The 57671-nt window shown below is 58.8% G+C and carries 46 protein-coding genes (1 of these 46 running past the window's edge); 31 read left to right on the plus strand and 15 right to left on the minus strand.

The genetic code is table 11. The annotated features are described in order from the left end of the window. Together HJW02_RS08290 and HJW02_RS08295 are read left to right on the plus strand one after the other, a co-directional pair. Positions 1 to 1880: hypothetical protein (locus tag HJW02_RS08290; RefSeq protein WP_208050629.1), on the plus strand; the 1880-nt coding region annotated here is incomplete at its 5' end. Further along, entirely contained in the window at positions 1877 to 2404 is a 528-nt protein-coding gene (locus tag HJW02_RS08295) for a hypothetical protein (protein WP_102726592.1), read from the plus strand. The genes HJW02_RS08290 and HJW02_RS08295, both read left to right, overlap by 4 nt. Before the next feature lie 335 nt (positions 2405 to 2739). On the opposite strand, the gene HJW02_RS08300 is transcribed toward HJW02_RS08295, so the two are convergent. After that, positions 2740 to 4737: a beta-N-acetylhexosaminidase gene (locus HJW02_RS08300; RefSeq protein ID WP_102721961.1), complete on the minus strand. Its 1998-nt coding sequence runs from the start codon at positions 4735 to 4737 to the stop codon at positions 2740 to 2742. Positions 4738 to 4974: 237 nt separating this feature from the next. Here HJW02_RS08300 and HJW02_RS08305 point away from each other — a divergent pair, with 237 nt between their 5' ends. After that, positions 4975 to 5763 (plus strand): hypothetical protein, encoded by a 789-nt coding sequence (locus HJW02_RS08305; protein ID WP_146018241.1) that lies wholly within the window; start codon positions 4975 to 4977, stop codon positions 5761 to 5763. 43 nt (positions 5764 to 5806) lie between these two features. On the opposite strand, the gene HJW02_RS08310 is transcribed toward HJW02_RS08305, so the two are convergent. Further along, positions 5807 to 6406 (minus strand): M15 family metallopeptidase, encoded by a 600-nt coding sequence (locus HJW02_RS08310; protein WP_102721893.1) that lies wholly within the window; start codon positions 6404 to 6406, stop codon positions 5807 to 5809. A gap of 201 nt (positions 6407 to 6607) precedes the next feature. Here HJW02_RS08310 and HJW02_RS08315 point away from each other — a divergent pair, with 201 nt between their 5' ends. The 3 genes from HJW02_RS08315 (at position 6608) to HJW02_RS08325 (ending at position 11012) form a co-directional block, all read left to right on the plus strand. Then, positions 6608 to 8398, plus strand: a complete 1791-nt coding sequence (locus HJW02_RS08315) for a chloride channel protein (protein ID WP_180971086.1) — start codon at positions 6608 to 6610, stop codon at positions 8396 to 8398. 197 nt (positions 8399 to 8595) lie between these two features. Further along, positions 8596 to 10122 (plus strand): sigma 54-interacting transcriptional regulator, encoded by a 1527-nt coding sequence (locus HJW02_RS08320; protein WP_102721960.1) that lies wholly within the window; start codon positions 8596 to 8598, stop codon positions 10120 to 10122. Continuing rightward, positions 10119 to 11012, plus strand: a complete 894-nt coding sequence (locus HJW02_RS08325) for a squalene/phytoene synthase family protein (RefSeq protein WP_022397733.1) — start codon at positions 10119 to 10121, stop codon at positions 11010 to 11012. Before HJW02_RS08320 ends, HJW02_RS08325 begins: the two co-directional genes overlap by 4 nt. 1 nt (position 11013) lies before the next feature. Here HJW02_RS08325 and HJW02_RS08330 read toward each other — a convergent pair whose 3' ends face one another. From HJW02_RS08330 to HJW02_RS08340, 3 genes are all read right to left on the minus strand, one after another. After that, a complete protein-coding gene (locus HJW02_RS08330; protein WP_102721891.1) occupies positions 11014 to 12591 on the minus strand; it encodes a glycoside hydrolase family 75 protein in 1578 nt (525 codons plus the stop codon). Next, positions 12588 to 13433, minus strand: a complete 846-nt coding sequence (locus HJW02_RS08335; protein WP_240454347.1) for an SDR family oxidoreductase — start codon at positions 13431 to 13433, stop codon at positions 12588 to 12590. Before HJW02_RS08335 ends, HJW02_RS08330 begins: the two co-directional genes overlap by 4 nt. Positions 13434 to 13872: 439 nt before the next feature. Further along, entirely contained in the window at positions 13873 to 14295 is a 423-nt protein-coding gene (locus tag HJW02_RS08340; protein ID WP_022397736.1) for a hypothetical protein, read from the minus strand. Between the two features lie 192 nt (positions 14296 to 14487). Between HJW02_RS08340 and HJW02_RS08345 the strand changes: the two genes are divergently transcribed. The 5 genes from HJW02_RS08345 (at position 14488) to HJW02_RS08365 (ending at position 21697) form a co-directional block, all read left to right on the plus strand. Next, positions 14488 to 18024 carry an ATP-binding cassette domain-containing protein gene (locus tag HJW02_RS08345; RefSeq protein ID WP_022397737.1) on the plus strand — a complete coding sequence of 1179 codons (3537 nt, stop codon included), beginning with the start codon at positions 14488 to 14490 and terminating at the stop codon, positions 18022 to 18024. 226 nt (positions 18025 to 18250) lie between these two features. Next, the gene (locus HJW02_RS08350) at positions 18251 to 18817 is read left to right on the plus strand and encodes a hypothetical protein (protein WP_022397738.1); all 567 of its coding nucleotides are present in this window, start codon (positions 18251 to 18253) and stop codon (positions 18815 to 18817) included. 123 nt (positions 18818 to 18940) lie between these two features. Next, complete coding sequence (locus HJW02_RS08355; RefSeq protein WP_022397739.1) at positions 18941 to 19960, plus strand: hypothetical protein; 1020 nt, start codon at positions 18941 to 18943, stop codon at positions 19958 to 19960. Further along, a complete protein-coding gene (locus tag HJW02_RS08360) occupies positions 19957 to 20589 on the plus strand; it encodes an ABC transporter ATP-binding protein (protein ID WP_022397740.1) in 633 nt (210 codons plus the stop codon). The genes HJW02_RS08355 and HJW02_RS08360 overlap by 4 nt, the downstream gene beginning before the upstream one ends. A gap of 52 nt (positions 20590 to 20641) precedes the next feature. Next, positions 20642 to 21697 (plus strand): hypothetical protein, encoded by a 1056-nt coding sequence (locus tag HJW02_RS08365; protein ID WP_208050630.1) that lies wholly within the window; start codon positions 20642 to 20644, stop codon positions 21695 to 21697. Between the two features lie 128 nt (positions 21698 to 21825). Here the strand turns inward: HJW02_RS08365 and HJW02_RS08370 are convergent, their stop codons facing one another. Both HJW02_RS08370 and HJW02_RS08375 read right to left on the minus strand, forming a co-directional pair. Continuing rightward, positions 21826 to 22272, minus strand: coding sequence for a hypothetical protein (locus HJW02_RS08370; protein ID WP_022397742.1), 447 nt, complete (start codon positions 22270 to 22272; stop codon positions 21826 to 21828). 68 nt (positions 22273 to 22340) lie between these two features. Further along, positions 22341 to 22823 carry a hypothetical protein gene (locus HJW02_RS08375; protein WP_102721888.1) on the minus strand — a complete coding sequence of 161 codons (483 nt, stop codon included), beginning with the start codon at positions 22821 to 22823 and terminating at the stop codon, positions 22341 to 22343. Positions 22824 to 23148: 325 nt separating this feature from the next. Between HJW02_RS08375 and HJW02_RS08380 the strand changes: the two genes are divergently transcribed. Both HJW02_RS08380 and HJW02_RS08385 read left to right on the plus strand, forming a co-directional pair. After that, the gene (locus HJW02_RS08380) at positions 23149 to 24324 is read left to right on the plus strand and encodes a hypothetical protein (RefSeq protein ID WP_146017875.1); all 1176 of its coding nucleotides are present in this window, start codon (positions 23149 to 23151) and stop codon (positions 24322 to 24324) included. 79 nt (positions 24325 to 24403) lie between these two features. Then, on the plus strand, positions 24404 to 25360 hold the full coding sequence (locus tag HJW02_RS08385) for a hypothetical protein (RefSeq protein ID WP_022397745.1): 957 nt from the start codon (positions 24404 to 24406) through the stop codon (positions 25358 to 25360). Positions 25361 to 25435: 75 nt separating this feature from the next. Here the strand turns inward: HJW02_RS08385 and HJW02_RS08390 are convergent, their stop codons facing one another. Both HJW02_RS08390 and menB read right to left on the minus strand, forming a co-directional pair. Beyond that, the gene (locus tag HJW02_RS08390; protein WP_022397746.1) at positions 25436 to 26266 is read right to left on the minus strand and encodes a hypothetical protein; all 831 of its coding nucleotides are present in this window, start codon (positions 26264 to 26266) and stop codon (positions 25436 to 25438) included. A gap of 12 nt (positions 26267 to 26278) precedes the next feature. After that, positions 26279 to 27103, minus strand: coding sequence for a 1,4-dihydroxy-2-naphthoyl-CoA synthase (gene menB, locus HJW02_RS08395; RefSeq protein WP_022397747.1), 825 nt, complete (start codon positions 27101 to 27103; stop codon positions 26279 to 26281). Positions 27104 to 27384: 281 nt separating this feature from the next. Between menB and HJW02_RS08400 the strand changes: the two genes are divergently transcribed. From HJW02_RS08400 to HJW02_RS08430, 7 genes are all read left to right on the plus strand, one after another. After that, positions 27385 to 28461 carry an AAA family ATPase gene (locus tag HJW02_RS08400; RefSeq protein WP_146019188.1) on the plus strand — a complete coding sequence of 359 codons (1077 nt, stop codon included), beginning with the start codon at positions 27385 to 27387 and terminating at the stop codon, positions 28459 to 28461. Next, positions 28451 to 29248 carry a hypothetical protein gene (locus HJW02_RS08405; protein WP_102721885.1) on the plus strand — a complete coding sequence of 266 codons (798 nt, stop codon included), beginning with the start codon at positions 28451 to 28453 and terminating at the stop codon, positions 29246 to 29248. The genes HJW02_RS08400 and HJW02_RS08405 overlap by 11 nt, the downstream gene beginning before the upstream one ends. Positions 29249 to 29414: 166 nt before the next feature. After that, the gene (gene ftsH / locus HJW02_RS08410; protein ID WP_240454346.1) at positions 29415 to 31859 is read left to right on the plus strand and encodes an ATP-dependent zinc metalloprotease FtsH; all 2445 of its coding nucleotides are present in this window, start codon (positions 29415 to 29417) and stop codon (positions 31857 to 31859) included. 21 nt (positions 31860 to 31880) lie between these two features. Next, positions 31881 to 32231 carry a ribosome silencing factor gene (rsfS, locus tag HJW02_RS08415; RefSeq protein WP_102721884.1) on the plus strand — a complete coding sequence of 117 codons (351 nt, stop codon included), beginning with the start codon at positions 31881 to 31883 and terminating at the stop codon, positions 32229 to 32231. A 360-nt stretch (positions 32232 to 32591) separates the two neighbouring features. Then, the gene (mutS, locus tag HJW02_RS08420) at positions 32592 to 35060 is read left to right on the plus strand and encodes a DNA mismatch repair protein MutS (RefSeq protein ID WP_243760014.1); all 2469 of its coding nucleotides are present in this window, start codon (positions 32592 to 32594) and stop codon (positions 35058 to 35060) included. A gap of 1 nt (position 35061) precedes the next feature. Further along, positions 35062 to 35655, plus strand: coding sequence for a 3'-5' exonuclease (locus HJW02_RS08425; protein ID WP_102721882.1), 594 nt, complete (start codon positions 35062 to 35064; stop codon positions 35653 to 35655). 54 nt (positions 35656 to 35709) lie between these two features. Continuing rightward, the gene (locus tag HJW02_RS08430; RefSeq protein ID WP_180971083.1) at positions 35710 to 36441 is read left to right on the plus strand and encodes a GDSL-type esterase/lipase family protein; all 732 of its coding nucleotides are present in this window, start codon (positions 35710 to 35712) and stop codon (positions 36439 to 36441) included. 76 nt (positions 36442 to 36517) lie between these two features. Here the strand turns inward: HJW02_RS08430 and HJW02_RS08435 are convergent, their stop codons facing one another. Beyond that, the gene (locus HJW02_RS08435) at positions 36518 to 38833 is read right to left on the minus strand and encodes a thioredoxin family protein (protein WP_180971082.1); all 2316 of its coding nucleotides are present in this window, start codon (positions 38831 to 38833) and stop codon (positions 36518 to 36520) included. Between the two features lie 81 nt (positions 38834 to 38914). On the opposite strand from HJW02_RS08435, the gene HJW02_RS08440 reads away from it, so the two are divergent. Together HJW02_RS08440 and HJW02_RS08445 are read left to right on the plus strand one after the other, a co-directional pair. Continuing rightward, the gene (locus HJW02_RS08440) at positions 38915 to 39322 is read left to right on the plus strand and encodes an OsmC family protein (RefSeq protein WP_022397756.1); all 408 of its coding nucleotides are present in this window, start codon (positions 38915 to 38917) and stop codon (positions 39320 to 39322) included. Positions 39323 to 39601: 279 nt separating this feature from the next. Next, positions 39602 to 39916: a hypothetical protein gene (locus tag HJW02_RS08445; protein WP_022397757.1), complete on the plus strand. Its 315-nt coding sequence runs from the start codon at positions 39602 to 39604 to the stop codon at positions 39914 to 39916. Positions 39917 to 39927: 11 nt separating this feature from the next. Here the strand turns inward: HJW02_RS08445 and HJW02_RS08450 are convergent, their stop codons facing one another. Further along, the gene (locus HJW02_RS08450; protein ID WP_022397758.1) at positions 39928 to 40392 is read right to left on the minus strand and encodes a hypothetical protein; all 465 of its coding nucleotides are present in this window, start codon (positions 40390 to 40392) and stop codon (positions 39928 to 39930) included. Next, complete coding sequence (locus HJW02_RS08455) at positions 40382 to 42994, minus strand: MFS transporter (RefSeq protein ID WP_180971081.1); 2613 nt, start codon at positions 42992 to 42994, stop codon at positions 40382 to 40384. Before HJW02_RS08455 ends, HJW02_RS08450 begins: the two co-directional genes overlap by 11 nt. 397 nt (positions 42995 to 43391) lie before the next feature. Between HJW02_RS08455 and HJW02_RS08460 the strand changes: the two genes are divergently transcribed. The 9 genes from HJW02_RS08460 (at position 43392) to HJW02_RS08505 (ending at position 54370) form a co-directional block, all read left to right on the plus strand. Continuing rightward, the gene (locus HJW02_RS08460) at positions 43392 to 43958 is read left to right on the plus strand and encodes a hypothetical protein (protein WP_102721878.1); all 567 of its coding nucleotides are present in this window, start codon (positions 43392 to 43394) and stop codon (positions 43956 to 43958) included. Positions 43959 to 44044: 86 nt separating this feature from the next. Next, a complete protein-coding gene (locus tag HJW02_RS08465; RefSeq protein ID WP_022397761.1) occupies positions 44045 to 44932 on the plus strand; it encodes a prephenate dehydrogenase/arogenate dehydrogenase family protein in 888 nt (295 codons plus the stop codon). 135 nt (positions 44933 to 45067) lie between these two features. Continuing rightward, positions 45068 to 47275: a TonB-dependent receptor gene (locus HJW02_RS08470; protein ID WP_180971079.1), complete on the plus strand. Its 2208-nt coding sequence runs from the start codon at positions 45068 to 45070 to the stop codon at positions 47273 to 47275. Positions 47276 to 47290: 15 nt separating this feature from the next. Beyond that, positions 47291 to 48037 (plus strand): ABC transporter ATP-binding protein, encoded by a 747-nt coding sequence (locus HJW02_RS08475; RefSeq protein ID WP_102721875.1) that lies wholly within the window; start codon positions 47291 to 47293, stop codon positions 48035 to 48037. Next, on the plus strand, positions 48034 to 50859 hold the full coding sequence (locus HJW02_RS08480) for an ABC transporter permease (RefSeq protein WP_102721874.1): 2826 nt from the start codon (positions 48034 to 48036) through the stop codon (positions 50857 to 50859). The genes HJW02_RS08475 and HJW02_RS08480 overlap by 4 nt, the downstream gene beginning before the upstream one ends. Positions 50860 to 50897: 38 nt before the next feature. Continuing rightward, a complete protein-coding gene (locus HJW02_RS08485; RefSeq protein ID WP_102733202.1) occupies positions 50898 to 51716 on the plus strand; it encodes a DUF805 domain-containing protein in 819 nt (272 codons plus the stop codon). Positions 51717 to 52390: 674 nt separating this feature from the next. Next, positions 52391 to 53110 (plus strand): DUF805 domain-containing protein, encoded by a 720-nt coding sequence (locus HJW02_RS14155; RefSeq protein WP_180971078.1) that lies wholly within the window; start codon positions 52391 to 52393, stop codon positions 53108 to 53110. 4 nt (positions 53111 to 53114) lie between these two features. After that, complete coding sequence (locus HJW02_RS08500; protein WP_180971077.1) at positions 53115 to 53744, plus strand: CatA-like O-acetyltransferase; 630 nt, start codon at positions 53115 to 53117, stop codon at positions 53742 to 53744. Positions 53745 to 53953: 209 nt separating this feature from the next. Further along, a complete protein-coding gene (locus tag HJW02_RS08505) occupies positions 53954 to 54370 on the plus strand; it encodes a four helix bundle suffix domain-containing protein (protein WP_208050631.1) in 417 nt (138 codons plus the stop codon). Between the two features lie 50 nt (positions 54371 to 54420). Here the strand turns inward: HJW02_RS08505 and HJW02_RS08510 are convergent, their stop codons facing one another. From HJW02_RS08510 to HJW02_RS08520, 3 genes are all read right to left on the minus strand, one after another. Further along, positions 54421 to 55398: an ABC transporter ATP-binding protein gene (locus HJW02_RS08510; RefSeq protein ID WP_102721870.1), complete on the minus strand. Its 978-nt coding sequence runs from the start codon at positions 55396 to 55398 to the stop codon at positions 54421 to 54423. 18 nt (positions 55399 to 55416) lie between these two features. Beyond that, positions 55417 to 56811 (minus strand): ribosome biogenesis GTPase Der, encoded by a 1395-nt coding sequence (gene der, locus HJW02_RS08515; protein ID WP_102721957.1) that lies wholly within the window; start codon positions 56809 to 56811, stop codon positions 55417 to 55419. A 75-nt stretch (positions 56812 to 56886) separates the two neighbouring features. After that, a protein-coding gene (locus HJW02_RS08520) for an LptF/LptG family permease (protein ID WP_022397772.1) crosses the window boundary here: on the minus strand, positions 56887 to 57671 show its 3' portion. The gene runs 307 nt beyond the window's last position; only the last 785 of its 1092 coding nucleotides appear in the window; the start codon falls outside the window, past its right edge; the stop codon is at positions 56887 to 56889.

The raw sequence follows: 57671 nt of genomic DNA on the forward strand, positions 1-57671 counted from the left end.
ACGGGCTGCCTTCCAATATCTGCAATGTTCTGGCCTGTACGGAAAAAGACCAGGTGCTGGTAGGCACCTGGTCCGGCCTGGCGTACAGCAACGGCATCAGCTCCTGGCGTTTCTTGCGCGGCCGGGATTATGCCCGGAAGAATAGTAATCTGTATGGTTCCGCTGCGCGGAAGACGGCCGTTCCGGGTGAGGGAAATGCCAAAATGCTGTCGGAAGACTTCGTGTCTTCCATCCTCCGGCAGGGAAAGGATATTTTCATCGGCTACCGGACGCAGGGAGTGGACGTGCTGGATGCCGAAAGGATGACGGTGCGCCGGAGAATCAGGAAGGGACTGGAAAATACGGATGTCCCCTCCCTGCTGGCGCTGAAGGACGGAAGTGTCTGGGCGGCGACGTATGGGAAAGGGCTTGTCAGTCTGAAAAAGGGTTCCCTGTCTTATCAACTGGACAGGAAGCAGCAGGACGATGAGATTCCGTTCCCGTCCCCGGCCCGGATGGAAGACCCTGCCGCAGTCCTGAAGAGGCTGGAAAAGCTGGGAGCGGATGCGCATGCGGGGAAGAGCATTGTGTTCCGCGGGGAGGACTGGTCCACGAAGGGGGACTGGTGCGGGAGGTACGGCCTGACGCGCGCCACGCTGTGCGCCACGAATGCCCCCATGAGCAATTCCGAGTTTAAGGCCAAGACCGTGTCGTTCCGAACCCTTTCCTCCGTTCCGGGTTATCCCGGATACCAGGGGGCCGTGTCTTCTTACTGGATCCAGGGATTGATGGGGCTCAACCGCAACAAGGGGGATGCCCTGCGCTGGTGGGTGCATAGCATCAAGGAGAATGATAACCGCAACATTCTTTTCGATCCCACGGATTCCGTGCGGACGGAGGCGGAGTGGGACGACCACGGGGAAGTGTATCCGGGCTTTGTGGACGGTCCCGACATTTGGACCGTTGTGGAAGTGCCGGAGGGCGTCCATGAAATAGCCCTGTATTTCTATAATCCCAACGGTTATCTTTCCAATGAATCCAGGCGGGATTACGTGGTGGAAGCCAGAAGGCATCCTTCCACCTCCTCCCTCGTCTTCCAGTTCAACAATGTGGGAGACCTCGCGATAGGGGAACAGAACAAATGGGGGAAAATTCTTACCGCCGCCATGGAGCAGTGGTATTCCTTCCCGGTGGAAGCGCGCACGCGCGTTTCCAGATTTGCGGGTTCCGGGGTTTATAAGAGGTTCATGTGCAGGAAGGGGGGAATCTACCTGTTCCGTGTTTGCCGCAACGGTTCCTTCAATACCATTTTAAACGGCGTATTCGTGAATGAAAAGATTCCGTGGGAAATCCGCATGCCGGAGGAACTGCCCTATTATGTGGCCGGCCAGCTCGCGGGCATTGTTCCCACTCCAGAGAGAGTGAACGGAGCCACCCTGGGGCAGAGGGAGAAGGCCGTGTGCAAGCCCCTCTATGAGCTGCAATACACGCGCAAGTACCTGACGCCTGCGGCGTGCAGCCTTCAGAACAGGTATATTCTCTCCCTGTGGCGGCAGGCCCGGGAGAACCGGGCGGAGGGCGGCTGCCTGGCGGATTGCCTCCAGTGGGAAGCCAGAGTCAGTGACGACCGGGTAAGGGCTTCCTTTGATGAAACCATGAAGCGCTCATGGGACCAGAGCCAGATTTATTACATCGGCAACCGGTCCCGGGATTTCATGCCTAATGCTCCGGGCACCGTTCCTTTCTCCCCCAGGGAACTGCGCCTCATGGCCAAGCTGCGCATCGACTGGCGGCAGTACCGGGACGATGCGAAAAATCCTCCTGAAAAAACTGTTCAGGAAATGAAGGAATTCCTCAAAAAGGAATTATTAAAACAACAACAAACCAGAAAACAACAATGAATAAAATTGCCTGTGCAATTATGGTTTCTCTCTCAGGGACCTGCTTCCTGAAAGGGGAAATAGCTCCGCCGGAAACGGAGTGGAAAGGGGCGCGCCTCATTTATGAAGGGGTCTCCATCCAGAACGAGGTGACTCTCCCTCAAAAGGGGGTCATGTACCATGATGAGGATAAATTATCCTTCAACATTACAAATGCCACCATCGAGATGACTACCAGCCTCTCCAAGAAGCCGCAATGCGGAAAGGAGTGGTGCTACAAGGGCATCAGCCACATCATTATCAAATATTGTGGTCCGATCGCCGAGCCTGATGACGGAGGGACCATCTACTTCGAGCCGACCTACAATCATCACGTTTGGTTTGATAATGACAAGTATGGACAATGGGGAATTATGTTCTCCAAAGTTTATATCATCACCCGCATCAAAAATGCGAATATCGAGGATACCAAAGACTATGGCATCAGCGGGGAGGACGGAAGCATCTTTTTCCAATACGTGGAAAAGATGATGGCTGAAATGTGAGCTGCGCCCGGTTTCCGCGGATGAAGATTATCGTCCGCTGATTCCGGTCATTCAGGCGCCGGAGGTCTGCAAGTGAGGGCCTCCGGCGCCTTTTTAATGCAACCGGAACCCGGGTTGCGCAGCTCCGGGTGAAGGCGGCAGCAATTCCGCTCTGCTTGATGGAAGGTACGGGCTTCCTGTTCGTGAAAGGCACCCTGTGCCTGGGAAACCTGATGGGATTGAAAAAGAACAATGCCTGGGAAGGATAGTCCAAGCGGCAGTATCCCGGTTGCTGAAACAAAAGCCGGAGGGCATGAAGCCCCTCCGGTTTTTGTTGCGGGTTGATTCAGCAGTTTTTAGGGCGCTTCACAGTACACCGTTCCGTAGGAGTCGCTGCCTCCGGCCCCCTTGAATCTGGCCTTGACCGTGTAGGATGCCCCTTGCCTGGCTTCCGGAACGTTCAGGATGTACTGGATATTTTTCTGATCGGTACCGCTCCTGCCCGAATGAGCGTCCCGGGCAATTTCCTTCTCACCTTCATACAGGGCCACGGATTCGATTTCAATGGCGTGTGCCCCCTTGTCGTAGAGCAGGGTCACGGTGTATTTGCCGGGAACCTTGACCAGTTTGGTGACGTCGAACGAATGCTCCTGTCCGGACAGGTCGTCAGGCGTCCATGTGCCGATCTGCGGCGTGTTGAAAAAGTCGGACTTGTCTATCCGGTTGATCACATCCCCGGCGTACTTGATGCCCATCAGGTCCATGCGCCCGCTATATTCCTTCAAGCGCTTTTTAAAATCCGGGAAATCCTTTTTCCCGGCAGGTGTCCAGCCCACTTCCGCAAAGGCGCAGGCCCGGGGGAATGCCTGGTGGTGGAGGCGCTCCGTATTGGCAATCCATTCCGTCCATACCTGCGTCCCCAGCCCCTTGACCCTGGAATGGTACTGTTCCTCCAGGCCCGGGAAAATGGGCTCGAAGCCGTATGCCTTTTGCAGGGAAATTCTGCCGTAGCTGTAATCAAGGTAAGTGGAGCTGTGGAGGGAATTGATGACCTCATGCCCGTCCTTGATGGCGTTTTTAGCCAGGTCCGTATTCCCTTTCCAGAAGTGGATGACGGCGTTCGTGTCCAGTTTGGTTCCGGCTTTGCCTCCGCCGTCCCCGTTGACGTCATGGCCGTAAATCTCATTCCAGCCCATCATGCGGCGCCCTTTTTTGGCGACGATGCCGGACATGCGGTTGGTGAAGTACATCTGGACGTCCGCATAACTCTTCATGTTGTTCTTTTTCATGAACGCCTCAATTTCCGGAACGTCCTTCCATTGCTGGGCATAGCGCACTTCATCGCCGCCGATATGGATGATCCTGCTGGGGAACAGCGCTACGACTTCATCCAGTACGTCGGACAGGAAGGCATAGGTCTTTTCCGAGGTAGGGTCAAAGGCCGTGTTGACGATGAACGTGGTGGGCACTTCCCTGGGTGATTTCAAGCTCAGGAACGGGTACGCTGTGGCAGCCGCGCTGGCGTGGCCCGGCATTTCAATTTCAGGGACGATGGTGATATTGCGCCGGGCCGCGTATTGAACGATGTCCCTGATCTGCTCCTGGGTATAAAAGCCTTCATGCGGCGTGCCGTCGGACTTGCCGCTGTTCCACGTACCGGTTTCGGATTCCCTGCGCCTGGAACCGATGGTGGTCAGACGGGGATACTTCTTGATTTTAATGCGCCATCCGACGTCGTCCGTCAGGTGCCAGTGCAGGATGTTCATTTTCAACAGGGCCATCTGGTCGATGATCTGCTTGATGGCTTTTTCACCGAAAAAGTGGCGCGCTTCATCAATCATCAGCGCACGCCAGGAGAACCGCGGGTAGTCCACCATGTTGAACGGAGCTCCGGAAATATTCCACTGGACGGCGGATTTGTCCGCCTTCCGGTCGTGGAAAATGACGGGCATCATCTGGATCAGGCTTTGCCCGGCGTAAAAAATGCCTTTGGCATGGGCGGCTGAAAGAATGATTCCCCTGGGGGAGGATTGGATGGAGTAGGCTTCCTCCCCCTTCGCGGCCAGGGCCGGGTCCTTTTTAATGATGATGCAGGCGGCATTCTCCGGTGCTTCTCCGGGCGTTTTAAGGGGGAGGGGCAGTCCGGTTCCTTCGCCGAGCATCTGTTGCAATTGCCTGGCGCGGTTCAGGAAAGCCTTGTCCTGCGTCGCGGTAATGATGGCGGACGCCGGCGTGAGCTGGGCAGGCTTCCCGTGGAACACCGTGATTTCTGCCGGTTTCGGGATAATTTGTTCTTGCGAAAATGCCGCGGGAAGGCAGGCGGACAGAACGAGCGCGGGAATAAGGAACTTCATGAATACGGTCTTGTATACAAATCCTGCTGACACAATCTTTCAATGGAGGTTTGTTTTTTGGCTCTGGAGGCTGCATATTGTTTTTTCCATGGTGTCCCATTTTCAGAAGGCATTTTATCCGGCTGCGGGCGGAGTATCGGCTTGCAGTAAAAAACGGAGCGGGAGTACAACATGGAAGGATGCCGTCCTCGTCCGGATGCGCCGCCCCAGAAAACGCCTGTCCAACCATAAATGAATATGAAAACGAACACTGCGACTCAACTATTGCTGGCGGCCTGTGCGGGTGTGCTGTCATGCCCCGGCGCCTGGGGTTCCACGACGGTTTGCCAGGATCAGTCCTACTACCTGAAGACCGCCTGCCCCCATCCCCTTTCCCTGGCCGGCCCCACGGATGACCGGGTTTATCTGCGCTTCCAGACGGGATGGGCCAGCAAGTACGAGTGCGAGGGTCTTGACCTGTGGGACGGCTCCCTGTGCATGTTCGTTCCTGAAATACAGTACAAGGAATGGGTGGGGAAGATATGGTACGGCGTTTCCACGGACCACCGGAACCATGCGGAATTAAAGTACCGGCTGGATTACATCAAGGAGCTGGGGAACTGGACGGTGATGCCCTGGTATGAGCACAGCTTTGTTTTTCCGGGGGACAAGGGCATCCCGCGCCCCGGCCTGAAGACGACCTATCATTTTTCCGACCGCTGGTTCGGCGGCACGGACCTCTACTGGCAGTATAACAATCATACGTTCCGCGGCTATTACGCCGTGTTTGCGGGGCTGCACGAGGAGATCGCGGATTGCGTGAGGGTGGATGCCGTGGTGCGTTACGGCTACAACGGGGGGTACGTGGGCCCGGTAGTGCACCACGGATCCAACGCCCTGGATTACAACCTGAGTTTTACCTTCCGCGCTACCTCGCGCCTGACCGTGGAATTGTTCACCAACTACAGCCAGGCGCTGACCGTGGTGAAGCAGAGGGACCTGGGGGATGATTTTTATTACGGCATCAACCTGAAATATACGTTCTGACGCCCGGGCCGCTCCGGTGCCGCCTGGGGGCTTCCGCGCACTTTCACGGCCTGGCGAACTGGAAGTGCATCCAGTCGTAATTTCTCTCGCGTCCCAGGGAAAAGGCCCCCTCCTTTTCCACGATGGACCAGAAGGCATCGTATTCCGGTCCGGAAAAGACGGCTTCCGGCGCGCTCATGTACAGGGTATTGCGTTCGGGGTCCATGTCTATCGCAATGCCCCACGCGTGCAGGGACGGGCGGGAGCCTCCGCGGATGGGGCGGTTGTTGAAGCAGCCTCCGTAAACGTCCAGCCGCAGTTCGCGGATGCGCTCCATGCCGTAATGTTCCAGCGTTCGCTGGAAAATCCTGGTGAGCGGCACGGCGATGAAACGGTGGCAGGTAATGGACGCAAGCTCCGTGTCCGGGGACCAGGACGGCCTCAGCGGATAGGGCAGCGGAACCGTGACCAGGGAGGCCGGGTCCCCCGGCTGTCCGAAGATGGAATGGCCGGAAAGCACTTCCCGTTCCGCGGGCCAGACGGAGGCGGGATGTTTGAGGCCGTACAGCTGGCTGCCTGAAATGACGCAGGCAATCAGCAGAAGCGCCTGCTTCCGGAGGCGCGGGGATAGCCGTGGCGGAGGTTGCGGCGTGCGGTCAGGCATGGGAAAAGGGGTTGGGGTTCTTCCGGTGTAGCAGGTTTCCGGCGCGGTGCAAGACCTTTGCCGGGCAGGCGCCTTCTCCGGAGGGAACGGCCTTCCGCGTCTTGCGGCCCTTCACGGATGAAGCACTGCAGGTATTTTCTGCGGCATCGAACATCCGGAGGCGTTTTTTTGTCACAATGGAATAATATTGCCGCTTTGCCCATGAATTCTCCATCCCCCCAGCCCCAGCCGCCGCCGGATTCCGTCTGGTACGGGTGGATTTTAAGGCTGTTCCATCATTGGAAGGTGGGGGAAAGGCAGGTCACTTACGTGTGGGCCGTGATCGTGGGGGTGGTGGGCGCCAGCATGTCCCTGTTTTTTGAGTGGACGGTGGAAGTGATTCAATGGCTGCTCACGGGCATCTGGTCGGATTCCCGCGTAGGCACCTTTTCCCAGGTGGAGCCTGAGTGGCGCATGTTTATTCCGGTGGTGGGCGGCCTGGCGGCCGGCTGCATCCTGCTGTTCCTGAAAAAAAGGATGCCGGGACAGGCCACGGAATACATGGAGGCCATGTCCATCGGAAACGGGCTGATCAAATTCCGGGCGTCCGCCCTGAAGGTGTTTTCCGCGGCATGGAGCATTGCTTCCGGAGCGGCCATCGGCAAGGAAGGGCCTATCATCCAGTCCTCCGCCCTGATCGCGTCCGCGGTGGGGCAGCGGCTGCACGTGTCCATTCCGCGGCTCCGGCTGCTGGTCGGCTGCGGGGCGGCGGCCGGGTTCACCACGGCGTTCCATGCCCCCTTTGCCGGGTGCCTGTTCGTGAGTGAAATCATCATCGGCACCGTGAGCATGGATATTCTGGCGCCTCTGCTGATTGCCTCCTGCACCGGGTTCGCCATGCTGCACCTGCTGGGGGATCCCGCCCCGCTGTACAGTTCCCCGTTTGAAAGCTTTACCGTCTTTTCCCAGTCCCTGTGGTGCATTGCGCTGGGAGTGGCGGCCGCCGTGGCGGCCAGGGGATGGGTCAGCCTGCTGGATGTAGCTACCAGGTATTTGAACGGCCGCCAGTCCCTCCTGCCGCTGCGCCTGATGGCCGCCGGACTGGTTGTGGGGGTGCTGGCGGTTTTTTATCCGGAGGTGGTGGGCAACGGGCAGGCCCTGATTACCGGGCTGGTGGATGAGGATTACAGCACGCAGCAGGCGTTTATCCTGCTTCTGGTGAAGGTGTCCGCCGTGGCGATCGTGTTCGGCTGCGGTACGGTGGGCGGAGCCATGACGCCCACGCTGTACGTGGGAAGCATGGTCGGGTTTATTTTCAGTACGGTCCTGACGTCTCTGGGCATGGAGGGCAACCATACGGTGGCGTATGCGATGGTGGGAATGGCGGCCTTTTTTGCCGTGGCGGCCCAGGCTCCCCTGACCGCGCTGGTGATGGTGGTGGAGTTCTCCATGAGCGGGGAAATGATTTACCCGCTCCTGATCGGCGTGGTGAGCGCTTATGGAACGGGGCGGCTGATTCGCGCGCGGTCCATGTATGCCGCCAGCCTGTCCGGCAGTCCGGAATCCGTGGTCAACCTGCCCATGGCGCAGGTCCATGTGCATGACCTGGCTCGCCATGTGGTGCCCCAGGTGGCGCCGGACGCTTCCCTGGACGACGTTTCCTCCCTGATGCTGCGGAATCCCGGAGACCTGATTTTTGTGGTGAAAAAGGACGGGACTTATGAGGGTGCCATTTATCCGGATGACTTTCTGGCTGTCCGCCGGCAGATGGAGGAGAAGGGGAAGAGCCCTCCTCCCACCGCCGGGGAGCTGATCCGCGCGGGCGCCCCCGTGCTGGACGCCGGCACCCATCTGACGGATGCCCTGAAATTGTTTGAACAGACCCATCTGCCCGCCTTTCCCGTGGTCTGGAAAAATACCGGGCGGCTGGATGGCGTCCTGTACCGCAACGCGCTGTTCCAGGTCATCACGGAAATGATGAAAAGGGAGTCCGGCGGAGACGTGGGCATGTGAAACGGGAGGAAAGAGGCGCCATGCATTACAATTTTGTAAACTTCTTTTCTCCTTCGTTCATAACATCATCAAAGTTAAGTACTAGAACGTTACCTTCATTTCCCGCGGCAGCTTTTTCCCCGGCTGCATGACGGTGGAAGAAAAAGTAGTTGGTCTGCCAGGACCGTACGGTTAATATTCGCCCAGCCCCGGACTTCATGAATGAAATAAACAAGTCACCGGATTTGGAAATGGTCGTGCTACAGGAAATCAGCTCCGCCATTGTCAATGAACGCAACGGCACGGCGCTGCTCCGGCATATTCTGGACGTGCTCTACCGCCGCATGAAGATGCTGCGCGGCACCTTCACCATCCGCCGCGGGAATGATCTGATGATAGAAGCGTCCCACGGCCTGGACGAGCAGGAGATGAAGCGCGGCCATTACCATGTGGGGGAGGGCATTACGGGCCATGTGGCGGAAACGGGGAGGCCCCATGTGATTGAGGACATTTCCCGGGATTCCAGGTTCCTGAACCGTACCCGTACCCGCAAGAGCGGGGAAAAGGTGGCGTTCATCTGCGTGCCCATCATTCATTTGCAGCAGGTGATCGGCACCTTGAGCATTGACCGCCCCGTGGACAGGGAAACGGACCTGGAACGGGACCAGAAGCTGCTGGAGATTGTGGGCAACATCGTGGGGGACGCGCTGGCGGCCAGCCTGCAGGCGCATGAGGAACGGGCGGCCCTGATGGCGGAGAACGAGAAACTGCGCCAGCTTTTAACAACCAATCCGGGCGAACTGATCGGCAACTGCCGCCCCATGCTCCAGGTGTATGAACAGATACGCCAGGTGGCCCCCAGCGACGCTACGGTGCTGATCCGGGGCAGTTCCGGAACGGGGAAGGAGCTGGTAGCGCGCGCCGTAGTGAACCTGAGCGGCAGGAAGGACAAGCCGCTGGTGACGCTGAACTGTGCGGCCATGCCGGAAAACCTGCTGGAAAGCGAGTTGTTCGGCCATGAAAAAGGCTCCTTCACCGGAGCCACCAGCCGCCGCATCGGCCGGGCGGAGGCGGCGGACGGAGGTACCCTGTTTCTGGATGAAATCGGGGATTTGAGCCTCCAGATGCAGGTGAAGCTGCTGCGCTTTCTTCAGGAAAAGACTTTTTCCCGCGTGGGGAGCAACAGGGAGCTTCATTCCGACGTGCGCTTCATTGCCGCCACCAGCCGCAATCTGGAGGAATTGATGGCGGAAAACAAATTCCGGGAGGACTTGTACTACCGGCTGAACATTTTCCCCATCGTCATGCCGGACCTCTCCAAGCGCAAGGGGGACATCATGCTGCTGGCGGAACACTTTCTTTCCAAGTTCAACCTGAAATACGGGAAAGATATCAAGCGGCTGTCCACGCCAGCCATCAACATGCTCATGGCCTACCACTGGCCCGGCAACGTGCGGGAGCTGGAAAACTGCATGGAGCGTGCAGTCATCACGGCGCAGGACGACTGCATTTACGGTTACAACCTGCCCGCCTCCCTCCAAATGCCCAGCCATGACGCCCCGTCTTCCCGTGACGGAGAGGACCATGCGGACTTGCCGACGATGGTGGATTCCTTTGAACGGGAATTGATTGTGGCCGCACTGAAACGCTCTCCGGGCAACATGTCCGCAGCGGCGCGGGAACTGGGCATTTCCCCACGGGTGCTCCATTATAAAATGCACAGGCTGGGCCTGCAAAAATCATGAAAGGACTTCGTCAGCTTCTGTCCGCCGTTTCCCGGTCCTTTTATTTGAGCATGCGCTTCCTGCCCCGGGAGATGCGCCCTGGCGTGGCCGTGGGCTATCTGCTGGCGCGCGCTACGGATACGGTGGCGGATACCGTGGACATGGATTGCCGGGAACGCCTGGCGCTGCTGAGGATGATGGGCGCGACGGTAGCCGGGGACGCCTCCCGGGAGGCCGCCGCCTCCTGTTTTGGCCGTCTGGGCATTCTTTCCACCGTCCAGACGCACCGGGGGGAGGCGGAGCTGCTGGCCCGTTTCCCCGAATGCCTGGCGCTGCTGGAAGCCCTTTCCCCCCGTGAGCAGATGCTCGTGAGGCAGGTGCTGTCCACCATTGTGGAGGGGCAGGCCTGGGATTTGGAATATTTTGAAGCCCGTTCCTCGGTTTCATGTCCCGAACAACTGGAGCATTATACCTACATGGTGGCCGGCTGCGTGGGAGAATTCTGGACCAGGCTGGGCCTGCTGGCGCTGGGATCAGGCTTCAGCACGCAGCCGGAGGACCAGCTTTTACGCTGGGGCAGGCACTACGGCATGGGGCTGCAATTGGTGAACATTCTGCGCGACCGGGAGGAAGACCTCTCCCGTGGAAGAAGCTATTTGCCTACTCCCGATGTTCAGCCGTGGCTGGACCGGGCGGAACGCTGGCTGAAGGAAGGCGTGTTTTATGCGGAATCCCTCCGGAACGGGCGGCTGCGTTTTTCCACCGTGCTGCCCGCATGGCTGGGGCTGGATACGCTGGAACTGCTCCAACGGCAGGAACAGCCGGGGACAGGAAAGGTAAAAATCACGCGCGGGAACGTTTATTCCCGCATGTGGAAGGCCTTTCTCTTTTCCTGGAAGGAAGCCCTGTAGCCTACGCGGCGGTTTTGCCGGGTTCCGGAGCGGGCGGAGTGACAGGGGAGGCTGCCGGCGCCGCATTTTCCGCCGGGGCATCCGCCTTCTTCTGGCCGTTCGCAGGTGTTTCCGCAGGATTGCCGCTCCCTTGTTTGGGCGCGGGGGGAGCGGGCGGCGGCTTGGGCGCCAGCAGGTCCTCCCACTGGTGGAGCTTGAAATCCTTTCCCATGCCGCCGATGTCATGGAGCAGCTCCTGGCATTTGGCTGTAAGCTTCTCGTAGTCGGGCGGTCCGGCTTCCGGATCCGCGGAACCGGGGAAGATCAGGTAGCTGACTACCAGGTCGGAAACGGGACGGCTGTAAGGCCCCGCCTTGGGGTTGATTTCACGGCTCAGGCGCAGGGAGCCTTCCCCCGTCTTGTAGCGCGGTCCGGCGTCTCCCACTAGGGCCGGGTACAACTTGTCCCCCACGATGACGACGGCGTAATCCCCGAACTGCGGGGAAAAGGGAGAGGATTGGTTGACCACTCCCAGCGGGACCACGATGAACGGATCGTATTCCGAGATCAGGAAACTGTAGCGCTTCAATTCTTCAATGACCCGTTCCGCGTGGTCTATCTTGCGGCGCAGGGCCGGTTTTTCCGCGGCGGAGGCTTTTTCCAGCGTCTTCTTGTAGGAAGCCAGCCTCTGCTGCCAGGGCTTGAGGAGGGGATTGGGCTTGTCCGTGCGCTTCTTCCAGCGGTAGGAAGTGCTGGGCTGGTAGAAGGAGCTTTTCAGGATTTTATCCGGCATGGTGGACAAGCGGTCCCCGTCCGAACCGTCGGAAACAACGTCCATTTCACTCTGTAGCCAGAGGAGTTTTCTGCCCGTATCCGGATAGGTGGTTTCCAGAATCGTCTCCGTATCGTAGTAATTATGGCGGTCCAGGAGCTTGAGCAGGGAGGCCAGGTTCTTGCGGATTTCCGTCTGCTTGCGGACGTAAATCTGCCCGTAATAGGGGGAGACCCGCGCATGCTTGAACAGGGTGGACAGGCCGGGAAGCATGGTTCCCAGCTTGGGGTTGATGTTCAGGATGTCCTCCTTCTTTGTCAGGGCCTTGGGCTGCTTGACGTTCAGGGTGAGGGTCATCTGGTAATTGCTTTTAGTCTCCCTGTCCCTGGAAGCCAGGGTGCCGGGCTGGAAATTGACCTGCGTTTTCAGGTTCAGGCCGCGTGCCAGTTCGTAGATATTCGTCATGGCTCCCTCCGCGGGCTTCGTGGGGAGGACGGGCGGGAAGGGGGGATACTGCACCGGGGGGAGGGCAATCGTGCGCTCCGGCGTCCAAGGCGTGGTCAGCCGTGAATCTTCAGGTTCCTTTCCGGAAACGGATGGAGTAAGGGGGGGCGCAGGCTCTTCCTGCCCTGGCTGTTCCGCAGGGATGGATTCATGCGGCGGATAGGCGCCGGAATCCGGGGGCGCCTGTTCGGGTTCCCCTTTCAGGGCCCGGATAATCTGGGCCGGATACGGTGTGAACAGGGATGCCGCCATGGCTGCCAGGCAGATGCAGACTGCAAGCTTGAACCAGGTGAGGCGGGGTGTTCCGCGGCGGTGTGCTTTCATGATGCTGAAGAAGGTGAATCGTTGGGGGCAGGAAGGACTTTCCGGGGACGCCTGCCCATGAAAAAGCGGATCAGCACCAGCGGGGCAATGCTCAACAGCAGGGCCGCCAGCCGTATCTTCATGCCGGGGAAGACACGTGCGCGCCCGCGGGACAGGGCGCGGAGGCTGTCTTTCACGACGGTTTCAACGGACGTATCAAAGGCGTTGCGGCCCGGCATCATGTTTCCGGTAAAGCCGGGGCGCCGGGCCGCTTTTCCGAAGCCCGTGGAAACCGGGCCGGGGCAGACGGCCAGCACGCGGATGCCGTGTTCGCGCAGTTCCAGCCGCAGCGCTTCCGACAGGCTGGAAACATAAGCCTTGGTGGCCGCATAAACGGCAAAATCCGGAATGGGCAGGAGGGCTCCCAGGGAGCTGAGGTTGATGATGTCCCCGCCGTTCCGTTTCATGGAGGGGATCAGCGCATGGCACAGGCGGGTGAGGCTTTCCACGTTCAGGCGCAGCAGGGCGCGGATTTTTTCCCAGCGGCCGTCCGCGAATTCTCCGTAATCCCCGGCTCCCGCATTGTTGATCAGCAGGGTTCTGCCCGGAGGAAGGCTGTCCAGATGTGAAACGAGCGTGTCCAGGGAAGCTTCATCCGCCAGGTCGCAGGGAAAGACGGAGGCGCGCAGGCCGGGGTGGCGTTTTTCCAGCGCGGCGGCAAGCTGGCGCAGGACGTCCCCGTTCCGGGCAATCAGCACCAGTTCCGCCGCATGAGGGGCCAGCGTTCCGGCAAAGGCTTCCCCGAATCCGGACGATGCGCCCGTGATGATAATCCTGTCGTACTGGAGGCGTGGGGTTTGCATGGCGGGTGGGAGCGGTTCGTATCATGGTCAATCCGGTGGGGAACCGCAATGAAAAAGGGGGCTGGAGAACGCAAAAAAGGCGCACCTCCTTTCTTTCCAAAGAGAAAAGAGGGCTGCGCCAACCATGGCGCTTCCCCACCCGGCGAAAGCCTGCCTGCGCTCTCCCGGGAAAGAGGGACTCCCGGCCCTCATAGCCATGTCCGGTTAGTAAAAGAGAAAAATGAGCCTAGGTTCCGCTTTGAAAAGCTTTTCAGTACGAAGGCCGGAAAGCCACCTCCGCTCCCGGGGGGAAGGCTTTGTGAGCGAACCGGCTTTCATGGGAACATGGAACCGGTGGTTTTCATCTCCCTCCTTCGGGCAGACGGGGGCTCCATGCACCCCAACAAAAAACCGCCTGCCGGGTGAACGGGAGGCGGTTTGATGAAAAAGAAGATTATTCTTAGGCCTGGGGAGCTTCTTCCTGCACCTGCACCACGCGGAAAGGCACGCGGGAGGCCAGTTCGCCGTCAACCGTCAGGTCGATGGAGTAGTTGCCGGGCTTTTCAAAGCGCAGGCCCTGGAAGTTCATAATCAGGTTGCGGGTGAAGAAGGAGGCGCCTTCCGGGAAAGCGGGCACCGGGAAGTTGATCTTGATGGGCATGCGTTCCTTGTCCAGCGGCGTGCCGTCGGCGTCAACGATGCTCAGGCCCAGTTCGTGGGTGCCTTCGTCTTCAGGAGTGAGGCAGATGCGCAGGGCAACGGCGCAGACGGGGTGCACGACGGGGAACTGACGGGCGACCAGGGAGTCAAAACCGCCCTGGATGCAAAGCTTGCCCTGGTAGTCGGCGGCGAAGTCACAAAGAGTAGAAACTAAAATATCCATGTTGTGATAATGTTGATGTATTTGGCTCGCTTTCGCATGGAAAGCATGAACATTGGACAGAACTATACTTCCTCCAGACCTATTGCAAGATAAAGCTGTAGAAAATATTGTCATTTCTCCGTGAAATTCCGGTTGCGCTTGAGGTAGGCCGGGAATCCCTGTACTACTGGTTCCGGCAACGCGTTCCCTGGCATGATCCGATGGTTTTTTGACATACCCTCCAAGCTGATTCACTGGAGGCTGAATCTGGTCAGGACGCTGGGCGCCTACGTGCCGTGGCTGCGCCGGGACGACGGTTCCATGAAAGTGCATGCCGGCACGCTGGTGGACCTGTTTGCCACCATTCTGAGCGGGCGCCGCCACTTGAGCGCGCGCGACGCGGATGCCGCGCTGGACATTCTGCGCTACACCTTCCCGGAAGTGGAGCACCGCTGGCTTTCCAACCGTTTCGAGCGTTCCATGCGGGCCAATCTGACGGTGGCGGATGTGCTGGCTTCCGCCGCCTCCGGCAGGGACGAGACGGAGCGTATGGCGATTGCGCTGGAAGTGCTTTCCCTGCTCATCAACACGGGAGACCCCCGCATGACCGGGGAGCTGTTTGACCAGGTGACGTACGGCCTGGAACTGCCGGGTACGGCAAACCACTTGAGGCAGCTTCTGATGACGCCGGACGTGGAGGCCCAGGAGCCGGCGTACAGCGTCGGTTTTTCCTCCGGCATTGGTGCGGAGGTATCCCTGCCGGAACAGGACAAGGGCATTTCCTTCCGCCTGATCCGGTGTTCGCGCCTGGTGCTGGTGGTGAATGACGGCTCCAGGCCTATTGTGGTGCGCGGCCGCCACCTGCCGCCCGGCGGGGTAATGCCGCTGACCAACGGGCAGGTGGTGCTGCTGCCGTCAGGTCCGCTAAGCTTTGAAGACTTCGCGTTCTTCCTGGATTGCAAGCGTTCCGGCAAGCAGGAAGTATGCTATATTTCCCTGGACAACGGCGCCCTGCAAATCAGCCGGGTGCGTTCACGGGCCAGCGAGGTGCGCGTGAACATGGGGTTGGCGTGCAGGGTGGAGGTTCTGAGGCCGGAAGTGGAATTCGTGGTGGACGGGCGGCGCCTGTACCCCGGTGAGAACGTGCGCATGGCCTACTATTCCTCCTTCACGCTGGACGGGGAGGGGCCTTTTTCCATGGGGGAGGTGCAGAACTCCATGTCGGACATCGGACGCCGCTTCCGCCTGGACCCCGGGACCCGCAAGCTGCGCGTAACCAACCTGCCGGAAAAGGCGCGCAAGGGGGACATGCTGCTGACGCCGGGTCTGGCCGCCGGAGTGGTGCTGGAGGTTTCCTTTTCCAGCGCCACCAATTCCGGCTGGCTGGAAGTGGTGGAGGCTTCCATGCCCCTGCTGCTCAATGGCAGGCCCGTGCGGGGAAGGGTTTCCTTGCGCGACGGGGACGTGGTGCACCTGAACGCCTATCACGCCTTGCGCTGCCGTTTTTCCGCCGGGGTGCTGGATGAAGAATACCACGCCATCAGAACCCTCAGCGTGGAGGGCGTGACCAAGGAATTCATGCGTTCCGGCCGTGTGCTGGACAACATTGACCTGACCGTGAAGCGCGGAGAGATGGTCTGCATCCTGGGCCCCAGCGGATCCGGAAAAAGCACGCTGCTCTCCATGCTGGCCGGGCAGCTTCCGCCCACGCGCGGCTGCATCCGTTACAACAACCAGCTTCTGTACAGCGCTCCGGACCTGATCCGGCCCTACATCGCCTTCATTCCGCGGGAGGACATTCTGGATGCGGCCATGAGCGTTTCCGAGCACATCGCCCAGGCCACCATCATCCGCCGTCCGCGCCTGACCCGGTCGGAGCGCGTCAGGCGGGTGAACGCCATTCTGAAATTCCTGGGGCTGACGCACATCGCCTCCCGTCGCGTGGGAGAGATGAATGCGCGCACCATTTCCGACGGAGAGCGCACGCGCCTGAACCTGGGGCTTGACCTGGCGGGCATTGCGGACGTCTTCCTGCTGGACGAGCCCATCAGCGGCCTTTCCACCTCCGACGCCAAGCTGGTCATGCAGACCATGCTGAACATGAGCCGTGACAAGATGGTGATCGCCACCATGCACCGGCCCAGCACGGCCATCCTGAACCAGTTCCAGAAGGTGCTGGTGCTGGACCACGGCGGCCAGATGGCCTACTGGGGGGACGTGCCGGGCATGATGCGCTATTTCCGGAAGGCGGCCGTGGATATGGCCATTGACGTTTCCGAGGAGGCGCGGACGGCCGGCGGCGCGGACTACGTGTTTGAAGTGCTGGAGGCCCCCCTTTCCTGGCATGACCGCCGCAGGCGGCAGCACCCCCGGCTGTGGCAGGAGCGCTTTGAAGGCTACCGATTCCGCAACGTAATGGGGCACCACCATGAAGGAGGGGCGCCCAGAACGTTGTATGAAGGCACGCTGGAATTCCCGCCTGCCCCCCGGCGCAGCGTGATGCAGCTCTGGCGGCTTTTCCGCATCTGGGCCGTGCGCACCTTCCTGGGCCGCGTGCGGAGCCGCATGGGGCTGTACACCATGCTGCTGGAAGGGCCGGTGCTGGCCCTGCTGATTTCCCTGACCCTGCGCGCCTCTTCCAGCCCGGAATACACGTTTGCCACCGCCCTTCACATACCTTCCTATTTGTTCCTGGCGACCATCGTGGCCATGTTCTTCGGCCTGACCGGGGCGGCCAGCGAAGTGCTCAAGGACCGCGCCCTGCTCAAGCGGGAGAGCAACGCCAAGGTGTTCGTGACCGGTTACGTGCTCGCCAAGGCGCTGGTGCTGACGGGGCTTTCCGCCGTGCAGTCCGCCCTCTTCCTGTGGGTGGGGAACGCCATCCTGGAAATCCATGAAATGTTCCTGATCTACCTGGGGACGATGACCCTGACGGCCTTCATCGGCGTAAGCCTGTCCCTGCTGGTCTCCGTCTTTGCCAAAACGGAGCGCGCGGCTCTCAATATGGTGCCCCTGCTGCTGATTCCCCAGATACTGATGGCCGGGGCCATTGTCCACTTTGATGAAATGAACCAGTTCATCCCGTGGTCCGCCCACCGCACGGATGAACACGGGCGCCTCAAGCCGGGCCGCGTGCCGCTGGTGGCGGAATTCTGCCCCCTGCGCTACTCCTTTGAAACGATGGTGGTGGACCAAGCCTCCAAAAACGTATGGGAAAGGGAGCGTGAAACCATTCAGGAGAAAGTGGACGAGCTCAAGGAGCAGCCCCAATTGGACAACAGGGAATTTGAGGAATTCAAGCTGCTCAAGATGGCGCTCCTGCACATAGCCGCCATCGGGGCGGACGATCCGGAACAGGCCAAGGCCGCGGTCCGGCGGGTACGTAGGGCGGCGGTCAACGGCTATGAGAAAAACTACAGGCAGGTGATTGCGGAACTGGAACAGCAGGGGAAGGGCAAGCCCTCCGTTAAATCCTTTTACGTCAATGACCGCATTGTAATGCTGGATGAATCCGCGGAAATCCAGCGCGTCAGCCGTGATACGCTGGACCGCCCGGAAATTTTCCTGGCGCGCCGCCAGCCCCTGCCGTGGGGCAACACGGGGAAGGCTCCGGACGATCCCGGCTACAGCGCGGACGAAGGAACGGTGCCTACCCCCTGGAAGGACTCCCTGCTGCTGTTCCTGATGGGGGCGGCCCCCCTCTTCATCACGGGGCGCGTGCTCAAGCGGCGTTTGGAAAAGGTCAGGTAGGTTGATCATAAGATGATGCTGCTTATGCATGAACGCTGCTGGAAGATGCGGAGAGGGGGTTCCGTATTTCGCGTGTTTTGATGTGCTGGGGAAGATAAACCAGGCCGTCCGTTCTTTTCCCCGGGGGCTTTGAGTCCGCGGAACAGCATGAAGATGCAGATCAATGCAGTTATTTTGTTGACGTTCTCCCAAGAATCACTATCTTGAAAAAAACTCATTTTCCATTATGTTTGCCCGTGTATTTAACAAGTATTCTCTCTCCTTTTTGTCTCTGGCGGCAGTGTCTGCCGGGCTCCTGTCCTGCGGAGGCAGCGGCGATAGTGGAGAAGGAACCTGTCTTCCCTCAGGCAGCAGGCTGAATATGGTAGTGCCGATTACGGATCAGGTGAACCCGGATAACGCCTCCTCTCTCATCATCCAGCTGGATGGCAATGATACCGACCTTCCTCTGGCGAAGATTCAGGGAGCCGCTGCCGGTACTTCTATTCCCGCCACGACTCACATGGTGTACAGAAGGACGACTGCGGAAAAAGCTTCTCTGGTGGGCAACTTCGTGATTGCTCAGGGCCAGGTCACTTTGCCTGGTCCGATTGTGGTGATTTTCTACGGCTCCGTTCAGGTGAACATGGACATCACATTCAATACCTCTTCAAAGTATGAAACGGCCGAGGGTACGTGTACGGGCAACGTTTCGTTCGTGAGCGGCATTCAGGACGGAGAAGGAGCTATTGTTGCCGGGAACCCCTGGGCGGGAACGGATGGCACGGTGTTCTATTATCCTACCGGTAATTGAGTGGCCCATGAGTCACAGTTTTTATATTCAAAGTGCGGTCGTTCGTGAAGGATGGCCGCGCTTTTTTTTGCAGGAAATATGTTGAAAAATTGGGGAAAATTATGCCTGGTGACATTTTCATGCATGCTGGCGTCTTTTTTGCCGCATGGCTTCGGAACGGAGACTGTTCCGAACGTTCAAGAAGAAGTTCCGGAAACAGCCAGGGACTGCTACATCAATGTATTCAGGGCCAAGGTCGTCCCTGAGAGGATACGTTCTTTTAGCATGCCGGCGGACGGCATCGTCAGCAACTGGATTCCGGCGGACGGCCGCGTTCGGCGGGATACCATCATTGCTACGGTCAATGAGGATGAAATTGAGATGGAGCGGAGGGAGCTGGAGGTCAAGATTTTAAAAGACCGTATCGCCAAGGAGGAGGAACTGTCCGAATTGGAGAAACAATTGGAAGAAATGAAATTTTATTCTTCCCTGTCCAGGGAGGAAAGGCAGTATGCCAGCAAACAGCCGGAAGGCGGCCAACGGGCGGAAAAATCCTTGAAGGACAAGATTGAACTGACCAAAAAGGAATTAGCCATGGTGGGGGACAAGGCCAGATTGGACTTCAGCAAGAAAGAGGAAAAATACATCCTTAAAATGCCCTTTGACGGCAAGCTGCAGTACCAGTTTTCCTTCCCGCGGGACAACAGCGTATCCCTGTATCTGGATGCGGCGGCAGCCATTGCTACCGTTTGTGATGATTCCGCCTATTATATTACCATTTCCATAGCGGATCCTGATTTGACCAGGCTGCCGCCGGAATCATTATATCTGGCTGTTCCCATGAGTGACGGTTCCATGCTGCGGGGGAACTTTGCTTTCAAGCGTGTAGAGAAAAACACTTCCAGCGGGGGGGATTTACTGGCTTATTTTTTCCGCCTGTCTCCAAAGGATCATGACCGGGCTCACGCCATGCTGGGTTCCAATTGCACGGCCAGGCTCTATTATTCTCCTTCCGGAGAGGTGATTCGTCTCAATAAGGTTTTGCTGGCCTCCAGTCCGGAAGGAAGGAAATGTTCCTCCTGGCAGGAACTGCTTGAAAAAACGCATCCGGATATGGAGCTGATCGTAAATGGAGAAACGGAATTGATTGTACGGAAAAAATGAAATTGGCATGTGAATCCGTTTATTTCAGCTACTCGGGAAAGCAATGGATTTTTGAAAACTACAGTAGGCTTTTTTCATCTGGAATCACTATTTTAAAAGGGTATTCCGGATGCGGAAAAACCACGCTGCTGAAACTTTTGGCCGGTTATCTGAAACCCCAGCGCGGAAAGGTTCTTGCTCCCGGCCGGCGTTCTCTCACTGATGCTCTTTATCGCAGGAAGGAAGTAAGTTACATGTTTCAGGGGATCAATCTGCTGCCTCTGGCTACGGTGGAGAGGAATCTTCAATTGTGTGCGGAGATGGCCATGCTGCCTAAAAAACAGTGGACACAAAGAGTGGACGACCTCGTGGAGCGTTTGGGATTGGAATCCCTGCGTCACAAGAAGGCGGGCAGCCTGTCCGGCGGACAGGCCCAGCGTGCGGCTCTGGCCCGTACGCTGATGAAGGATTCAGATATTCTGCTGCTGGACGAACCTACTTCCGGTCTGGATGACAGCAATACGGAGATCATCAAGAAATTGATCAGGGAATACCCGTCCGATAAGATATGCATTTTAAGCACGCATGATTCCCGGCTCTTTGACCTGACTCATGAAATCATTGATTTTAATCAGCCTGTATCTCTTTAAGGATACTCTGCACCGGTGGAGGGAAAGGCCCGCCAGCCCGCTTTCCCGGGTATTGGTAGCGTTTTTCCTCTCCCTGTGCGCCCTTTCGTTTCTTGCGAATTATGTTCTCTCTGCAAAGATGCTGCATGATGAGATCAAAAGAAACGGGGCTGATCTGATTGTAGTCCTTGATACCGTGCGCGACGGTGAACCTTCCAAAAGGAATTTGCTTCAGCATGAATTGCCTTCCTTGTATGGCTGCGACGTCCTGGCGTTAAAAGATGCTCCCGCGGGATTCGCCCGTGTGGGAAAGGCGGTTTTCCCCATTCTGGAATACAATATGGAGTCCTGCTTTTATCTTGCTGATCTGGGGCTGGAGGAAGTGCCTGTCGTCCTTTTGTTTCACCCGGACAGGAGTTCCCTGCATCCGGGACCGTGCAGAGTTGTCATCGGGGATTTTGACTTTTCATTGAATGCATCCCCGTTGCCGGAGAACCACCTTTTAGGGAAATTATATCCTTCAGGAGTGGTGCTGGCTCCGGAAGGAGCTTTCAATACCGGGCAGGAGGCCCCTATAAGCAATGACCGGTATGTAATCAGGGTTCATGAGATGACGGCGGACAATATCCAGAATATTGAGGAAACGCTTAATAATATGGTGCGCTATGACGGGAGCATGACGATGGTTCAGACTCATGTGAGCATGTTGAAGAGGTTGGAAGTGCTGATGAGCAACCAGATGGAATGCCGGACCGGTTTTTCTATCGGTATTGCGGTTATTGTAGGCATTCTTCTGATTGCCCTGGCGTCTATGGAATTCCGGCAGAACGAGTATGTCTATACATTGATGAAAAGTTTTGGGGTGCGTCCGGCTCTGCTGGTGCTGACATTTATTGTGGAGAACATATTCCTGATAGGAATTTCTTATGCCGGAGCTGTATGGGCCTTCATGAAGACTCAAAAGATTGTCCTGGGAGAATTTTTCAAGCTGGGCGATGCGGTGTTGACGTATGCGGACATACGGCAGGATTTGTGGCTTTTGGGAGTTTCACTTTTGATCTGTGTGTTGCTTTCTTCCGTGCCGGTTGCCTTCTCTGCCTATCGCCCTATTGGGAAAGTGTTGAAGTAAGCAGTGCTCATGCCCCATGCCGGGGGGTAAATAATTGTTCCTCCTTCGTTTGGAAATGCGGTTTTTTGATACAAAAAGGCCTGCGGAGGAAGTCCGCAGGCCTTTAAAAGTCAGAGAATGAATTCTGGTTATTTATTGAATTTCGTCAGAGTACCGGGCCGGTCGGTAACGGCAGGATCGGCAAAATAGGGATCAGACAGGGCGCATGTAGCGGTTCCTGTGCCTTTGGTTACATTTTTAACGTCGGTCATGATCAAGTAGCAGGGGAAGGCCTCTTCACCGGCTCTGTTGGTGTACCAGTAAAAAGCTATTTCAGCGGCGGTGTCATCAGCGGGAACATAGCCTCTGACGTGCATGGACGCGACACTGGGCTCCGCGCTCTCTCCGGAATAGATGTTGGCGTTGTGTGTGGAAACAACGTCAAAGGCAACCGTATATACCTGGTTGTTTTCCAGGGAGATTTCTACATTGCGGGCTGTTCCGACAGGAATATAGATTTCTTCCGTTTTACTGGAGCCCCCGCAACCTGTGAGCACGGACGTGCACAAAAAGGAGGGGAGGAGCAGAGATGCCATGATGCAAAAACGAGTATTCATATAGATGGAGGATATTGAAATTATATGAGTAAGACGGAAAGGGATGATTAGTTGCTGTAAGTAATGGTAACGTCTGCACTGACGCCATTGAGAGTTTGCATTTCTTGTCCTGCGGGCTGGCGTGAAAGCGTTCCTCCTTCGCCGCCTACGGATGCATGGGTGGATTGGTCAAATTCCAGAGCAGGGAGGTCCATGGAATATGCCGTAGTATTGTTTTTCCCTGCAATCCAGCGCAGGTTCAGAGTAGCTGCATTATTGCCCGTCTTGTGGTAAATCACGGTTGGAGAGTCATTCCATTCTTCAATATTCTGTCCACGGGTTTGAAGACTGGACTGTCCGTTGGTGGCGGTGATCAGTTCAAAAATATTCGGGAAATCCGATGCCGTTATTCCCAGCCTGATAGATAATACGGTACCGTTGAGGGTATCGGGGGCATTGCCGCCGCTACTGCTGCTTCCGCCGCATTGCGTCAAAAAGAGAAGTCCAAGGGAACAGCAGGCCAGGGAGATTTTCTGGGAAAGAGGGAGCATAACAAATAACTGTAGATAATGTTTATTGAAGGAGATTGTAGTATTTCCTATGATCTGTCAAGGAAGGAAATTTGGAAAATGGAACCCCTTTCAGAAAGGGGATGGAAGAGGATTTCGGCTTGCCATTGCTGATCTTCCCCCTTCCTCCTTTTCCCGGTTCTGCTGTGTTGGTACTTGACTTTTCAGAGGCAGAAGTTATGAAACGGGCACCAGTATGCTCCTTTTCTCCTCGGTTTGCAGCTTTTTCTGGAGTCCATTCAGGGTGGCTCGGTGGAGGACTCTGTTGGGTTTCTGTATTTGCGCCGTTGCATGTACTTCCTGTTCCGTGGATAAGCACATGGAAAGAAAAACGGTGGAGCTGATGGATAAAATGGCTGCCATCCCCAACTGGGACGAACTGCCCCGGAGGGAAATCTCATGGGATACGGCAATGGCCGTCATGATGGAGGGAAATTTGGATTTGAAGCGCTCGGAACAGGCTCTCAGGGCTACGGAACGTTCTGTTATCAGCGTGTATACCCAGGTCATTCCGGGCGTGAACCTGGATTGGATGCTGACAAAAGAGCTGAGCGAGCTGACCCGTGTAACAGCGCAGGATGTAGAGTATAATACCAATATTCTGTTTAATATGCCGTCCCTGACGCAGATACCTTTTGATTATTATTCGGCCAAATCCGCCGTTTATACGGCCCGGAAAACCTTGGAGATGAAAAAAAGGGAGCTGGTGTCCAGGTTGTACCGGCAGGTACTTTCCTATCAGAATGCATGTGTCAGCCATAAGAACCGGCTGGATGCCGTGCCCTATGACGATGATGGAGTTCAGAAGAAATTGATCCAGGATGACTGGGAGAAGAGAGTGAGTGAAATTTCCCAGGGATTTGCTGTCCTCATGGGGAATATGGATGCCCAGTGGCTCGTCAGGCCTGAAACGATGCCCAGGGTGGACTGGAGGAAATACAAGAGTGCTTCCCGCCATTTGGATTTGCTGGTGGTGACCATGGTAGCCATGGAATTGGAAGCTTCCAGGTTGCAGGTTTTAAATGCCAAGATGAAGTTTTTCCCGTCCGTGGATATTAATTTTTACAGCCCTACCTTGTTTTCCAGTACGGGCGGCACTTACCAGGGGTTCTTTGCAGGCGCCGGAGACATGCAGGTGAATATGAGCCTGCGTGAAGAATTGGACACCCGGCTGACCTCCTGGTTCCAATACAAGACGGCCAAGGAAAATCATGATCTGATGCAGAAAAAGGTTGTGATGGATTTGCAGCAGAGGCGCATCAAGGTGGCCGCGCTGATGGAGAGCAGGAAAAGATTTGAAATCTGGAAGAAAGTCATTTTGAAGGAAATTGAGTTTAAAAAGTCCAGGATGGCTTTATCAGGCAAGGAATATCTGGCGCAAAGGAAGGATATTAAAACCATGCATGAGAATCTGGATGCGGAAGCCGCCAAGAATGCGGAAGTGGAAGCGGCGCTCATCATGGAGTACGGCTGGCTGAAATAAGGGGAAGGCGGAGCGGCCCTGTGTGACTGCGGTGCCTTCCTTTCTTGATGCCTTCAAAGGCTTGTGTTACGGTCCGGACATGCAAAAAGTTCGGCAGCCCGTAGGCATGGCGTTGATGATTCTGGCTTTTCCGGCCGCCATTTACGGGGCGTTCCCGTGGGGAATCGCCCTGGGGGCCTTTTTGTTCCTGCTGGGGGTGGCCGTGGCGGTCAGCCGTTTTTCCGCCATTGTCTGGTCATGGTGCCTGTTTTCCCTGGGGATTTATCTGGCCGCGCCTTTTATCTGGATGTGGAATCCGGACTATTTTTTCAGCCGCCCGTTTGACGTTCTGTTCGTGAGCGGCTGTTTGGTGGGCAGTCTGGTTCTGCTGACGATCCGGTTTGCGGTAGTTCCCGTGCTGTGGCCTAAAATCTTCCGCCATTTTGTAGAGGGAAGCCCCACGCTGGAGGACCTGGCTCCGGAGAAGGGAAGGACGGTGGCGGAACTGCGGAACGGCATTAAACGCAGGCAGGTGAATTTCCTGTTCGGGCATGCGGATGAGGAACTGGTGGAAAAATGGGGGAAAATAGCCCAGGGCATCGCGGCGCTTTCCAGGAGCCGTAAACGGTTGACGGCTTGGGTAGTAGGTATTCTTCTGGTCTGGCCCGCAGCCGTGTTTTTCCTTTCCGGAGGCATGGGCGGCGCGCTGGACCGTGACATTGACCGCATGTGGGAAACCCGTCCGTTTCGCAACAGCATGGTGGTTTCCACCCCTGCGGCCATGAATGCGGCGCGGCGCGTTTTCAAGGATGCCCGCGCCCTGCGGGGAATGACGATGGAACAGGCGCGCACGTGGCTGAAAACGGACCGCAGGAATGCCGCCTTCAAGCTCGGCAAGCCCCGTTACGATTTTGAAAAGGATGAAACCGTGCTGGTGCTTTCGGACGGGCGGGATTCCATTCGCCTGGTGGCGGTCTTCAATGACGCCGGGCAGATTACCCATTCCTGGCCGGAAGAATACATGACCCTGATGGTCAGGGATTTGGAGAAAAACTAAATGCCGGAGACAAAGGTTTGAATAGGACCTTTGAGCTTTGGTGTTTGGCCCTTGCGGAACCCCTGCGGATTTCCGCTACAGCGTGCGTTTTTGCGGAGGCGTCAGGTTCAGCCTGCCTTCACTGATGTGGATGCCCATGCCGCTTTCCTCAATCATGTGGATGAGCGGCAGATAGGCCTGGAGCAGGTTTTCAAATGCGGGAAGGAGAAAGATCATGTAGCCCTGGGGGACGGAAAGGCTGCCGATGGTGCCACCCACGTGGATACCCCCCGGCAGAGTCTCGTCATTGTAGAATTCAAAGCGGGTCTGCACCGCCATGTAGTTGTGCGGGTCCATGGACTGGAAGGGCGTCAGGAACAGGGAAATCGTCTGGCGGGAGTCGATGCCCGTATAGCGTTCAATGATGATTTCCATGCAGCCTTCCCCGATGGCGCCGTCCGGCTGTTCCTTGCCGCCGTGCAGCCGGATGCCTACCGCCGGATTGGTGGCGAAGATGGCCAGGGCTCCGTGCTGCTGCGGATGGACGGAGGAGGCCAGGTAGCGGTTGATGTCTTCTTCCGAAAAGGAAACGGAGGCGTCCCTGTTAATGGCCTGTTTCAGGATTTTGGGGATGTCCGGAGCGTTTTCCTTTTGGCGGAAGCCGGGCAGGTCAGCCGTGTTCTGCGGGCTCCAGGAGGAATAAATCAGCCAGGAAATAGCCGCCAGAATGGCTATGGTGAACAGGAAGATAAGATTGCCGATCAGGGAGAAGGGCGTTTTTTCACGGACGGGTTTCTCCTGGCCGGCCTGTTCCTCCGGATCGTAGAAATGTTCCACGATGTTTTCATGTTCCGGCAGGTCGTGCAGGGATTCCCTGCCGGCGGAGCCGTTCCGGGTGGCGCCTTCGTTGTCGGAGTTGGGGGACATGGTGCGGAGGGGTTACGGGAGTCTGGGGAATTTGGAGAAGTCGGGTGCGCGTTTTTCGACGAAGGCGTTTTTGCCTTCCTTCGCTTCCTCGCTCATGTAGTAGAGCAGGGTGGCGTTTCCGGCCAGGTCCAGCAGGCCCATCTGTCCGTCGCAGTCAGCGTTCAGGGAGGCTTTCAGGCAGCGGAGGGCCAGGGGGCTGTGCCGGAGCATCTGGCGGCACCAGGAGAGCGTTTCCTCTTCCAGCTTTTCCAGAGGCACCACGGTATTGACCAGTCCCATGTCCAGCGCTTCCCGCGCGTCGTACTGCCTGCACAGGTACCAGATTTCCCGAGCCTTTTTCTGGCCCACGATGCGCGCCAGGTAGGAGGAGCCGAGACCGCCGTCAAAGGAGCCGACCTTGGGGCCCGTCTGGCCGAATTTGGCGTTGTCCGCGGCGATGGTGAGGTCGCAGACGACATGGAGGACGTGCCCACCGCCGATGGCGTAGCCGGCCACCATGGCGACGACGGGCTTGGGCATGGTGCGGATGGTGCGCTGCACATCCAGAATATTCAGGCGCGGCACGCCGTCTTCACCGATGTAGCCGGCATTTCCGCGCACTTTCTGGTCGCCGCCGGAGCAGAAGGCGTCAGGGCCTTCCCCGGTCAGGATGACCACGCCCACCTTGGGGTCTTCATGCGCGGCGTTGAGGGCGTTGAGCATTTCATGCACGGTCTGGGGACGGAACGCGTTGCGGACTTGGGGGCGGTTGATCGTGATTTTCGCGATGCTGCCGTCGTCCGTTGTTTCATACTTGATATCCGTATATTCCCTGGCGGTGGTCCATTGTGCGCTCATGCGGACTACTTTAATAAGGCGTCCGTCAATGGGAAGCTTAAAATGCGCCGCCTTCCGGGTGTATGCGGACTTGGGCGGGGGGAAAGGCGGCGGAGGGCGGGAGCAGGCGTTTTTTCTGCGTTTTCCGGGAGACAGGCTCTGGAAAAGCGTGGACGGAGCCGGGCGGCAATCTTTTTCCTTCATCCCGGTTTTCCGCTGCTTTTCCGGAAGGCTTCCCGGTGACGGAAGCTGGCGGCATTTGTAATTTACGGCATGCGCTTCTGTGCTACATTGGGAACGGTATGATACATGACCTACTGGTGCGCGGCGTGACGGTGTTTCCCGGGAGCGAACATTTTGAGTTTGTCCCCGGAATCAATGTGGTGGTGGGCGGCAATGATTCCGGCAAGAGCCATCTGCTGAAATTGTGCTATACCGTAGCCAAGTGGAGCGCGGACGGGGGCAGGAAGTCCCTGCCGGAGAAATGGGCGGAGGAACAGCGGCTCCGGAAGGACCTGATGCGGGTCTTCGCGTCCCGCGGACTGGCCGGGCTGACGGCACGGAACCGCGGGAACGCCCATGCCCATGTGGAGGCCTCCATGGAGGGGGACGGGGTGCCGGAAGGCATGGGGAACCTGGTGTTTGATTTTCAGGCGGGGCATGAGGAGGAGGGGCTGAGCATTCAGGAGATGCCCAAACGCTTCCTGAACGTGCCGGTGGTGTTCCTGGCGGCGCGGGAGGTTCTGACCATTTACCCGAGCTTTGTACAGGTGGGGAGCAGGTTCCCCGAGTTCCTGGACGGGGGGAGCTGGGACCTCTGCCGTTACCTGGACGTGGATGCGGCAGCGGAACCTATCAGCACGGACGCCGGGCGCGTGGTCGCCAGGCTGGAGAAGATCATCGGCGGGGAGGTGGTGAAGCGCGACGGACGGTTCTTTTTGCAGCGTCCCGGACAGCAGCCGATCGAGATGAGCCTGGTGGCGGAGGGCTTCAAAAGGCTGGGCACGCTGAGCTACCTGATCCGGAACGGTTCCGTGAAAAGAGGGTCCGTGCTGTTCTGGGATGAGCCGGAAATGAACCTGAACGCCTCCCATCTGCCCGTGCTGGTGAAAACCCTGACGGGGCTTGCCAAGACGGGGGTGCAGGTGATTCTGTCCTCCCACAGCCTGTTCCTGCTGCGGGAGCTGATGATTCAGCTTTCCGAACCCCGCAATGCCATGGTGCAGAGGAAGTTTTTCGGGATGAGCGTGCCGCGGGGAGACCGCTCCGGGGTAAAGGTGACCTGGGGGGAATCCCTGGAGGATGTGGGGCCTATCGAATCTCTTGAAGCGGAAATCGAGCAGGCGGACAGGTATTTGAAGCTGAGCTATGAGTCATAAGCCGTCAGAAGCTCATTACGTGGAGGGAGTCCACCGTTTCTGGATCGATGAAGGCTACGTCGTGTGCCGCATTGAATGCTCGGACTATTATGCCCGGCAGGCGCAGAATTTCTGCGGGGGGTGCAAGGAGATGGACTTCCTGCTGTATCATCCGGAACGCCGGGATTTATGGCTGGTGGAGGTGAAGGACTACCGTTTTGACGCCCGTCCCAAGGTGGGGGAACTGGTCTGCGCCCTGAGCCGCAAGGTCCGGGATACGATGTTTCTTCTCCGGGCCGCTTCCGTGGCCGCCCCGCATGAAGAGCCGGCGGAGGGCATTTCCCTGAGGGATTTTTCCATTCTGGCCTCGGAGGCGGAAACGCTTCACCTGGCTTTTCTGCTGGAAATGGGCATGGGCGGCGTCTGGACGGACGGCGGCCTGCTGGCAAACGTCAAGAACCTGCTGGTGGGCTCCATGCGGTTTCTGGATGCGGAGCTGATCTGCGCGCCCATCACGTATCCCCACCGCATCGGCCCGTGGCGCGTGACCTCCGCCCACGGGGAGGTGAGCAAGCGGGTGGAAATCCGGCGCGCCAGGAAACTGGCGGAAATTCAGGAACAGCGGCGGCGGGAACGGCTGGAGGCGCAGGAGGAGAGCGCCTGGCAGGAAAAGAGCCGGAAGGGGAGCGGCTTTCATCCGGCGGAAACGGCGGAAAAGATGCCCCAGTGGAAGCGCCGCCTCCAGCAGCGCATGAACGGGGAAAGCGCGAATCACGAGGGACGACGCAGAAAAAGGAAACGGGACTGAATCCCGCGCTGTCTATTGCCTCATTGCCGGAAGGCGCTTCCGGGCCCGGAACGGTCCGGTTCCATCCTGCGCCGGCTGTATGGCATGTCTCGGAAAAAAGTTTTATTTTACAAGGACTCGCGTATCATGCCGCCCGATTCATTAACTTCTGTGTGCTAACCACATTATGTCTGACAGAATGCCACCCAGTCCTCCTCGTCCTCCCAAATTTCCCGGCTCCGGAAAGCCCGAATCCCCCAACTGGGGCGTGTGGGTCATGGTTCTTCTCATTGCAGGCGTCCTCGCGTTCGGATTTTTCACCCCGGAATCCTTTGGACTGGGGCCCCGCAAGGAAAACCTGGAATCCTTTGAAGCCCAGTACAAGGCGGGCCGCGTGGTGCTGAACGATCCGAAGGCCCCCGTGGAAGTGGTGCTGAGCGAGAACGGCTCTGAAGGCGTCATCCATGCGCTGGTTTATAAAAAGGACATCCAGCCTAAGGTGGAAATGAAACCCTTCGTGCTGTCCTATTCCATGTCCCTGCCGGACCGCGACAAGCCCCTGCTGAACGAGCTTTCCGGCTACAGGATGGTGGAAAGCCCGTACCGGACGGAGGCGGGGAAAAATGTTTCCATTATTCCTGAAGAAGCGCAGAAGCTTTCCGTGCCCGAGTTCAACCGCCTGGCTCTGGAAGGCCGCATCGCGGGCGGAAATGAGGGCCTTCTCCTGGCGGAAGACGGGAACCAGAACGTGCTGGTCGGCCAGATTGTCACCCGCATCTGGCCTGCGGCCACGGGGGACGCCTCCGTGGACAAGCAGCGTTTTGAACGCGTGGAAGTGCCTTTTACCCTGGAATTCCAGGGAGACCGGGTCAAACAGTTGCTGGGACCGGATACGAAGTTCAAGCGCGAGTCCGGCTCCTGGGGCGGCATTCTGCTGAACCTGCTGCCTATCGTGCTCATTCTGGTAATCCTGTTCTTCATGTTCCGCGCGCAGAGCGGCGGGGCCAGGGGCGCCATGAGCTTCGGCAAGAGCCGGGCGCGCCTCATCGCCCCGGACAAGAACAAGGTGACGTTCAAGGACGTGGCCGGCATCAGCGAGGCGAAGGAGGAGGTATGGGAACTGGTGGAATTCCTGCGCAATCCGGAAAAGTTCCGTGACCTGGGCGCCACCATTCCCCGCGGCGTGCTGATGGTGGGCTCTCCCGGTACGGGCAAGACCCTGCTGGCACGCGCCATCGCCGGGGAATCCAATGCATCTTTTTATTCCATCAGCGGTTCGGACTTTGTGGAAATGTTCGTGGGCGTGGGCGCGAGCCGCGTGCGCGACATGTTTGAGCAAGCCAAGAGAACGGCCCCCAGCCTGATTTTCATTGATGAAATTGACGCTGTGGGCCGTCAGCGCGGCTACGGCATGGGCGGCGGCAATGACGAACGGGAGCAGACGCTGAACGCCCTGCTGGTGGAGATGGACGGTTTTGAAAACAACTCCAATGTGATCGTAATTGCGGCGACCAACCGTGCGGACATCCTGGACCCGGCGCTGCTCCGTCCGGGCCGTTTTGACCGGCAGGTGGTGGTGAACCTTCCGGACGTCCGGGGGCGCGAACAAATCCTCCAGGTGCACGCCAGAAAGGTAAAAATGGCTCCCGGAGTCGGTTTTGCGCGCATTGCCCGCGGCACGGCCGGCTTCTCCGGAGCCCAGTTGGCCAACCTGATCAATGAAGCCGCCCTGCTGGCCGCCCGCAAGGGATTGAAGGAGATTACGGAAGCGGAACTGGAAGAAGCCCGCGACAAGGTCAGTTGGGGCCGCGAACGCCGCAGCCTGGCGATCAATGAACGCGGGCGCCGCATTACCGCCGTGCATGAGGCGGGACACGCCATCTGCCTGTTGAAGACCCCGCACAGCGAACCTCTGCACCGGGTGACCATCGTTCCCCGCGGGGGAGCCCTGGGCATGACCATGTGGCTTCCTTCGGACGACAAGATGCACCAGCTCCGGTCGGAGATGCTCGACCAGCTCGTCGTGGCGATGGGCGGCCGCTGCGCTGAACAAATCGTCTTTGGCGACGTGACCAGCGGAGCTACCGGAGACATCAAGAGCGCCACCAGCCTGGCCCGCCGCATGGTGTGCGAATTCGGCATGAGCGAGAAACTGGGGCTGATCGAATACGGCGAACACCAGGGGGAAGTGTACATTGCCCGCGACCTGGGGACGCGATCCCGCAATTATTCCGAATCCACGGCGGAACTGATTGACTCGGAAGTCCGCTTCCTGGTGGACAGCGCCTATGAACGCGCCATGACCATCCTGACGGAGAACCGGGACAAGCTGGACATGCTGACGGAAGCCCTGATGGAATTTGAAACGCTGGAAGGCTCCCAGGTCATGGACATTCTGGAATACGGGGAAATGAAGAATCCTCCCGCCAAGGTGATCCCGCCTCCCATGCCTTCGGAGGTGGAAGAGCAGCCCGGGAAGGGTGATTCCGGTTCTTCCGTGAAAAAGGATGCCGAAGAGGACCGCACGAAGGACGCGGAGGAACGGAAGAAGGAGAGCGGCCAGACGGAGCAGGACCCCTTTTCCTACAATCCCGTGGAGGAGTACGGCAAGGACGGCGAAGAGAAGAAATAATCCAATAGAAACGAATCAATTATGGTAGCCAACGATGCGATGGAACTGGCCAGGATGTGCGCCCGCGCCGCGGATGACGCCAAGGCTGAAAATGTGCGGGTGTACGACCTGCGCGGCATGTCTTCCCTGACGGATTTCATGGTGGTGTGCACGGGCTTGTCCGTCCCCCACCTGCGCGCCGTCATCCGGGAGCTGGAAGAATCCGTCCGGGAAAAGACGGGCGCCCTCCCCACCTATGTGGAAGACACGCCCGTGGCGCTGTGGTCCGTGGTGGACTACATTGACGTGATGGTTCACATCATGGGGCAGGAAACGCGCGAATTCTACGGTATGGATACCCTGTGGAAGGATGCCCCCGTGGTGGAGTACTAACCCCCGGTGATCTGAATTTTCCGCCGTGCCTCTGTCTGACAGCGGCACGGCTTTTTTATCTTTCCGGAGGGGAGGGACGGCTTGTTGGCCGTCCGTCGGAGCAAAGGAATCGGTGACAGGATGTTTGCGCTCCTCCGCATGATGGGGGCCTGATCCGGCCCGGAAGAAAAAAGGGGCAATGATTGTTGCGTCAGCGCATTTTCTTTACCAGGGATTTGGGGGCGCTCTCCCCGGTTTTTCCTTGGAAAAGCGGCATGGCGGCCCGGTTCTAACAAGATTCCAATCTTGCCTTGCAGCCGCAATCAGATTACTCTTTCACCGTTATTTATGAGTAATTCCGGACCTACCTCCACCCCGATGATGGATCAGTACCTTCGCATGAAGAAGGGCTTGCCGGAGGACGTCCTGCTGTTTTTCCGGCTGGGGGATTTTTATGAGATGTTCTTTGAGGACGCCAAGGAGGCTTCCTCCATTCTGGGCCTGACGCTGACCAAGCGCCACGGCATTCCGATGTGCGGGGTGCCTCACCACAGCGCGGAAGGGTATATTGGCCGCCTGGTGAAGGGAGGGAAGCGCGTGGCGATTGCGGAGCAGACCACCATTCCGCAGCCGGGCAAGCTGGTGGAGCGGGAGCTGACCCGCGTGATTTCCGCTGGAACCCTGGCGGATATGAATCTGCTGGATTCCTCCCGCCACAATTACATCGTGGCTCTTTATAAGGATAAAAAGCATTTCGGCCTGGCATGCGTGGACCACACCACGGGGGAATTTTCCGTGGCCCAGTTTGAGCACATGGACCTGCTTCTGGACGAGCTGTCCCGCATCAATCCTTCCGAACTTCTGGTCAGCGACGAGCAGACGGACTGCTTCCCCGGCGCCCATCCCACGCTTTATTACGACGGGTATACGTTCCTGCCTTCCACGGCCATTCCCAATCTGCTGAGCCACTTCCGGGTGCATTCCCTGGACGGTTTCGGCTGCGGGGAGATGACCGCCGCTTTGGGGGCGTCTGGCGCGGTGCTTCATTACCTGGGCTACCAGCTCCGCCGCCCCACGGACCATTTGCGCCGTATTTCCGTGCGCGCCACGGAGAGCGCCGTGCTGATTGACCAGGCCAGCCAGAGGAACCTGGACCTGGTGGATTCCCGCGGCGGCGTGAAGCTTTCCCTGCTGGGCACCCTGGACAGGACGAGCACCCCGATGGGCGCGCGCAAGCTCCGGGACTGGCTGCTCCATCCCCTGTGCGACCTGGAAAAGCTCCAGGCGCGGCAGGAGATGATCTCCGTTCTTTTGCAGGAACCCTACCTGATGAGCAAGCTGCGGGAGAGCCTGAAAAACGTCCGGGACATGGAACGGCTGACGGGCCGCATTTCCCAGGGCGCGGGGAACGCCCGTGACCTCCAGGCGCTGGCTTCCTCCCTGGGGCGCATTCCCGCGCTCAGGGATGATCTGGAATCCCTGCCCGGAGGCGGGGAGATGCTGGAAAGCATCCGCTCCCGCATGGGCTGCTTTGACGAGCTGGTAGACCTGCTCCAGCGCGCCCTGGTGGATGAGCCGCCCGTGACGATCAAGGAGGGCGGCATCATCCGGGAAGGGTACCACGCCGGGCTGGATGAGTTGCGCCTGGCTTCCCGCGACGGGAAGGAGTGGCTGGCCCAGCTCCAGGAGAAGGAGCGCAGGCGGACGGGCATTGATTCCCTGAAAATCCGCTTCAACAACGTTTTCGGCTACTACATTGAAGTAACCAAGAGCCATTACGACAAGGTGCCTCCCGACTACCAGCGCAAGCAGACGCTGGTGAATGCGGAACGCTTCGTCACCCCGGAGCTCAAGCAGATGGAGAATACCATCCTGGGGGCGGACGAACGTTCCCGCCAGGTGGAGTATGAACAGTTCCTGCTGCTGCGGGAGGAAGTGGGGCGCCACATTGACGGCATCCAGATTACGGCGGACGCCATGGCGGACCTGGACGTGCTGCTGGGGCTGGCGGAGGGCGCGCAGCAGTACCAGTACTGCCGCCCCGTGCTGGACAATTCCATGACCCTGCGCATTGTCAACGGCCGCCATCCCGTTATCGAGCAGAATGTTTCCGGCGACGTGTTCGTGCCCAATGACGCCTTTCTGGAACCGGAGGAAAACCGCCTCATCCTGCTGACCGGGCCCAACATGGCGGGCAAGAGCACCTATATCCGCCAGGTGGCCCTGATTACGCTGATGGCCCAGATCGGGGCTTACGTTCCGGCGGAGTCCGCCCACATCGGCCTGGTGGACCGCATTTTCTGCCGCGTGGGAGCCAGCGACGACCTGGCGCGCGGGCAGTCCACCTTCATGGTGGAAATGAGTGAGACGTCCCTGATTCTGAACAACGCCACGGAGCGTTCCCTGATTATTCTGGATGAAATCGGGCGCGGAACCGCCACCTTTGACGGCCTTTCCATCGCGTGGGCCGTGGCGGAATACCTGCATGACGAGTTGAAGTCCCGCACCCTGTTCGCCACGCATTACCATGAACTGACGGACCTGGCCCGTTCCAGGGCCGGCGTGCAGAATTACAATGTGGCCGTGCGGGAATGGAAGGAGGAGATCGTGTTCCTGCGCAAGATCGTGCAGGGGGCGGCGGACAAGTCCTACGGCATCCAGGTGGCCCGCCTGGCGGGCATGCCTGCCGCCATCGTGGACCGCGCCAAGGCCATCCTGTCCCATCTGGAAATGAATTCCACGCGGCCCCGGAAAAAGGAACGCGCCCGTCTGGCGGAACCCAGGGCCAAGAATACGGACATGGACGACGATATGCCCACCGGGGAGTACGCCCAGCTGGAGTTGTTCTGATATGCCTCTGCCCGCAGACATGATCGGCGCCCTGCGCTTCGCCGCCATTGATTTTGAATCCGCCGGGGCGGCCCGGGGGGAGACGGACCAGCCCGTTCAGATAGGCATTGCCTCCTGTCCTTCCCTGGAAGGGGAGCCGGAGCTGTGGACGTCCTACATTGCCACGGACAAGCCCGTTTTATGGTCGGCCTCCCAGGTGCACGGCATTACTACGGAAATGCTGGCGGATGCGCCTTCCTTTCCCTCCCTGTGGCCGGCTATCCGTTCCCGCCTGGGGGACGCCGTGGTGGTGGGGCATAACCCCGCCACGGAACGGAAGTTCCTGCGCCGCTTTCCGGGGCACGGCTTCGGGCCGTGGCTGGATACGCTGGCGCTCGGGAAGATGTGCGTGCCGGGCCTGCCGGATTATTCCCTGTCCACCTTGTGTGATTCCCTGGGGCTAACCCCCTCCGTGGATGCGCTGCTTCCCGGCCGCCGGTGGCATGACGCCCTGTATGATGCGCTGGGGAGCCTGCTCGTCGTCCGGTTCCTGGTGCGGGAGCTGAAGCTGTCCTCCCAGCCCCTGGAGGTGCTTGGCAGGGCGTTGGGAAAGTGATTTTCCTTTTCTCTTGGAAAGATTGGCCTGCCGTCCATGCGTATTACAGGGAAGATGAAAGCTCCCGTTTTTCTTGCCGCTTTTCTGCTCCTGTCCCTTTCTTCCGTTTTTGCGGAGAAGCCCCCGGCAGGGATTGTCCCGGATCCCCCGGACGTTCCCAGGATGAACACGCAGCACTGGGTTCCCGCCCGTTACAAGGTAGTCCGGGAGCAGTTGCTGGGGAAGGAGTGCGGCATCCTGTTCGTGGGGGATTCCATCACGCAGGGCTGGGAGCAGGAAGGCGCGGAATGGTGGAAGAAGGTGTTCCTGCCGATGAAGGCGGTCAACTTCGGCGTCAGCGGAGACAGGACGGAGAACATCCTGTGGCGCATGGAGGATACGGAGTTGGCAGTCAAAACGCCGCCGCGTTACTGCGTTCTGCTGGCCGGGACGAATAACATTGGCCGGTGGGAAGGGAAGCAGCCCGCGGAAGAAACGGTAAAGGGCATCCGGGAAGTGGCCGTGCGCCTGCTGAAGAGGTTCCCGGAAACCCGTCTGATCCTGATGGAGGTGACGCCCTACGGTCCCGATCCTTCCGCACCCCTCCGCAAGCGGCAGGAGGAGATCAATGAACGCCTGCGCGGTTTGAAACTGCCCCGGACCACCGTTCTCTCCATTAACGGTCGCCTGTTGAATGCGGACGGAACGTTCCGGGAAGGAATGTTCAGAGACAAGGTGCACCTGACGGCGAAAGGCTACCAGGCCTGGGCGGAGGCGCTGATGCCCCTGCTGAACCGGGAAGGCTGAGTTTTCCCGGTTTCTTGTCCGCGTTGCCGTTGCTTTTGTGGTCCGGACTGGTTTCCGTCTGCGGAAAAGGCCGCTTTCAGCGGTCCATTTCCGTTTCCAGGAATTCCAGCAGGTAGGAGGGGGACAGGAGTTCCCGGGTGACGACCGGCTTTTTGCCGGGCAGGTACAGGGCGTTCACGGGAACCGCCGTGCGTCCCAGGTTTTTGAGTTCCTGGTCAATGGCGGGGTTCGTGCGGGTTTTGTCCGCCTTCATCATGACAATGCCGTATTTCCTGAAGGCGGCCAGCACTTCATCCGTGTAGGACGCCTTGTTGACCTGGCAGGTGGAGCACCACCGGGCCGTGAAGTCCACGTAAACGGGCTTTCCCTCCTTCAGGGCGGCCTGCATGGCTTCCGGGCTCCAGGGGGTCCACACGCTCCCTTCCGCCTGATGGGCGGGAGCCGTAGCTGCGGAGGAATCCGCTGTTCCGGAATCCGCTCCGCGGCCGAACCAGGCGGCTCCTTCCGGAGGGAGCATGTAGTACAGGCCGGCCAGCAGGAAAATCACGGAAAAAATGCCCCCCGTGACGCGGGATTTCCGGCTGCGGTACATGGGGCACCATCTGCCGTACACCCAGAAGGCCATGGAGAACAGCACCAGGCCGAAGAACAGGAACAGGATGTCCTGCGGATGGTTGTCCGCGTCAAAGAACGCAATGTAAATCCACAGGAAGTAGGCGGCGGTGCCGAACATCAGGAAGGACATGGACTGCTTGAAGGATTCCATCCACGCTCCCGGTTTGGGAAGGTATTTGGTCAGGACGGGGAAGGCTCCCAGAATGATGTAGGGCAGGGACATCCCGAGGCCCATCATGGTCAGGCAGAGCACGATGCCCAGCGGCGGCTGGAGCATGGCCGCGCCGATGGCCTGCCCCAGGAACGGCGCGCTGCACGGAGTGGAAATGACCGTAGCCAGGGCGCCGGACCAGAAGGAGCCGGCATAGCCCTTCTGGTGCTGGAGGTCGTTGCCCATGGTGGTGGCCTTGACGCCTATTTCAAAAACGCCGAACATGCTCAGCCCCATGGCGAGCATCAGGCCCAGCAGGCAGAAGTTCACCCAGGGGTTTTCAAACCAGAAGGCCCAGTTCACAACGCCTTCCGCGCCGTGGCCCAGCCAGAATTCACTGCTGAAAATGCCGGGTCCCGCAGGGGCGCCCCAGTCGAACATGTTCGCTTTCAGCGCAATCAGGATGGCCGTAATGATCCAGAAGGAGATCAGGATGCCCAGCACGAAGGTCAGGGAGTGGGCCAGCACTTTTTTCCGTTCCCCCCCTCCCAGCTGGACGAAGCTCATGATCTTGAGGCCGATTACCGGGAAGACGCACGGCATGACGTTCAGGATGATGCCGCCGATGAACATGAAGAACATGATTTCCCCCAGTCCCATCAGCGGCGGCGCGGGAACGGGTCCGGAAGACGCGGGGGAGGCTTCCGCGGCTGTTGCCGCCGCCTGCGCTCCCTCGGAAAAGGGGCGGTTGTCAGCCGTGATGCTGACGCCTTCCTTCCCTGCGCGCAGGATGCCGGAAAGGCTGGCCAGCGGTTTTCCTTTGTCCGCTTCCGACAGGTTGTTGGGGTAAAGGCCGTCCGTAGTGTCATTGTACTGCATGGCCAGCTCGTAGTTGGAGCCGTCCAGTTTTTTGAAGGTCTGGGGAGTGGTGGGGTTGATTTCCCCCTGGTCGCAGAAGAAATAAACGGAATCTTCCGGAACCGGTTGCCCGTTCGTCCTGAGGTGCAGGGTGACGGTTTTTCCTTCCTGGGAAATCCGGGCCTTCAGTCCCTGCGCCCATGCGGGGGTGGAAAGTCCCGCCATGCCGCCGGACAGTTCGGCCGCGTCGGGGGCGGCCTGTCCGTCTCCGCGTTTCAGCGTCACGCTGAAGTCTTTGGTCTCCGGTGCGGCGCATTGTTCCGCGCACATTTGCCACGTCATGGTGGTGGTGAAGGTCGTTTCCGCGGGGGCGTCCTTCTCAGGAGTCACGCGGAAGGCCATTTTCGCCTTCCCGCTGTAACCGTAAAAATCCACGAGTCCTTTCCCCAATTCCGGAATTTGCCAGAAGGGGCCTTCCACCCGGAAGCCGGGAACGGCCTTGAACGCGGCTTCCATGGGGAGCCCTACCGTTCCCGGATTCTTGTAGTAGACGTGCCAGTGGTCCGGCAGAGTCAGCTCCGTCACGATGACGAAGGGTGTTTCTCCGTAGGACGTGACTGTAGCCTTGGAGGTTCCGGATGCCTGGGGCGTTCCAAAATCTCCCGCGCCGCCGAAGTTCATGGCTCCGAAGTCCTGTGCCGCCCCCGTACCTGCTCCCCCGGCAAAAATACCCAGGGAAACGGCGGCGGCTTTCAAAAAGTTTCTCATAACAAAGGCGGTTACCATAAAGAAAGGGGGGATTCAATGTTTGTGTGTTGCATGGTGCGGCGCCTTGTATAAAATAGGGTCATGGTAAAAACTAAAACGACGTACGAGGGCGGCCTCCACTGCTCCATGGTTCATGAGCCTTCCGGGGCCAAGCTTTCCACGGATGCCCCCGTGGATAACAACGGAAAGGGCGAGTCCTTCTCCCCCACGGACCTGGTAGGCGCGGCGCTCGCCGGCTGCATGAGCACGATCATGGGCATTGTGGCCGAACGCAAAGGAATTAAGCTGGAAGGCATGACGGTGGAAGTGGGCAAGCACATGAATGCTGACCCGCGCCGCATCGGCAAGCTGGAAGTGGTCATCACCGTGCCCCTCCCAGCCGATCATCCGGACAGGAAGCTGCTGGAACAGGCCGCCCTGAGCTGCCCCGTCAAGCACAGCCTGCATCCCGATATTGAAGTTCCCATCACCTGGAACTGGGTGGGTTGACAGCCGCCTGTGTTTTCTTGAGGCCGCCTGTGAAAACAGGCGGTTTTTTTATGATGTTAAAAAATGTTGGAAAAATGTAATAATAATTGAGTGAACTTGACTTATATTGTCAGGTTGTGCATTTTTCCGGGCATGAAGAAATTTTTCCCTGTTTTGTGTTTGGTTCCTGTAACAGTGTGCGGGCTTTTGTGCGGATGCGGCGGCGGTTCGGGAAAATCAGGGGATGACGGGAGCGTTTCCCTCAGTGGTCAGCAGGTAAGCCTCTTTGAGGGAGGGGACATGCTGTTCAGGCTTCAGTTCGGCGGACGGGATGTGGACGTCATCAAGATGGAGACGAGAATCGTGTATGATGGGGTTTACACGTACCGGTTCAATGAAGGCGCGAATTCCGGGGTTTTGAATATTGTGCCGGCTTCCAACAGCCGCGCCGCCTGCGCCATGGCGGACGTGAATATTTCCTTTGACGATGCTGAAAGGAGCACGGGCGTGATTGTCTCCGGAACCGTTACGGAAACCGGACCGGACATTGATTTCTCCATTGACGGCGTTCCGCGCCCCATGGCCGGCTGGACGTGCCGCGTGCACCGGGATTGAGTTTCCGCAGATCAGCAGTCCAGGACGAGGGGAAAGTGCTGGCTGAGCGGGTAATCCGTGACCTGGATCAGCTCCACGCCGTAAAGGCTGGCAATGGCCGGAGCCTCGGACTTGTCATACGGCTCGCAGTAATAAATGGTTTTAACGCCATGGGCGCACAGCGCCTGCATGCATGAGGTGCAGGGCATCGTGGTGCATGCCACCACCTTCGCCTCCCCCCTGCGGAACAGGCTGCACAGGTTGATTTCCGCATGCAGCATGTATTTCTGGCGTTCGTCCCGGCTGGCCCAGAAGGTGTCCTGTGCCTTGAAGCCGGGGTACAGGCCGTTGTAGGCGGTGCCGATCACGCGGTTGTCCGCATCCAGGGCGGCAGCTCCCACCTTGCGGTAGGGGTCTTCCGAGCGCAGGGCGGCCGCATGCGCCAGCGTCATTACATACTGCGGAATGGGGAGGCGGGATGATGAGTTACTGTTCATGGTTGGAAGACTGGAGTTCCGCCAGGAAGCCTGACTCGTCCAGATACAGGTTGGGCGGCAGGGAATAGGGGGTGGGGAGCGTAGCCCCGGCGATAACGTTGGAGAGGGGGGGATTCAGGTAAAAGCCCGGGAGAAGGCGTCCTCGCGTTCTGGCCCGCATGCCGAGTTGCACGGTGCCGTCATCCAGCTTGAAGACGCTCCTTTTCATGGACATGGCCAGAATGATGCCGCGGTCCGTGGCGAAGCAGGGGCGCCACCCGATGTTGGGAAGCACCAGGTCTCCGGAGCCGCTGAAATCGTAAAACGGCGTGCGCGTTTCCGGAACCAGGCTGTACAGCCTTCGGCGCAGGAAGTCGGAGCCCGTCACCTGCTTGATGCCCTCCGGCATGCTGTGGTCTCCGTCGCTGATGAGGTACACGGGGGTGCTGGTGAGGATGGGCCACAGGACGGAGGCCACCGTTTCATGCACTTCGTCATGCCCCACGCTGGTGAGCAGCAGTTCCCGGGGCTGGAGGGAGTTCACGCGCTCCAATTGCTGGGCGTTCATCCAGAAGTCGCACAGGCGGCTCTGGGAGCGGGAGCTGTCCAGCAGGGTGGCCAGCCACTTCCTGAGTTCCGGGTGGTCCGCCTCCACGGTGTCGTTCATCAGGCATTCGGCTATTTCATACCCGGTGAGCCGCGCGTTTTTTGCTAAAACGAGCGGCTTGTGGGCGATGCGCTCCAGGTGGTTCAGGATGGTGTCCCTGCCGATGCTGGCGGCAATTTCCAGGCAGGTGGAGGAGAGCTCCCTCAAGGTGTTGATGACGATGCGGGGGTTGACGGCATCAGGCGCAATGGGTTCTCCTATGGCGGCCGTGAAGCGGTAGGGGACATGGAGGGGGGCCTTGGAGAAGAAGCGGTTGCCGGAGTAGGAGAAGATGCTCCCCCACAGCTCGTCCATGTAGATGGGAACGATGGGGCAGCGCGATTTTTTCGCCAGCATTTCCAGCCCCCTGCGCGCGGCGCACAGGGTGCCCGTGCGGGTGAGCTGGCCTTCCGGGAAGATGCAGATCACTTCTCCGGCCTTGAGGGCCTGAATGGCCTTGGACAGGGATTCCCGGGGATTCCGGGAGGAAATGGGGAGGCAGTTGAAGAGTTCCAGAATCCAGCCGAGCCAGCGGATGGCTACGAATTCCTCCGCCACGATGAAGCGGATGGGGCGCGGACAGATGAGGGAAAGGAACAGCGCGTCCCCGTACGTGACGTGGTTGGAGACGATGATGGCTCCGCCGTCCTCCGGAATGCGGTCCTGGTGGATGATGCGGGAGCGGTAGACGATCCTCATGATCCAGAGGCCCATCATGCGGATGAATTCGCGGGGAATGAGACGGAACGCCACAATCGTGATGACCACGCCCAGGGCGGCCAGCACCCAGAATTGGTTCTGGATGGAGAAGATGTTCCTGAGCATGAGCTGGAAGCCGACGGCCACCAGGCCCATCAGGCAGTCCATCAGGTTGCCCGCGGCGATGACCGTGCTGCGGTTGGAGGGATCGCAGTTGTCCTGGAGGTGAGCGTTCAGCGGCACCAGGTACGCGGCGGCGAAGGCTCCCGTGATACCGAAGCCGATGTTGCTGGGCAGCGAGCCAGGAGCGAAGAAGGACAGGAAGATGCAGCCGATGGTGAAGCCGATCGCGCCCAGGGGGATGAGGCCCAGTTCAATTTTTTTACGGCAAATGATGGAGGCTATGACGCCGCCCACCACCGTGCCGCCGCTGAGCCACGCCATGAGAATGGCCGCGGACATGCTGAATCCGGTGCCGTCAATGGGGTGCTCCTGGGCGATCTGGAGGGAGATGAGCATCAGGGCCCCGGCCAGGAACCAGAAGTAGGAGACGCCGATTTCGCTGAGCCTCAGGTCCCGCTGACTCCACAGGTACTTGAGCTGCACGAAGTGCTCGTAAAAGAGCTTCCACTCGAATTTCCGGGTCTGGTTGGCCGGGTACCGGGGAAGGGACAGGGCCGCAATGGCTACGGGAACGGCGATGCAGGTGAGGATGAGCGTGGGGAAGGCGGCGGCTTCCCAGCCGTCGTTGGAGGAAACTTGCAGGATGTCGAACCAGACGAAGATGCCGATCTGCGCCGCCAGCATGGACAGGATGAGGCTCATTTCCATCAGCCCGGAGGCGTAGCCAAGCTGGCGGGAGCCCACCATGTCCTTCACCACCCCCTTTTTCGCCGGGCTCAGGATGGTCGCCTGGACGGAGAAGACGCAGAACCAGAAGACGGCCATTTCAATGTTCTCATACTTGTAGCACAGGAACATGGCCCCCAGCACCAGGATCTGGAGGAAAGACATGAACTGGATGATGCGGGCCTTGCAGAAGCAGTCCGCCAGCCAGCCGACGAAGGGGGAGAACAGGATGTAGGGCAGTACGAAGATGCAGGCAAGGATGTACTGGAGGGAGTTGACCCAGGAGTCCGGCCCGTACACGGCGCTGTTGGCGGCCAGCCAGACGCCCAGGGGAATCAGCAGGAACTGGGCGGCTTTTTCATTGAAGGCGTTCTGGGCTTGAATGAGAATCAGGGAATAAAAGCCCCTCCATTCCTTTTTTGAGGGCATTTTTTTCTTAGATGTCTGTACGTCATCCATGTGGGGCGGATTGTAGCAGATCACAGGGGGTAGGGAAGGATAATCTGTTTCCGTACCGGAGCGCTCCGGGGAAGGCGTGCAGGAGGCTTTTTCCCGATTTTTGGAAAGGAAAAGGATGCGGGGACGGTGGAACGGCCATGGCCGGACGGAGGTGAAAGCGTGTATTCCCGCAGTGAAGCGGAGGACGCGCCACCGGGCCTGAAAACCCCCGTGGAGCGCCGCAGCCCCGTACGGCTTTGCACGGATGAGGGGCCGGAAGCCGGAGAATCCTTGTCATGAAGCGGTTCGGCAAACAGGCTTTATGGTTGACATGAAGGTAGGGGGCCGTAGGATGCTGGCAGAAAGCTATCACCCGAAGAGAGATCATATGAATACTTCCCAGACGATAGGCGTGCTGCTGGCCGCAGGCGCAATCCTTCTGCCTTCCTGTGAAACGGAACGCGTGAATGAACGCCCCATCGGCATTTATCCTACGGAAAATGTCTATCCGTCCGGCTCCGGCGCCATGGGCGCCCAGGGCAGCAGCCTGTTGAATGAGATTCAGCGTGAAAATTCTCTGGATCCGGTAGCGGGTCAGAATTCCGGCTTCAATCCGGATCCGGCCCAGACCAATTCCGGCACCATCGGCAACATGGTGGGGGGCACCAACAATATCACGCCTCCGCCGCCCGTTGCGCCCAAGCCTGTCGTTCCCAATCCCGTGAGTGACTCTGCCAATTCCGGCATTGCCGCTCCCAGGCCCGTGGAGCCCTCCACTGCCTCCTCCATTCCCGTGGCGTGGCCCACGGCGGACCCCACGGTGGTGGTCAGCCCGTATGACCGCACCAAGAAGATCAAGATTCTGAACCGGGGCACCAACAAGCCCTACCCTTCCGGTACCGTGCTGCGGGACACCAACTTCCCGAACGAGATCAAGAAGTTCCGCGTGCCCTGATGCGGCCGCCGCGAAAAGATGATGCCCGCGCCCCTGAACATGCTGTATGTTCCGGGGCGCTGGTGTATTCTACCCCCTGTGAAACCATGAGCGAAGCTTCCAGAAAACAGCTTTCCTTTTCCTCCGTAGCCATTCTCGGCCCCGGCCTTCTGGGCGGTTCCCTGGCGCTTGCCGTCAGGAAGCAGCTGCCGCATGTCCACGTGCGCCTGTGGGGCAGGAGGGAGGAGCCGCTGGAATATGCCCGCTCTTCCGGAGCCGCCCATGCCGCCTCCACCCGGTTGGAAGAGGTGGTGGAAGGCGCGGACCTGGTCGTGCTGGCTACCCCGGTGGGCGTGATGTCCCGCCTCGTTTCCGGAATGCTCCCCCTGCTGAAACCGGGCGTGCTGGTGACGGACGTGGGTTCCGTGAAGGGCTGCGTCCACCAGTCCGTGGGCTCCGCTCTGACGGAAACCGGCGTGGCGTTTATCGGCTCCCATCCCATGGCCGGTTCTGAAAAGCAGGGCATGGAGCATGCCTCCGGGGAACTTTTCCGGGACGCCACGTGCATTCTGACCAATGACGAGCACGTGCATGAAGACATGCTGCTGCTGCTCCAGCGGTTCTGGGAGCGCGTGGGCTGCCACTGCATCCGCATGAAAGCGGCGGACCATGATTCTTCCGTAGCCCGCATTTCCCATATACCGCATGCCTTGTCCGCCCTGTGCGTCCACACCGCCCTGGACGGGGGGGATGTGAAGCTGCTGGGGCTGGTGTCCGCCGGCGGTTTTCGCGATACCACCCGCGTTTCCATGGGGGAACCGTCCATGTGGGCGGAAATCCTGACGGAGAATGCCCCCGCCGTCCTGGACCGGCTGGACGAAGCCCTGTCCCAGTTGGGGGAGGTGCGGAACCGGCTGGCCTCCGGAGACAAGGAGGCGCTGCGGGAATGGCTGAAGGCCGCGGCGGAGAGCCGGGCGCAGGCTCTTGGCCTGTGAGAGGCGCCGGGGGCGTTCTGCTGCCGGATGTGCCTTTGCAGGAAGGGAAAGGAACAGCCTGTTATCAAATTGTTAACAATCCGGGATGGACGGCCCGATGTTCCGTTTTATACTTGCCCCATGCGTTTATCCAACATGAATACCCCTCGCCGCCGCCGCCAGGGGCGCGGTTTGCACCGTGCCGCCGCCATTGGGAGCCTGCTTGTCCTCGGGCAGTCCGCCTATGCCGAGACTAAACCCGCCGCCGCAGAGGAGGGCGTGCAGGAAATGCCGGAACGCGTGATGACCATCCGTTCCAAGTCCCTGCGGGCGGAGACGGTCAGTTCCGCCACCCTCACGAACATGAAGACGGAAGAAGTTCCGCAAACGGTAAACGTTATTACGCGGGATCTGATGGATTCCAAGGGTTCCGATTCCCTGGTGGAGGCCCTGCGCATGGATTCCTCCGTCAATACGGGGGGGGACATGCTGCTGTCCCGCACGGCGGACCAGTACACCATCCGCGGTTTTGCCGGCACCGATGTGCAGATAGGCAACATGCCTCTTCCCCGCGGCATGGGATACGGCATGGATACGTCCCTGATAGAAAATATTGAAATTGTCAAAGGCCCCATCGGGTCCATTTCCGGCGGCCAGACCAGTACGCTCGGGGCATACGGCGCCGGCGGTTCCATTAACCTGATCCTGAAGGCGCCTGATTTTGAGGAACGGACGGAGTTGACGGCTTACGCCCGTCTTTCCCATCACGGGCAGAAGTACCGCGTAACTATTGACGACACCCGGTACAGGGGTGATGAAACGGACGGTTTTGCCCTGCGCACGGTGGTAGCCGCCGAGTATGAACGCCCGTTCTGGCTGAGCAACGGAGCCAACGGTGGCCAGAAGTACACGGTTTCCCCCATTTTCCGCTGGCAGCATGATTCCCGTACCAAGACGGTGCTGACGACCAGTTTCCAGTACCAGAATTCGCCGACAACGATGGGCATCCCCGTGCTGGGCGGCCACTTTGTGGGGCCGTATGACGCCTGGTACGGTTCTCCGAGCGGAAGGCTCAATTCCAAATCCCTGCTGGCGATGCTGGATTTCGAGCGCAAGCTGGAGAAGGTCTGGACAATCCGCATCGGCGGCGGCATGGGGTACAGCGATGTGGATTACAATGTCTGGGGCATTTCTTCTTCCGCCGGACGCGGAATGAGCACGGAGGATTATTACAACCAGATGATCGCTTCCGGAAAGGCCAAATACGAAGCCGCGTGGAGCGACGAGTGGAACATCAACTGGAATTTCTATTCCAACGCGCTGGCGGAGTTCAAGACCGGACAGGTGGAGCATGAAGCCCTGATGGGCGTTTCCTACACGGGGAGCAGCACCTATGGCGACGGTTCCAGCCTGGTGACGAACGCTACCGCGAACACGAACGGCTATTTCTCCCTGTACAATCCTCCGCCCTTTTTCCCCGCCGGGCGCGACTATTCCGGAGCCAATGCGACGGATACCGTGGTTCAGCGGGCGGGCGTCCTGCTGCAGGATGTCCTTAGCTACGGACAGTGGCGTTTCCTGGCCGGCGTGCGCGGGGACGCGCATTTCAGCCTGGACAACAATTACGCGTTTGCGTGGAGCCCTCGTTTCGGAATTACCCGCATGTTCGGTGAGCGCGTAGCTCTGTTCGCCAATGCGGCCCGTACTTCCGCCCCCAATTTCGGGTATCTGGATGAAAACGGGAAGGAACTGACCGATTCCTGGCGTACGGACCAGATGGAATTCGGCTTCCGGGTCAGCCCGGTGGACAAGGTGTGGTTCTCCGCTTCCTGGTTTGACATCATCCAGAATAACACTCCCGTAGCCATAGACGGATATACCAACCGGTACTATTCGGACGGCTCCAAGAGGGCGGAAGGCGTGGAACTTTCCCTGAACGGGGAAATCACCAAGAACTGGAGTTCCTACCTTTCCTACACCTACACCCGCACCAAGAACCGGACCTCCGGGGAAGTGTATCCCACCATCGCTCCGAATGCGCTGGCCCTCTGGCAGAAATACCGCATTGACGGCGGCCTGCTGAACGGCACGGTGCTGGGCCTGGGCTACCGTTGCAAGGATTCCTACTACGCCACGTTCCGCGGTGCAAAAATTGCGGATAATTATACCATACCTTCCTACAGCGTGTTTGACTTCACGGTGGAAATCCCCCTGCCGGAAACCAAATGGCTGAAGGATGCCACCCTGAGGCTGGCCGTATACAACATTTTCGACAAGAAATACGTGCAGTCCACCCGCCACGCCGTGCAGTGCACGGTGGGAGAGCCCCGCACGTTTGAAGTAGGCGTGAAGACTACCTTCTAACCATTCCTTCCAGCCATGAGTTCCCCCGTCATTTCCGTCACCCGCCTCAAGCGCAGCTTCAAGTCCGGTTCCGAGGACATAGCCGTGCTGAAAGACATCAGCCTTACCGTGAACCAGGGAGAGTTCGTCGCCGTCATGGGCGCGAGCGGCTCCGGAAAAAGCACCCTGCTGAACGTGCTGGGGGGGCTGCTGCCTCCGGATTCCGGCACGGTGACGGTGGATGGGCTGGACCTCGGCTCCATGTCTGATGCCGCCCTGACAGTGTACCGGCGCGACCGCGTGGGGTTCATCTTCCAGATGTTCAACCTGGTGGGAACCCTGAACGTGGAGGAAAACATCCTGCTGCCCTCCCTGGCGGGGGGCAAAAAAGTGGCCTCTTCCACTCTGGACGCCATGATTGAAAAAGTGGGGCTGTCCCACCGCCGGCACGCCATGCCGGATACGCTCAGCGGCGGGGAACAGCAGCGGGTGGCGATTGCCCGTGCGCTGGTTTCCGGACCGGCGCTGGTGCTGGCGGATGAACCCACGGGCAATCTGGATTCTGAAAACACCCGGCTCATGGGGGGCCTGTTCCGGGATTTGCACCGTACGCAGGGCTGCGCCTTCGTGCTGGTGACGCATGCGCCGGACGTAGCCATGTGGGCGGACCGCGTGATTGTGCTCAAGGACGGCCGCATCGTGGACGACAGGCTCACGGCGGAATTTGCCGGGCCTGTGGAATTGTCCTCCTTCTATGAACGCACGCTGAATGACGCCTTATGACGCTGCTGTTCAAACTGATTTGGCGGGACCTGCGCGCCAACCCCGGCCGTGTGGCGGTCAGCGTGTTCGCCATCCTCGTCTCCGTCAGCCTCATCGTCTGGATGATGGGTAGCTATGATACGCTGGTCAGGGAGTTCGATAACGACGCCGAGGCCTACATGGGAAGCTATGACCTTTGCCTGGTGCCGGAGGCTCCTCGCGGTCCGCTCCCTCCCGGGCAGTACCCGCGGTTCTCTGATCCGGAGCTGGCCTCCCGCCTGGCCGCCTCTCCCCTGGTTGAATCCGTAAACGCCGCGTGGCAGGTGCCCCGCCTGCAGATTGGCTGCGGGAATGAACGCGGCAGTTTTGACGAGCAGACGCGCGACCGCATGGGGATTCCCCCCCAGAGCCCCATCCTGGTGGGGAACCATGCCGTGGAATGCCCGTATGATCTGCAGGAGGGCGTCTGGCCTGACATGGCTTCCTCCACGGACATGGTGGGCGTGCTGGGCAGCGGAAGCGCCAAATACTTCCGCGCTGGTGTGGGAACCGTCATGAACGTGCGCGTGGGTACGCATGTGTATGATGTGAAAGTAGTGGGCATCGTCAAGCAGGCCAAGGCCACTCCCGGCGTCATCATGGGGCCGGGCGGCATGGCCGGACCCGCTTTTTCCTCCCTGTTTGTGCCCGTGAAGGTGTGTGAAAGGATTACCGGCCAGGCCTTTTCTCCCAATCTGATTTACGTTCAGCTCAAGGAAGGGGTGGACAAGAAGGAATTTGCGGACAGCTTCCGGGGGGAGCTGAAACGCTCCTCCGCCGTGGTGGCGGATACGGATTCCGTTATCCAGCGGCTTTCCAGCGACCGTTCCGTGCGCTCCCAGAAGGACAGTGCGGAAATGGCCGTGTGGCTGGTTCTCTTTTCCTGCGTCTTCATCATCTTCACGACTCTGAGCATCGGCGTCAGCGAACACACCCGCAGGCTGGCCCTGATGCGTGCGCTGGGCATGAGCCGCATGCAGATTGCCCTGCTGATTGTGGGGGAAGGCCTGTTCCTGTGCATTCCTGCCCTGCTGGGCGGCCTGGCCGCGGGATTCTGCCTAGTGTATCTTTTGGAGGAAGGGTCTTCTTCCATGCCCTCCCTGACCTGGACGACGGTGCTGGCTGCCGCGGCGTGTGCCGTGGGCGGCGCGCTGCTGGCCTCCATCATTCCCGCATGGCGCGCTTCCCGCCAGTCTCCGCTGGAAGCGGCCGTGCCCTCTTCCGGATTCATCGGGAAAGTGAGCCGCGTTCCCGTGTGGTCCGTGATCGCCGGGCTGGCGTGCGTGTGCCTCCAGCCTGCGGCCCTGCTTCTGCCGGGCCTGGAGGTGGAGACGCGCAAGTGGATCTTTTTCTGGCTGGGGTATCCCGGCCTGGTGGCCGGTGCGCTGTTCCTGGCTCCCGCCTTCGTGCGCGTGACGGAGTGGGCCGGATCATGGATCACGGGGCTGCTGCTGCGCGTGCCGCATTCTTTCCTGAAAGTGCAGCTCAGCCGCAACCTCAGCCGTTCCGTGGGAACCGCCGTATCCATGTCCGTGGGCCTGTCCCTCTTTGTAGGGGTGCAGACGTGGGGATATTCCATGCTGGTTCCTTTCTCTCCGGATACGTCCACGCCCGGAACGCTGGTTTCCTTCCTGCATACGGAGTTCAAGCCTGCGGACGTTCCGGAGCTGATGGCGCGGTCCAGCCTGAGGAATTCGCGGATGTATCCCATTTACGTGGATGAACCGGACATTGCCCCGGCGCAGATGAAGACCCCAGGTTTTTCCGGAATGCGCAACCGCTCCATCGTGCTGGCCGGCATTCCCGTGGCGGAGATGGCTCAGGGAAGCCATCCCCTGTTCAGGCCCGTGTTCGTTTCCGGCAACCCGCAGGAAGCCTATGCCATGCTGGAATCCACCCGTTCCCTGCTGATTCCGGACACCTTTGCCCGGACGGTGGGGCTGAAGGCCGGGGATGACCTGATGCTGGTGAATCCGTCCCATCAGGGGCGCCGTTCCGGGAATGCTCCGTCTGCCGGAGCTCACGGACGAGGCAGAGGCCCCGGCATGCAGGGGGAACCCTGGAAGGTGGCGGGAGTCGTCTCCTTCCCCGGCTGGCACTGGCTGACCAAGACCAGCGGCATGCGCGTGCGTCGCGGCGGCTTTGTGGCGGCCCTGGCGATTGCCGATGAACGCTGGCTCAAGGAGGAATACGGCCATCAGGGGTTCCAGTTCATCTGGGGGGACACCGCCCCCGGGGTAAGCAACCTGGAGCTCCAGAACGACCTGGGGGAATACGCCCTGATGAAGGTGCGGCAGCAGGAGAACGAAGGGGAAGGCGTGAAGCCGCTGGTGAAGGCCCTGACCCGGGAAAGCCTGGGGGGGAGCGTCACCAGCCGCGGTGACGACGTGATCTTTACGATGAGCAAGCTTCCCATCATCATGATGGTGATTGCCGTGCTGGCCGTGCTCAATACTGTTCTGGCCTCCGTGCAGTCCCGCCGCCGGGAATTCGGCCTGATGCGGGCGGTAGGAGTGCCGGCCGCCATGGTGATGCGGATGCTCTGGGCGGAGACGCTGATGGTCTCCCTGTGCGCCGTCGTCATGAGCCTGGCCCTGGGCGTGCTGGGAGCCTGGTGCTCCATCCAGATTCTGGAATACGGCTATCACTTCGGCATCGTCACTCCTCCCGTCACGATGCCCTGGACCCATCTGGGGTATGCGGTGCTTCTGGTGCTGGCCCTTTCCTCCCTGGCGTGCCTTCTGCCTGCGTGGCGCATGAAGCGCGCGTCTGTGACGGACTTGCTTTCCGTCCGGGAGGGGTAGGGGGCCTTCTGGATTATATTTGTCGGAAAAAGTATTGATTGCTGAAAATTAAGCAAATAGGATCAGCTGTATACTTTAGAATGAAATATTTTTACCATGACCGGAATGGAGAATTGCATGGTCCTGCTGAACTGGATTTTCTGGCCTGTGAGGTAAAATGGGGCGGTCTGCCTGATCATTTGATGATTCGTCCAGTGGATGGTGAAGAATGGGTTGCCCTGGCGGAGGCAGTGAAAAGGGAAACGGGAACCGGATTTTATCCGAACGTGATGTCTGTTCCGCCGGAAGAGGTAGCCGGTCTGTCGTTTTGGAAGCGTCTCCGGTATTATTATCGGAGATCATGGAGAATGGCATTCGTCTTTTCCGGACGCGCTTCCCGGCGGGAATGCCTGTCCGTTTTCCTGTCCATGACGCTGGCGGATTGCCTGGGGCTGGCGGTTGCCCAGATTCTGCTGGGGCTTGCTCTTCCTCTCCTGATGCCGGGAGTAGACGTATTTTCCTGCTTGTCTTTCATCTCCCGGTTCTTGGGGCTGTTGCTGGTGTTGCTGATCGTCCTTCAATCTTTTGCCTTGTGCTGGAGAAGGCTCCATGACTTGTCCCTGGCGGGCTGGTGGTCGTTTGCTCTTCCTTTTGTCTTCCTGGCTGGCAGTTTGTCGGTGGAATGGTTCTTGGGGCATTTGTTCCGGTCTGATACTTGGGGCATGTTCGTGGAACATGCGGGAGGTGCTGGAGCAATGGCGGCAGGAGGAATGGCGGTGGCAGTTTTCGTGTTGTCAGGAACCTGGGTTGTTACGCTGCTGGGCCTGTTTCCCGGTACGAAGAAGGAAAATCAATACGGTCATCCTCCGGAGGTATGACCGTTCCGTTTCCCGGACAGAGAAGAACCGGGGATTTTTCCCTTCGCCGGAAAGGGAGGATAATATCGACAAACCCCGTAATGCGTGTTTGACTGAAAGGGCTTTCCCGTGAATCTGTTTTCTTCCAGTCCCGGTCCTTTTTCTGAAAGGAAGTGCAGCTTGCCTGAATGGATGGCGGCAAGATGGAGATGGTTGTTTTCTTGGTCCGGCCGCATTTCCAGCGCCTCATATTTATATGCGTGGCTGTTTTATGGCGCGTGCATGGGGACGCTGGTTTTTTCAGGATATTGGGCCGCGGTGAATGGGAGCATTCATCCGCGTTTTATGGTAACGGCTGAGCATGGAATAAACCTGGCGTGTTTGAGTGCGGCCATGCTTGTTCCATGCCTGGGACTTGTTTTTCGCAGGCTCCGTGATCTTGATCTGGGCCTCCTCTGGGCGGTTCCCGTTTACGCGGCTTCCTTGGGATGTGCGGAGACGGGCTTTTATCATGTGTACGGATGGGCGCGGGCTGCGGCGGGAGGGAATGCCTCCCTTTTAATTTGCGGCGCCATGTTTTTCTGCATGTTTCTGTTTTGTTCCCTGGCGCCGCTTGCGCTGGGATGTGTTCCCGCCAACAGCCGGTCCGGCATTTCCGGGCGAACCGGGGAAAGAACGGAAGGAAAGAAGTGATTGTGAAACGTTATTATTACCATACGCCGGATGGGGAATTGCATGGGCCGTCCGATTTTGATTTCCTGGTCAGGGAAGTCCGCTATGCCGGATTACCGCTGGGACTGATGGTCAGGGAGGAGCGTTCGGAAGACTGGATATGGATAGGAGACATTCCGGGAGCTCCGCCGGAATGGAAGTTGCTCAAGGAGCGGTATTCCGGAACCGGGGAATGGATGAAAGTGGGCAAAATATGGAAATGCGGCAGAAGAAGTCGTTTTAAGTGGTTTTTTTCCCTGCTGGTGATGCAGTCCCGTTCCTCGCGCCGGGAGGCGGCTGTTGCCTACGGCGCACTTCTGGCGTCTGCTCCTCTCGTCTGGATAGTTTGTTTTTGTGGAGCCTGCGATGTTTTTGAACCTCTTCCTTTTGGGATGCTTTTTGCTCTTCTGTCGGGGTTGTTGCTGTTGTTTTTCTTCTTGTTTTGCTTCATTGCGCTGGGCGTCAGACGTTTTCATGATGCCGGGCTGGATGGGGGCTGGTTGGCGATCGTCTGGCCGGTATGGATAGCAGTCCTGATTTGTTCTTTTAAGGGAAAGTTTCTGGCAATGTCCTTTTGCTGGGATCTTGTAGGGGGAATATTTACGGGCATAGCTGTCTTGACTGCTCCCGTCCTGTTCAGTCTTTTGCTGCCGGAGCAAAAGCGCAAAAACATCTATGGAGAGCCTTCCTGGAATAGAAAATAAGCGCATGAAAAAGAAAATAGAAATCGCTTCCTGGCCGCGAAGGTCCCATTACGAGTATTTCCAGACGTTTGAATGTCCCATGTTTTCCATCACGTCTCCCGTGCGGGTGGATGCCTTGTACCGTTATGCGAAACAGGAGGGGATTTCCTTTTTCGCCCTGTGCCTGTTTGTGCTGTTGAAGGCAGTGAATAAGATTCCCCAACTGCGCCAGAGGGTGGAGGAAGGGGAGGTGTGGGAGTATGAATCCGTGGACGCCCTGGTTCCGGTGCTGGCTAAGGATGGGGAATTCACCCAGATTTTAGTAGAGTACCGGGCGGAGCTGGCTGATTTTCTGGAGCATGCCGTTCCGCTCATTCAGGCGGCCAAGCAGGCTCCGGCCCGGGCGAATCCCTGCCATCGGACGGATATTGCCGTGTTCAGCTGCCTGCCGTGGATTCCGTTTACGCAGGTGGCCAGCGCCTACAGGGTGTTCCGGGGGCAGTACCTTCCCCTCATCCATTGGGGGAAGATGGAGGCGGACGTTTCCGGCAGGCTGATGATGCCCGTGGCCATTCAGGCGAACCATGTGCTGGTGGACGGGGTTCATGTTGGTAATTTTTATAAAAATATTGATTGTTTTTGTTGCGGGTTTTAGGCTGGGACGCATGGCTTCCCTGTTGCGCCCTTCCGGCGATTACCGGTCTCTGCTTTCCTACAGAAAGGCGGAGCAGATTTATGATCTGACCTATTATTTTTGTAAGGCGTACTTGTCTTCTCGCGACAGGACGGTTGATCAGATGGTTCAGGCTGCCCGTTCCGGAAAGCAGAATATTGCGGAGGGAAAGGAGGCGGGGCTGGGTCTCCATGGAAACGGAAATCAAGCTGATGAATGTAGCCAGAGCCAGTCTGGATGAATTACTGGCTGATTATGAAGACTTTTTGAGAGTGAGAGGCTTTCCCGTGTGGGAAAAGGATTCACGAGAGTCCCTTTTTGTCAGAAAGAAGGGTGAGGATAAATGTCTGGCCCGGGATTATTTTTTGGAACTGGCCCGGACAAGGCCGCCGGAGGTGGTGGCCAATATGGCCATTTGCCTGATTTTTCAGGCCAAGTATTTATTAATGCGGCAGCTCAGGTTTTTGGAGGGGAAGTTTCTTAGAGAAGGGGGGATGAGGGAAAGAATGAGCCGGATGAGAAGGGATAGGGGTGATAGGGGTGATAGGGGTGATAGGGGTGATAGGGGTGATAGGGGTGATAGGGGTGATGATGGGAATTCCCTATAATCCCTAAAGTTTCCTGTGAGCCCCATAGGCCCTATTCTTCTCCCAAGGTTTTACTGATTCCCGGCCAGGCATCCCGGGCAGTTTTGGACTGAGTGCCCCGGAGATATTTCCACCAGCTCCGGTTCCCGGTCCGTCAGGCAGAGTTCCGGGTTCCCGAGGGTGTTTCTGGGGCGGAAGCTGCATCCGCAAGGTTCCTGCATCATGTTGGGAGGCAGTCCGGGAATGGTGTAGAGGGGGGAGCCTTTCGCATGTAGTCCGGGAATGGATTTCATCAGGGCCCTGGTGTAGGCGTGCCGGGGATGTTCCAAAAGCTCCCGCGCCAGGGCGCTTTCAACAATGCGGCCTGCGTACATGACGTTGATGCGGTCCGCATATTGGCGCACCACGCCGAGGTCATGCGTGATGAGGATGACGGAGGTGCCCATGTCCTGCTGAAGTTTTCTGATGAGGTCAAGCACCTGCTTCTGCACGGTGACGTCAAGGGCAGTAGTGGGCTCGTCCGCAATGAGGATTTCCGGCCTGGTGATGAGGGCCATGGCGATCATGACGCGCTGGCGCATGCCTCCGGAGAATTGATGGGGATAGGCGTCCATACGCTGTTCAGCGTCCGGTATGCCTACCAGGGCAAGCTGTTCCAGCGCGCGGTCGCGCGCCTCTTTTTTGCCGGCTCCCTCATGAATGACGAGGGGTTCCGCCACCTGCTCCCCGATGGTCAGGTACGGGTTGAGGGAGGTCATGGGATCCTGGAAGATCATGGAGATGCGCTTGCCGCGGATGGAACGGAGTTCCTTTTCCGGACAATGAAGCAGGTCCATGCCGTCCAGCATGGCGGAACCGCTTTCAATGCGGCCCGGAGGCATTGGGATGAGCCCCATCATGGAGTAGCAGGTGACGGATTTTCCGGATCCGGATTCCCCCACGATGCCGAGCGTTTCCCCCGGCGCCACGTCAAAGGACACGTTTCTCACCGCCCGGACGATGCCGGCCCTGGTGTGGAAGGAGGCGCTGAGGTTCCTGACGGAGAGCATGCGGAGAAGGCGGGATTGTCAGTCATTGCGCACGCGCGAGCGGGCGGAGAAGATGACCGGGATGCCGGGAGCGGGGTAGGCTTCCCTGATTTTGTTGCGCAGGTACTGGGAGTAGCTGTCCGTGAGCAGGTTCTTGTCATTGACGAAGAGGACGTAGCGCGGGACGGGAATGGTGTTGTACTTGGGGTCCACCGCCGTGGTGACGTAGTAGATTTTCAGTCTTCTGGTGGAGCCGCTGGCGGTGCCAGGAGGGTTCATCTGCTGGGCAAGCTGGATGAGGCGGTTGAGCTGTCCGGTGGTGGGCAGGTTACGGGATTCCCGGCGGATGCGCGTGATGACCTTGAAGATGATTTCCACGCCCTCCGCTTTTTTTGCGGAGGTGGCGATGAAGGGCGCATAGTTGATGAAGAAGAGTTCCCTGCGCACCTGTTCCTCCACTTCCGCCATGCGGTCCTTGCGCGGGGCATTCGGGTGGAAGAGGTCGAATTTGTTCACGATGATGATGCAGGGTTTCCCTTCCTCCGCAATGATGCCGGCGATACGGCGGTCCTGCTGCGTGATGCCTGCCGCAATGTCAATGACCAGCAGGCAGATGTCCGCCCGGCGGATGGCTTTTTCACTGCGCATGGCGGAGAAGACTTCCACGGAGGTGTCCCGCCGGGAGCGCGGGCGCATGCCGGCGGTGTCGATCAGCACGTAGGGCTGGCCGTCGTGCAGGTAGGGGACGTCAATGGCGTCGCGGGTGGTGCCCGCCACGTCGGAAACGATGGTGCGCTTGTCCCGGAGGATGGCGTTGACCAGGGAGGATTTGCCCGCGTTGGGGCGTCCAACGACGGCCACCTTGATGGGGGGGGCGGCGTCCTCCCCTTCTTCCGGTTCTTCCTCCAGTTCTTCTTTCAGCGGGGCGCCCTCCTGTTTGAGGAAATCGTCCAGCCGGGAGGCGAGTTCGGAAAAGCCCCTGCCGTGGGCGGCGGAGAGAAAGATATGGTCGTCAAAGCCCAGTCCGGCGAATTCTCCCAGGTTCAGATCCTGCTTTTCATGGTCCGCCTTGTTGAGCAGGAGGATGACGGGAACGTCCGACTTGCGGAGGTGGTCCGCAATGCTCTGGTCAATGGGGGTGAGGTGGTCCCGGCAGTCCAGCACGAAGAGGATGAGGTCCGCCGTTTTCATGGCTATGTCCGCCTCTGCCGCCACCTGTTCCGCAAAGCCGTCGGTCAGGCGCGCGCCGATGCCGCCCGTATCCATGATTTTACAGGCGCGGTCCGTAATCTTGCAGGGGGCGGAGAGCCGGTCGCGAGTGACGCCGGGTTCATCATGCACGATGGCGATGCGCCTTCCGGCCATTCTGTTGAAGATGGCGGATTTCCCGACATTGGGCCTGCCTACGATGGCGATGGTGGGGACGTGCTGCATGCGCGCCATGTTACCCGAAGGGCCGGAGCTGTGAAAGCTAATTCCGCGCCAACGGCGGGCGCTTCCGCCGGGGGCTTATCCCTTGTGCCTGGCCTGATTGTGAAGGTACAGCGCCACGGCGATCGTGATGACGTTGGGAAGCCATAGCAGGATGTAGGGGAGCATCGTGTCGCTTTTCCGGGACAGGTCCGCAAAGATCAGGGCCACAAAGTAGAGGGAGGCGATCAGGATGCCCAGGGCAAATCCCGTGGAGGTGTCTTTTCTGCGGGTGTTGATGGCCAGGGGCACGCCAATGAGGGCAAAGACGATGCAGGCCAGGGAGAAGGAGGCGCGCCTGGGCAGTTCCGTGGCGAATTCCGTGGTCTGTTTTTTATCCAGATAGCCGGGCGTGTTCAGGGCTTCCCTGATTTCCCGGTTGGTGAAGCGGTTGGCCTTGATGCGCCGGGAGCGGGATTTGTCCAGGTTGATGCTCAGGGGCATTTCATCCATGGTCACGCTTTGGGAGATGGAGTCCTTTTCCTGCGTGGTGATGAGCGGATTGATGAGGTGCAGGTAAAGGGTTTTTTTCTCGGGAGAGAAGTCCATGGTCACGCGTTCCGAGTGCATGGCCACGGCGGGGGATTTGTCGTCCGCCTTCTGATAGATGTGCATGCCGTGGATGACGTCGTCCACGCGCTTGTCAATGTAGATTTCCAGATTATCGAATTTGGTGATGGCCTGTCCTTCATTGAGAAGCCCCTTCGGGTTGATGGAGGCGGCCTTGATGAGCAGTTCGGAAATGGATTGCTTGGCGCGGGGCGCGATGTCTATGTTGATCCAGTAGCAGAGGCCGGAGAGGGCGATGCCGATGGCGATGGCGG

Origin of the sequence: Akkermansia sp. GGCC_0220 (genome assembly GCF_017566105.1) — a bacterium.
Classification (GTDB): domain Bacteria; phylum Verrucomicrobiota; class Verrucomicrobiia; order Verrucomicrobiales; family Akkermansiaceae; genus Akkermansia; species Akkermansia massiliensis.

Excerpts from the sequence above, each read along its gene's own strand:
- HJW02_RS08295 (WP_102726592.1), top strand. The coding sequence starts at position 1,877 with ATGAATAAAATTGCCTGTGCAATTATGGTTTCTCTCTCAGGGACCTGC.
- HJW02_RS08300 (WP_102721961.1), bottom strand. The coding sequence starts at position 4,737 with ATGAAGTTCCTTATTCCCGCGCTCGTTCTGTCCGCCTGCCTTCCCGCG.
- HJW02_RS08305 (WP_146018241.1), top strand. The coding sequence starts at position 4,975 with ATGAAAACGAACACTGCGACTCAACTATTGCTGGCGGCCTGTGCGGGT.
- HJW02_RS08310 (WP_102721893.1), bottom strand. The coding sequence starts at position 6,406 with ATGCCTGACCGCACGCCGCAACCTCCGCCACGGCTATCCCCGCGCCTC.
- HJW02_RS08315 (WP_180971086.1), top strand. The coding sequence starts at position 6,608 with ATGAATTCTCCATCCCCCCAGCCCCAGCCGCCGCCGGATTCCGTCTGG.
- HJW02_RS08320 (WP_102721960.1), top strand. The coding sequence starts at position 8,596 with ATGAATGAAATAAACAAGTCACCGGATTTGGAAATGGTCGTGCTACAG.
- HJW02_RS08325 (WP_022397733.1), top strand. The coding sequence starts at position 10,119 with ATGAAAGGACTTCGTCAGCTTCTGTCCGCCGTTTCCCGGTCCTTTTAT.
- HJW02_RS08330 (WP_102721891.1), bottom strand. The coding sequence starts at position 12,591 with ATGAAAGCACACCGCCGCGGAACACCCCGCCTCACCTGGTTCAAGCTT.
- HJW02_RS08335 (WP_240454347.1), bottom strand. The coding sequence starts at position 13,433 with ATGCAAACCCCACGCCTCCAGTACGACAGGATTATCATCACGGGCGCA.
- HJW02_RS08340 (WP_022397736.1), bottom strand. The coding sequence starts at position 14,295 with ATGGATATTTTAGTTTCTACTCTTTGTGACTTCGCCGCCGACTACCAG.
- HJW02_RS08345 (WP_022397737.1), top strand. The coding sequence starts at position 14,488 with ATGATCCGATGGTTTTTTGACATACCCTCCAAGCTGATTCACTGGAGG.
- HJW02_RS08350 (WP_022397738.1), top strand. The coding sequence starts at position 18,251 with ATGTTTGCCCGTGTATTTAACAAGTATTCTCTCTCCTTTTTGTCTCTG.
- HJW02_RS08355 (WP_022397739.1), top strand. The coding sequence starts at position 18,941 with ATGCTGGCGTCTTTTTTGCCGCATGGCTTCGGAACGGAGACTGTTCCG.
- HJW02_RS08360 (WP_022397740.1), top strand. The coding sequence starts at position 19,957 with ATGAAATTGGCATGTGAATCCGTTTATTTCAGCTACTCGGGAAAGCAA.
- HJW02_RS08370 (WP_022397742.1), bottom strand. The coding sequence starts at position 22,272 with ATGGCATCTCTGCTCCTCCCCTCCTTTTTGTGCACGTCCGTGCTCACA.
- HJW02_RS08375 (WP_102721888.1), bottom strand. The coding sequence starts at position 22,823 with ATGCTCCCTCTTTCCCAGAAAATCTCCCTGGCCTGCTGTTCCCTTGGA.
- HJW02_RS08385 (WP_022397745.1), top strand. The coding sequence starts at position 24,404 with ATGCAAAAAGTTCGGCAGCCCGTAGGCATGGCGTTGATGATTCTGGCT.
- HJW02_RS08390 (WP_022397746.1), bottom strand. The coding sequence starts at position 26,266 with ATGTCCCCCAACTCCGACAACGAAGGCGCCACCCGGAACGGCTCCGCC.
- menB (WP_022397747.1), bottom strand. The coding sequence starts at position 27,103 with ATGAGCGCACAATGGACCACCGCCAGGGAATATACGGATATCAAGTAT.
- HJW02_RS08400 (WP_146019188.1), top strand. The coding sequence starts at position 27,385 with ATGATACATGACCTACTGGTGCGCGGCGTGACGGTGTTTCCCGGGAGC.
- HJW02_RS08405 (WP_102721885.1), top strand. The coding sequence starts at position 28,451 with ATGAGTCATAAGCCGTCAGAAGCTCATTACGTGGAGGGAGTCCACCGT.
- ftsH (WP_240454346.1), top strand. The coding sequence starts at position 29,415 with ATGTCTGACAGAATGCCACCCAGTCCTCCTCGTCCTCCCAAATTTCCC.
- rsfS (WP_102721884.1), top strand. The coding sequence starts at position 31,881 with ATGGTAGCCAACGATGCGATGGAACTGGCCAGGATGTGCGCCCGCGCC.
- mutS (WP_243760014.1), top strand. The coding sequence starts at position 32,592 with ATGGATCAGTACCTTCGCATGAAGAAGGGCTTGCCGGAGGACGTCCTG.
- HJW02_RS08425 (WP_102721882.1), top strand. The coding sequence starts at position 35,062 with ATGCCTCTGCCCGCAGACATGATCGGCGCCCTGCGCTTCGCCGCCATT.
- HJW02_RS08430 (WP_180971083.1), top strand. The coding sequence starts at position 35,710 with ATGAAAGCTCCCGTTTTTCTTGCCGCTTTTCTGCTCCTGTCCCTTTCT.
- HJW02_RS08435 (WP_180971082.1), bottom strand. The coding sequence starts at position 38,833 with ATGAGAAACTTTTTGAAAGCCGCCGCCGTTTCCCTGGGTATTTTTGCC.
- HJW02_RS08440 (WP_022397756.1), top strand. The coding sequence starts at position 38,915 with ATGGTAAAAACTAAAACGACGTACGAGGGCGGCCTCCACTGCTCCATG.
- HJW02_RS08445 (WP_022397757.1), top strand. The coding sequence starts at position 39,602 with ATGCTGTTCAGGCTTCAGTTCGGCGGACGGGATGTGGACGTCATCAAG.
- HJW02_RS08450 (WP_022397758.1), bottom strand. The coding sequence starts at position 40,392 with ATGAACAGTAACTCATCATCCCGCCTCCCCATTCCGCAGTATGTAATG.
- HJW02_RS08455 (WP_180971081.1), bottom strand. The coding sequence starts at position 42,994 with ATGCCCTCAAAAAAGGAATGGAGGGGCTTTTATTCCCTGATTCTCATT.
- HJW02_RS08460 (WP_102721878.1), top strand. The coding sequence starts at position 43,392 with ATGAATACTTCCCAGACGATAGGCGTGCTGCTGGCCGCAGGCGCAATC.
- HJW02_RS08465 (WP_022397761.1), top strand. The coding sequence starts at position 44,045 with ATGAGCGAAGCTTCCAGAAAACAGCTTTCCTTTTCCTCCGTAGCCATT.
- HJW02_RS08470 (WP_180971079.1), top strand. The coding sequence starts at position 45,068 with ATGAATACCCCTCGCCGCCGCCGCCAGGGGCGCGGTTTGCACCGTGCC.
- HJW02_RS08475 (WP_102721875.1), top strand. The coding sequence starts at position 47,291 with ATGAGTTCCCCCGTCATTTCCGTCACCCGCCTCAAGCGCAGCTTCAAG.
- HJW02_RS08480 (WP_102721874.1), top strand. The coding sequence starts at position 48,034 with ATGACGCTGCTGTTCAAACTGATTTGGCGGGACCTGCGCGCCAACCCC.
- HJW02_RS08500 (WP_180971077.1), top strand. The coding sequence starts at position 53,115 with ATGAAAAAGAAAATAGAAATCGCTTCCTGGCCGCGAAGGTCCCATTAC.
- HJW02_RS08505 (WP_208050631.1), top strand. The coding sequence starts at position 53,954 with ATGGAAACGGAAATCAAGCTGATGAATGTAGCCAGAGCCAGTCTGGAT.
- HJW02_RS08510 (WP_102721870.1), bottom strand. The coding sequence starts at position 55,398 with ATGCTCTCCGTCAGGAACCTCAGCGCCTCCTTCCACACCAGGGCCGGC.
- der (WP_102721957.1), bottom strand. The coding sequence starts at position 56,811 with ATGCAGCACGTCCCCACCATCGCCATCGTAGGCAGGCCCAATGTCGGG.